General features: G+C 66.8%; 49 protein-coding genes (1 of these 49 only partly in view). 35 read left to right on the top strand and 14 right to left on the bottom strand.

The annotated features are described in order from the left end of the window. The 3 genes from AC5P8R_RS06055 to AC5P8R_RS06045 all read left to right on the top strand — a co-directional run. On the top strand, positions 1–337 hold the 3' portion of the coding sequence (locus AC5P8R_RS06055) for an excalibur calcium-binding domain-containing protein (RefSeq protein WP_100450097.1). It extends 20 nt beyond the left edge of the window; 337 of the gene's 357 nt are visible here — the last part of the coding sequence; the start codon falls outside the window, past its left edge; it ends in the stop codon at positions 335–337. A gap of 135 nt (positions 338–472) precedes the next feature. Beyond that, positions 473–1288, top strand: a complete 816-nt coding sequence (locus AC5P8R_RS06050; protein ID WP_495223098.1) for a S1 family peptidase — start codon at positions 473–475, stop codon at positions 1286–1288. A gap of 65 nt (positions 1289–1353) precedes the next feature. Continuing rightward, entirely contained in the window at positions 1354–1989 is a 636-nt protein-coding gene (locus AC5P8R_RS06045; protein ID WP_329890232.1) for a hypothetical protein, read from the top strand. On the opposite strand, the gene AC5P8R_RS06040 is transcribed toward AC5P8R_RS06045, so the two are convergent. The 3 genes from AC5P8R_RS06040 to msuE are packed head-to-tail and all read right to left on the bottom strand — an operon-like array spanning position 1946 to position 4637. Beyond that, positions 1946–2980 (bottom strand): methionine synthase, encoded by a 1035-nt coding sequence (locus tag AC5P8R_RS06040; RefSeq protein WP_014647229.1) that lies wholly within the window; start codon positions 2978–2980, stop codon positions 1946–1948. The genes AC5P8R_RS06045 and AC5P8R_RS06040 overlap by 44 nt on opposite strands. A gap of 38 nt (positions 2981–3018) precedes the next feature. Continuing rightward, positions 3019–3996 carry a DUF1852 domain-containing protein gene (locus tag AC5P8R_RS06035; protein WP_014647228.1) on the bottom strand — a complete coding sequence of 326 codons (978 nt, stop codon included), beginning with the start codon at positions 3994–3996 and terminating at the stop codon, positions 3019–3021. A gap of 56 nt (positions 3997–4052) precedes the next feature. After that, a complete protein-coding gene (msuE, locus tag AC5P8R_RS06030) occupies positions 4053–4637 on the bottom strand; it encodes an FMN reductase (protein WP_041863466.1) in 585 nt (194 codons plus the stop codon). A gap of 176 nt (positions 4638–4813) precedes the next feature. On the opposite strand from msuE, the gene AC5P8R_RS06025 reads away from it, so the two are divergent. Both AC5P8R_RS06025 and AC5P8R_RS06020 read left to right on the top strand, forming a co-directional pair. Next, positions 4814–5728 carry a LysR family transcriptional regulator gene (locus tag AC5P8R_RS06025; RefSeq protein ID WP_032958925.1) on the top strand — a complete coding sequence of 305 codons (915 nt, stop codon included), beginning with the start codon at positions 4814–4816 and terminating at the stop codon, positions 5726–5728. After that, complete coding sequence (locus AC5P8R_RS06020) at positions 5728–6600, top strand: methylenetetrahydrofolate reductase (protein WP_478439428.1); 873 nt, start codon at positions 5728–5730, stop codon at positions 6598–6600. Before AC5P8R_RS06025 ends, AC5P8R_RS06020 begins: the two co-directional genes overlap by 1 nt. Before the next feature lie 6 nt (positions 6601–6606). On the opposite strand, the gene AC5P8R_RS06015 is transcribed toward AC5P8R_RS06020, so the two are convergent. After that, on the bottom strand, positions 6607–7758 hold the full coding sequence (locus tag AC5P8R_RS06015; protein WP_329890233.1) for a serine hydrolase domain-containing protein: 1152 nt from the start codon (positions 7756–7758) through the stop codon (positions 6607–6609). Positions 7759–7992: 234 nt separating this feature from the next. Between AC5P8R_RS06015 and AC5P8R_RS06010 the strand changes: the two genes are divergently transcribed. The 3 genes from AC5P8R_RS06010 (at position 7993) to AC5P8R_RS06000 (ending at position 9754) form a co-directional block, all read left to right on the top strand. Then, positions 7993–8520, top strand: coding sequence for a DUF6622 family protein (locus AC5P8R_RS06010; protein ID WP_111205709.1), 528 nt, complete (start codon positions 7993–7995; stop codon positions 8518–8520). A 213-nt stretch (positions 8521–8733) separates the two neighbouring features. After that, a complete protein-coding gene (locus AC5P8R_RS06005) occupies positions 8734–9177 on the top strand; it encodes a hypothetical protein (protein ID WP_495223097.1) in 444 nt (147 codons plus the stop codon). A gap of 10 nt (positions 9178–9187) precedes the next feature. Next, positions 9188–9754, top strand: a complete 567-nt coding sequence (locus tag AC5P8R_RS06000; RefSeq protein ID WP_262087689.1) for a hypothetical protein — start codon at positions 9188–9190, stop codon at positions 9752–9754. A 13-nt stretch (positions 9755–9767) separates the two neighbouring features. On the opposite strand, the gene AC5P8R_RS05995 is transcribed toward AC5P8R_RS06000, so the two are convergent. Continuing rightward, positions 9768–10670 carry a LysR family transcriptional regulator gene (locus AC5P8R_RS05995; RefSeq protein ID WP_010485668.1) on the bottom strand — a complete coding sequence of 301 codons (903 nt, stop codon included), beginning with the start codon at positions 10668–10670 and terminating at the stop codon, positions 9768–9770. Between the two features lie 109 nt (positions 10671–10779). Between AC5P8R_RS05995 and AC5P8R_RS05990 the strand changes: the two genes are divergently transcribed. The 5 genes from AC5P8R_RS05990 (at position 10780) to AC5P8R_RS05970 (ending at position 16208) form a co-directional block, all read left to right on the top strand. Further along, complete coding sequence (locus AC5P8R_RS05990) at positions 10780–11901, top strand: 4-oxalomesaconate tautomerase (protein ID WP_495223096.1); 1122 nt, start codon at positions 10780–10782, stop codon at positions 11899–11901. A 75-nt stretch (positions 11902–11976) separates the two neighbouring features. Continuing rightward, positions 11977–13035 carry an ABC transporter substrate-binding protein gene (locus AC5P8R_RS05985; RefSeq protein ID WP_495223095.1) on the top strand — a complete coding sequence of 353 codons (1059 nt, stop codon included), beginning with the start codon at positions 11977–11979 and terminating at the stop codon, positions 13033–13035. A 13-nt stretch (positions 13036–13048) separates the two neighbouring features. After that, a complete protein-coding gene (locus tag AC5P8R_RS05980; RefSeq protein ID WP_014647218.1) occupies positions 13049–13882 on the top strand; it encodes an ABC transporter ATP-binding protein in 834 nt (277 codons plus the stop codon). Continuing rightward, on the top strand, positions 13866–14642 hold the full coding sequence (locus AC5P8R_RS05975) for an ABC transporter permease (RefSeq protein WP_262087687.1): 777 nt from the start codon (positions 13866–13868) through the stop codon (positions 14640–14642). The genes AC5P8R_RS05980 and AC5P8R_RS05975 overlap by 17 nt, the downstream gene beginning before the upstream one ends. A gap of 132 nt (positions 14643–14774) precedes the next feature. Further along, positions 14775–16208 (top strand): OprO/OprP family phosphate-selective porin, encoded by a 1434-nt coding sequence (locus AC5P8R_RS05970; RefSeq protein ID WP_495223094.1) that lies wholly within the window; start codon positions 14775–14777, stop codon positions 16206–16208. A 25-nt stretch (positions 16209–16233) separates the two neighbouring features. Here the strand turns inward: AC5P8R_RS05970 and AC5P8R_RS05965 are convergent, their stop codons facing one another. Beyond that, complete coding sequence (locus AC5P8R_RS05965; RefSeq protein ID WP_041863460.1) at positions 16234–17481, bottom strand: arsenic transporter; 1248 nt, start codon at positions 17479–17481, stop codon at positions 16234–16236. A 293-nt stretch (positions 17482–17774) separates the two neighbouring features. Here AC5P8R_RS05965 and AC5P8R_RS05960 point away from each other — a divergent pair, with 293 nt between their 5' ends. From AC5P8R_RS05960 to AC5P8R_RS05915, 10 genes are all read left to right on the top strand, one after another. Further along, positions 17775–18956 (top strand): serine hydrolase domain-containing protein, encoded by a 1182-nt coding sequence (locus AC5P8R_RS05960; RefSeq protein ID WP_111205713.1) that lies wholly within the window; start codon positions 17775–17777, stop codon positions 18954–18956. A gap of 106 nt (positions 18957–19062) precedes the next feature. After that, positions 19063–19275 carry a hypothetical protein gene (locus AC5P8R_RS05955; RefSeq protein ID WP_495223093.1) on the top strand — a complete coding sequence of 71 codons (213 nt, stop codon included), beginning with the start codon at positions 19063–19065 and terminating at the stop codon, positions 19273–19275. A gap of 574 nt (positions 19276–19849) precedes the next feature. Continuing rightward, entirely contained in the window at positions 19850–22972 is a 3123-nt protein-coding gene (locus AC5P8R_RS05950) for a TonB-dependent receptor (RefSeq protein WP_197621829.1), read from the top strand. A 130-nt stretch (positions 22973–23102) separates the two neighbouring features. Continuing rightward, complete coding sequence (locus AC5P8R_RS05945; protein ID WP_014647212.1) at positions 23103–23861, top strand: SapC family protein; 759 nt, start codon at positions 23103–23105, stop codon at positions 23859–23861. A gap of 3 nt (positions 23862–23864) precedes the next feature. After that, positions 23865–24887 (top strand): cupin-like domain-containing protein, encoded by a 1023-nt coding sequence (locus AC5P8R_RS05940; RefSeq protein ID WP_495223092.1) that lies wholly within the window; start codon positions 23865–23867, stop codon positions 24885–24887. Positions 24888–24898: 11 nt separating this feature from the next. Further along, the gene (locus AC5P8R_RS05935; RefSeq protein WP_495223091.1) at positions 24899–26431 is read left to right on the top strand and encodes a tryptophan halogenase family protein; all 1533 of its coding nucleotides are present in this window, start codon (positions 24899–24901) and stop codon (positions 26429–26431) included. 163 nt (positions 26432–26594) lie between these two features. Then, positions 26595–28088, top strand: coding sequence for a xylulokinase (gene xylB / locus AC5P8R_RS05930; RefSeq protein WP_495223090.1), 1494 nt, complete (start codon positions 26595–26597; stop codon positions 28086–28088). 43 nt (positions 28089–28131) lie between these two features. Then, positions 28132–29466, top strand: coding sequence for a xylose isomerase (gene xylA / locus AC5P8R_RS05925; protein WP_043395866.1), 1335 nt, complete (start codon positions 28132–28134; stop codon positions 29464–29466). 31 nt (positions 29467–29497) lie between these two features. Then, positions 29498–30907: a sugar porter family MFS transporter gene (locus AC5P8R_RS05920; RefSeq protein WP_046430740.1), complete on the top strand. Its 1410-nt coding sequence runs from the start codon at positions 29498–29500 to the stop codon at positions 30905–30907. Next, entirely contained in the window at positions 30904–33462 is a 2559-nt protein-coding gene (locus AC5P8R_RS05915) for a glycoside hydrolase family 3 protein (RefSeq protein ID WP_495223089.1), read from the top strand. The genes AC5P8R_RS05920 and AC5P8R_RS05915 overlap by 4 nt, the downstream gene beginning before the upstream one ends. Positions 33463–33529: 67 nt before the next feature. On the opposite strand, the gene AC5P8R_RS05910 is transcribed toward AC5P8R_RS05915, so the two are convergent. Then, positions 33530–34588, bottom strand: coding sequence for a LacI family DNA-binding transcriptional regulator (locus tag AC5P8R_RS05910; protein WP_014647205.1), 1059 nt, complete (start codon positions 34586–34588; stop codon positions 33530–33532). Between the two features lie 92 nt (positions 34589–34680). On the opposite strand from AC5P8R_RS05910, the gene AC5P8R_RS05905 reads away from it, so the two are divergent. Genes AC5P8R_RS05905 through AC5P8R_RS05875 form a run of 7 tightly spaced genes read left to right on the top strand, consistent with a single transcriptional unit; the run spans position 34681 to position 46711 of the window. Continuing rightward, the gene (locus tag AC5P8R_RS05905; RefSeq protein WP_262219533.1) at positions 34681–36855 is read left to right on the top strand and encodes an alpha-glucuronidase family glycosyl hydrolase; all 2175 of its coding nucleotides are present in this window, start codon (positions 34681–34683) and stop codon (positions 36853–36855) included. Next, the gene (locus tag AC5P8R_RS05900; RefSeq protein ID WP_495223088.1) at positions 36852–38840 is read left to right on the top strand and encodes a sialate O-acetylesterase; all 1989 of its coding nucleotides are present in this window, start codon (positions 36852–36854) and stop codon (positions 38838–38840) included. The genes AC5P8R_RS05905 and AC5P8R_RS05900 overlap by 4 nt, the downstream gene beginning before the upstream one ends. 53 nt (positions 38841–38893) lie before the next feature. Further along, positions 38894–40588 carry a glycoside hydrolase family 43 protein gene (locus tag AC5P8R_RS05895; protein ID WP_495223214.1) on the top strand — a complete coding sequence of 565 codons (1695 nt, stop codon included), beginning with the start codon at positions 38894–38896 and terminating at the stop codon, positions 40586–40588. Continuing rightward, positions 40585–43278, top strand: coding sequence for a glycoside hydrolase family 3 protein (locus AC5P8R_RS05890; RefSeq protein WP_495223087.1), 2694 nt, complete (start codon positions 40585–40587; stop codon positions 43276–43278). The genes AC5P8R_RS05895 and AC5P8R_RS05890 overlap by 4 nt, the downstream gene beginning before the upstream one ends. A gap of 59 nt (positions 43279–43337) precedes the next feature. After that, positions 43338–44822 carry an MFS transporter gene (locus tag AC5P8R_RS05885; protein ID WP_014647200.1) on the top strand — a complete coding sequence of 495 codons (1485 nt, stop codon included), beginning with the start codon at positions 43338–43340 and terminating at the stop codon, positions 44820–44822. 16 nt (positions 44823–44838) lie between these two features. After that, on the top strand, positions 44839–45876 hold the full coding sequence (locus tag AC5P8R_RS05880; RefSeq protein WP_197620840.1) for a glycoside hydrolase family 43 protein: 1038 nt from the start codon (positions 44839–44841) through the stop codon (positions 45874–45876). Next, complete coding sequence (locus AC5P8R_RS05875; RefSeq protein ID WP_041863456.1) at positions 45866–46711, top strand: aldose epimerase family protein; 846 nt, start codon at positions 45866–45868, stop codon at positions 46709–46711. Before AC5P8R_RS05880 ends, AC5P8R_RS05875 begins: the two co-directional genes overlap by 11 nt. Positions 46712–46824: 113 nt before the next feature. On the opposite strand, the gene AC5P8R_RS05870 is transcribed toward AC5P8R_RS05875, so the two are convergent. From AC5P8R_RS05870 to ptsP, 4 genes are all read right to left on the bottom strand, one after another. Further along, positions 46825–48078, bottom strand: coding sequence for a carbohydrate porin (locus tag AC5P8R_RS05870; RefSeq protein WP_142234746.1), 1254 nt, complete (start codon positions 48076–48078; stop codon positions 46825–46827). A 13-nt stretch (positions 48079–48091) separates the two neighbouring features. Further along, positions 48092–49798: a PTS fructose transporter subunit IIC gene (locus tag AC5P8R_RS05865; protein WP_495223086.1), complete on the bottom strand. Its 1707-nt coding sequence runs from the start codon at positions 49796–49798 to the stop codon at positions 48092–48094. Positions 49799–49884: 86 nt separating this feature from the next. Beyond that, a complete protein-coding gene (locus tag AC5P8R_RS05860; protein ID WP_169411926.1) occupies positions 49885–50841 on the bottom strand; it encodes a 1-phosphofructokinase family hexose kinase in 957 nt (318 codons plus the stop codon). After that, complete coding sequence (gene ptsP / locus AC5P8R_RS05855) at positions 50838–53348, bottom strand: phosphoenolpyruvate--protein phosphotransferase (RefSeq protein WP_069116758.1); 2511 nt, start codon at positions 53346–53348, stop codon at positions 50838–50840. Before ptsP ends, AC5P8R_RS05860 begins: the two co-directional genes overlap by 4 nt. A gap of 157 nt (positions 53349–53505) precedes the next feature. Between ptsP and AC5P8R_RS05850 the strand changes: the two genes are divergently transcribed. The 5 genes from AC5P8R_RS05850 (at position 53506) to AC5P8R_RS05830 (ending at position 56051) form a co-directional block, all read left to right on the top strand. Next, complete coding sequence (locus tag AC5P8R_RS05850) at positions 53506–54489, top strand: LacI family DNA-binding transcriptional regulator (protein WP_014647193.1); 984 nt, start codon at positions 53506–53508, stop codon at positions 54487–54489. Positions 54490–54581: 92 nt separating this feature from the next. Continuing rightward, on the top strand, positions 54582–55034 hold the full coding sequence (locus AC5P8R_RS05845) for a hypothetical protein (protein WP_495223085.1): 453 nt from the start codon (positions 54582–54584) through the stop codon (positions 55032–55034). After that, a complete protein-coding gene (locus AC5P8R_RS05840) occupies positions 54994–55203 on the top strand; it encodes a hypothetical protein (RefSeq protein ID WP_495223084.1) in 210 nt (69 codons plus the stop codon). Before AC5P8R_RS05845 ends, AC5P8R_RS05840 begins: the two co-directional genes overlap by 41 nt. Before the next feature lie 81 nt (positions 55204–55284). After that, a complete protein-coding gene (locus tag AC5P8R_RS05835) occupies positions 55285–55695 on the top strand; it encodes a Rap1a/Tai family immunity protein (RefSeq protein WP_142234743.1) in 411 nt (136 codons plus the stop codon). A 122-nt stretch (positions 55696–55817) separates the two neighbouring features. After that, positions 55818–56051, top strand: a complete 234-nt coding sequence (locus AC5P8R_RS05830) for a metallothionein (protein WP_014647190.1) — start codon at positions 55818–55820, stop codon at positions 56049–56051. A gap of 7 nt (positions 56052–56058) precedes the next feature. Here AC5P8R_RS05830 and AC5P8R_RS05825 read toward each other — a convergent pair whose 3' ends face one another. The 3 genes from AC5P8R_RS05825 to AC5P8R_RS05815 form a co-directional block, all read right to left on the bottom strand. Continuing rightward, positions 56059–56628, bottom strand: coding sequence for a cysteine hydrolase family protein (locus tag AC5P8R_RS05825; RefSeq protein ID WP_032955978.1), 570 nt, complete (start codon positions 56626–56628; stop codon positions 56059–56061). Between the two features lie 3 nt (positions 56629–56631). Then, a complete protein-coding gene (locus tag AC5P8R_RS05820; RefSeq protein ID WP_197620847.1) occupies positions 56632–57270 on the bottom strand; it encodes a DUF6766 family protein in 639 nt (212 codons plus the stop codon). 100 nt (positions 57271–57370) lie between these two features. Beyond that, entirely contained in the window at positions 57371–57559 is a 189-nt protein-coding gene (locus AC5P8R_RS05815; protein WP_014647187.1) for a hypothetical protein, read from the bottom strand. Positions 57560–57671: the final 112 nt, after the last annotated feature.

Below are 57671 nucleotides of genomic sequence, written 5' to 3'. Positions count from 1 at the left end.
TTCCAGCGTATTGACTGCATCCGGCATGCTCGCACTGGCACTGTCCGCCAATGCGCTCGCGCATCCGGGCGGGCTCGACAAGCAGGGGTGCCACACCAACCGGAAAACGGGTGAGTATCACTGTCATCGAGGCGCTCCAGCGGCACCTCGATACGTCGACACTCCGCGCAGCAGTTTCGCCCCCGCGCCCGCGCGCGGTTCCCGGGTGTTTGCCAACTGCGCGGAGGCTCGCGCCGCCGGGGCGGCGCCGGTACGGCGTGGTGATCCGGGCTATGGCCCGCACCTCGATCGCGACAATGATGGCGTGGGCTGCGAACCCTATCGGGGCCGCAGGTAGGGCATGGCCCGCCTGGCTTCAACTCCCGTTTCCCCGCGTTCGTCGGCCATCGCCGGGGGTCGGTCGCACGATCTCCCCGTATGGCAGGGCCATGCCCTAGGCTGTTGTGATTGAACTACTGGGATGCAAGCAACCATGAACCGCTGGATTTTCCTGGCATTGGCCACGCTCCCGTTCACTGCCGGTGCCGTGGTCATCCGTGATGATGTGGACGACGCCCGGTATCAGATCGATGCATCGGCCTTCCCCGCGCTGGCCGACATGCCGGGCGAGGGGCACGGCGTCCTGATCGCGCCGCGCTGGGTGCTGACCGCCGCGCATGCCGCGCCGATGGAAGGGAGGGGCGCCACCATCACCATCAATGGGAACGGCTACGGCGTCGAGCGTGTCTTCCTGCACCCCGGCTACCGGAGGATGCCCGAAGCCCTGGGCAAGGAAGCGATGGCAACCGGGAGCGCGTCGAACATCCACGCGTTCCTGGCAGCATCGGATGACATTGCATTGATCAGGCTTGCCGCACCGGTGGGCGATGTGCCGCCGGTCGCACTCTACCGGGGCGCCGACGAGGTCACGCAGGTCGCCGCCCTGATAGGGAGAGGCGCCACCGGCAATGGTGCGACTGGCCTGGTGCCCGGCGGGCCGCATCGTACAACGCTGCGGCGGGCCTGCAACGCGATCACCGGCGGCAACACGCGCTATCTCTGGTACCGGTTTGATCCGCCTCCGCAGGGCCTTCCCCTTGAAGGCGTGCTCGGCAACGGCGACAGCGGCGGCCCGCTGGTGATCGAGAAAGTTGGGGCCTGGCAGCTGGTGGGCCTCGGTTCCTGGATCACCGCCGTACCCGAGCATGCGCTGGAAGCGGGCTTCTATGGGCAGGTGGTCTACAACGTGCGCGTGTCCCGCTACATCGACTGGATCGAAAGCATCATCGAGCGTGACGCGTCACTTTAGTTCTTGTTCCCGTAGCCCGACGGTGCGGAGCAGGCGTAGCGCAAGCAAGCGCGCCTTAACGATTCATGGTCTCGAACAAGCGCACGGTGCGGATCTCAGCCGGTGCGACGGGCGCTCGTATCCTTCCCGACATGAGTCCTCCCTTCGATCTTCCAGAGTTCATGACGGTCACCCGGCCCTCCGGCTGGGTACGGAGCGGCGAGCGCTGGGACCTGTGGTGGAACGGGCGCTCGGTGGCCAACATCGTGCCGCATGCCGAACTTGGCTTCCGGGTCTACCTGGATGCACGCAGGATGTCCCAGACCAAGGTGGTGGCCGCCACGAATGTGCGGCAGGCCAAGCGCTACGCCGAGCGCTGGTGTGCTGCGCGGCTCTGCCCACAGCTGCGGCTGCGCGAGGCAGTGGCACGCCTGGTGGACGTAGCGCCGGAAACAGGCGCTGCGCCGTCGCCCGCGCTTTCGCGGGAACAACGGCAGCAGGCCCGCCGCCTGGCCGAGGCCGGGGCGGGGGAGGTGGTACGGATCAAGCAGGCACTGGCGCCGCGACAGCCCGCGATGAAGACCCGGCCGGAAGTGCAGGGGCGGGGTGGAGCCTGGTCGATACCCGGCCAGGCTCCGTCAAACCGACATTCGAACAACAATTCCTCCCCAGCCAGGGTTATGCCGAGAGTTCTTCGCGAACGATCCTCGCCCCCGCGCTGAGTGCGCGCAGCTTGCCCCTGGCCACGTCGCGCGCCAGTGGCGCCATGCCACAGTTGGTGCTCGGGTAGAGCTTGTCGGCGTCCACGAACTGCAGCGCCCTGCGCAGGGTGTTGGCCACGTCCTCCGGGGTTTCCACCGTGGTGGAGGCCACGTCGATGGCACCGACCATCACCTTCTTGCCGCGCACCAGCTCGATCAGGTCGATCGGCACATGGGAGTTGTGGCATTCCAGCGAGATGATGTCGAGGCTGGAGGTCTGCAGCTTCGGGAACGACTCCTCGTACTGGCGCCATTCCGAACCCAGCGTCTGCTTCCAGTCGGTGTTGGCCTTGATGCCGTAGCCGTAGCAGATGTGCACCGCCGTCTCGCACTTCAGCCCTTCGATCGCACGCTCCAGGGCGGCCACGCCCCAGTCGTTCACCTCGTCGAAGAACACATTGAAGGCCGGCTCATCGAACTGGATGATGTCAACGCCGGCGGCCTCCAGTTCCTTCGCTTCCTCATTGAGGATCTTCGCGAACTCCCAGGCCAGCTTTTCGCGGCTCCTGTAGTGCGCGTCGTACAGCGTGTCGATCATCGTCATCGGGCCCGGCAGCGCCCACTTGATCGGCTGCGTGGTCTGGCGGCGCAGGAACTTCGCATCCTCCACGAACACCGGCTTCGGGCGGCTCACCGCGCCAACCACGGTCGGCACGCTGGCGTCGTAGCGGTTGCGGATGCGCACGGTTTCGCGCTTCTCGAAGTCGACGCCGCTGAGATGCTCGATGAAGGTGGTGACGAAATGCTGCCGGGTCTGCTCGCCGTCGCTGACGATATCAATGCCGGCGTGCTGCTGTTCCTGCAGGGACAGGCGAAGGGCGTCCTGCTTGCCTTCAAGCAGCGCTTCGTCCTGCAGCTTCCAGGGTGACCAGAGTGTTTCGGGCTCTGCCAGCCAGGAGGGTTTGGGCAGGCTGCCTGCGGTGGAGGTGGGGAGCAGCGTCTTCGTCGGCATTGTGTCGTGTGTCCTGGGGCGGTTGGTAAATCGATGGATCAGCGGGCGGCCCACTGCTCAAGCACGGCGCGGTACGGCTTGATGAAGTGCTCTTCGGTGAACCTGCCCTGCTTGACCGCCAGCTGGCTGCGCTCTTCGCGGTCGTAGACGATGCGGGTGGAGGAGTAGTCCTGGTGCTTCAGGCTGGGCTGGTAGACCTTGCCGGCCACGGAATTGGCGTTGTAGATCTCCGGGCGGTAGATCTTCTGGAAGGCTTCCATGGTGCTGATGGTGCCGATCAGTTCCAGGTTCGAGTAATCGCCCAGCAGGTCGCCCTGGAAGTAGAACGCCAGCGGCGCGACGCTGCCCGGTGGCATGAAATAGCGCACCTGCAGGCCCATCTTGTCGAAGTACTGGTCGGTGGGGGAGAACTCACCCTGGCGGTATTCCACGCCCAGGATCGGGTGATGGTTCTCGGTGCGGTGGTAGGTCCTGCTGCTGGAAACACTGATGCAGATCACCGGCCCCTTGCTGAAGTTGGCGCGGTAGGCGTCCGAGCGCAGGAAGTGCTGGAACAGCTTGCCGTGCAGGTCGCCAAAGCCCTCCGGAATGCCGAAGGTGTCCTTGCCCTCGTTGCTGGCCGGCAGCACGACGCTGAAGTCGTAGTCGCGCACGTAGGACGAGAAGTTGTTGCCAACGATGCCCTCGCTACGCACGCCGGTCTGCGTATCGACGATGGTCGGCCGCAGCACTTCGATCAACGGGAACGGATCGCTGCCGTCGGCGCCGTCGATGTGCATCTCCACGGTGATGATGTCCAGCTCGACCGCATAGCGGTCCGCATTCGGGTTGTCCCAATGTGCCAGGTCGTTGAAGCGGTTGTTGATCATGCTGATCGTGTTGCGCAGGTTCTCCCGCCGCGACGCGCCACGGGCCAGGTTGGCGAAGTTGGTGGTGATGCGCGTGCCCTCGGCCGGCTGGTAATCCTCGTTGAAGGGGATGTGCGTGATGCTGAAGGTGAAGGTATCGGTCGTCATGGCGGCGTTCCGGGTTGCGGGGTGACATCCAGATGCAGGTCGGCGGCGTCTGGCATTCAAAGCGTTGCGGTGGCCTCTGCGGTAGCGGGAGGCGCGGCGCGATGGGACAGCGCCAGCAGGGGCATCGCCCGCTGCACGGCCAGTCGCGCACGCTGGATCAGTGCGTCGTTGTGCACGCGGCCCTCGGCGAAATCGCGGTCGGTGGCGTAGACGCCCAGGGGCAGGGTGCGGGCCTGGAAGAAGCTGAAGAGCGGGCGCAGCTGGTGGTCGATCACAAGGGCGTGGCGCTCGCTGCCGCCGGTGGCGGCCAGCAGGATCGGGGTGTCGACCAGCGCATCCTGGTCGATGAAGTCGAAGAAGTGCTTGAACAGGCCGGTGTAGGAGCCGCGGTAGACCGGCGTGGCCACCACCAGGACGTCGGCCTGTTCAACCGCAACCAGCTGCCGCTCCACGGCCTCGGGCAGCTGCGAGCGCCACAGCGCACCGGCCAGCTGCGGTGCCAGCTCACCGAGTTCGATCAGCTGCTGTTCGCTGTGGATGTCCTCGCCGATCAGGTCCAGCAGATGCTCGGCCAAGGCGGCGGCCCGTGAGGGGCGTTGCAGTCCGCCGGAAACGGCGACGATACGGAGGGGGCGGGTCATCTGTTCGCTATCAGCGGGGGAGGGGAGCGCCTTCGGGCATCTGCAGGTGCGCAGCCCTGCAGGCCGGCTGGGTCAGCAGGCTGGCAGGCAACCGAAGGCATGACCCGATCCTAGCCATGCCCTTCCATGACGTAAAATGGTATTACTTCACCAATCCATGAATGAGATTCATCGTCATGTTGGAACGGATCCACCTCAGCATCGTGCAGCAGGTAGAACAGCAGGGCTCGCTCACCGCGGCCGCCGGCGTGCTCAACCTGACCCAGTCGGCGCTCAGCCACAGCATGAAAAAGCTGGAGCAGCAGCTGGGCACCGATGTCTGGCTGCGCGAGGGCCGCAGCCTGCGCCTGACCCAGGCCGGGCAGTACCTGCTGGCGGTCGCCAACCGGGTACTGCCGCAGCTGGACCTGGCCGAGGAGCGGTTGGGCCAGTTCGCGCAGGGCGAGCGCGGCGCGCTGCGCATCGGCATGGAATGCCATCCGTGCTACCAGTGGCTGCTGAAGATCGTCTCTCCCTACCTGGCGGCGTGGCCGGACGTGGATGTGGACGTCAAGCAGAAGTTCCAGTTCGGTGGCATCGGCGCATTGTTCGGTTACGAGATCGACCTGCTGGTCACGCCCGATCCACTGCTGAAGCCGGGCCTGAAGTTCATCCCCGTGTTCGATTACGAGCAGGTGCTGGTGGTGGCCAGCAACCACGCCCTGGCCAAGGTGGACCACGTAAAGCCGCGCCAGCTCGGCCAGGAAGTGCTGATCAGCTACCCGGTGCCGTTCGAGCGCCTGGACATCTACAACCAGTTCCTGCTGCCGGCCGGCATCACCCCGCGGCGCCACAAGGCCATCGAAACCACCGACATCATGATGCAGATGGTGGCCAGCGGCCGCGGCGTGGCTGCCATGCCGCGCTGGCTGGTGGAGGAGTACGCCACGCGCATGGACGTGGTGCCCGTACGGCTGGGCGCCAAGGGCATCCCCAAGCAGATCTACCTGGGTGCGCGCGAGGCCGATACCGGTATCGACTACCTGCAGGCCTTCATCGAACTGGCCCGCAACAGCTCGCCGCTTGCCGGCAATGTGGGCGGAGCGCGTTGATGTCGGCAGGCCTGTCACTGCGGGCGGAAGCCTTCATCAACGCCTTTTCACTGGAAGTCAGCGCGAAGGCCATGCCTGCGCTGCGCGCCGAGGCGGATCGGATCCCGCGCGGTACGGTCATCTCCATTCCCTGGCTGGCCAGCGAGGATGACGACGCCCGCCTGGCCGCCGTGCGCACCGTGCGCGCGCTCGGATTCGAGCCGATGCCGCATCTCTCTGCCCGCCGCATCCGGTCAGCCGCATCGCTTGCGCGCTTCCTGGAGCGTGCGGCCGGCGACGCCGGGGTCGCGCGTTGCCTGCTGATCGCGGGCGACCTGGCCACGCCCGCTGGGCCGTTTGCCGACAGTGCTTCGATCATCCAGACCGGTCTTCTGGAGCACTCCGGGATCAAGGTCGTTGGTATCGGCGGACACCCGGAAGGGCATCCGGTAATGAGCAGTGACGAACGCTGGCAGGCGCTTGAGCGTAAATGCCAGAGCATCGAAGCGCGCGGCATGGCCCCCTTGATCGTCACCCAGTTCGCCTTCGATGCCGATGCCGTGCTGGCCTGGCTGGATGCACTGCGCGCGCGTGGCATCAGCGTCCCGGTGCTGGTCGGCGTCCCGGGCCCGGCCAGCGTCTCTCGCCTGCTGCGCTACGCCGCGATGTGCGGCGTGGGCGCCAGTGCATCGATGCTGGCCCGGTATGGCATCTCGATCGGCCGGCTGCTCGGCACGGCAGGGCCGGAGGTGTTCGTCGATTGCCTGGTGAAGGGGCTGACCCGCGCCCATGGCCAGGTCAGCCCGCATTTCTTCCCGTTCGGCGGTATTGCGCCGTCGCTGGAGTGGGTGGCGCAGTACCGGCGGCGCATTTCCATCAGCCAGCGCCGATGATCTGCGTCATGGCACGGATCGCGTTGTCCGGGTGCCGGGTTGATCCAGCGAAGGCGTCGGCCTGGAAAGCCTCCCATTGCAGCCACGCATGCCCAGGTCGAGGCGCTCTGCAATGCCCTGCGGGTTGATATCTCCGGCGCGATTGATTAGCACGACGAGCGTTCTTCGATCGGTGGGACGGTGCCGGAGATACCCGGTAAAGCCTGCGGTCCCGCCGCCATGGCCGACTACCTTTCCGCCATCGGAAACTTCCCAGCCGGCCCCCCAGCCCGCCTTGCTGCCATTGGCGAGGAGTGTGTCGCACCACATCCGCTTCAGGGCCGACTCGGGCAACAGTCGATGCTGGTCCAGCGCCACAGCAAAGCGCGCCATGTCGTCGATGCTGGCGAGCAGGCCGCCGGCGGCCCATGCCGAGCCCGGAGCAGTGGGGGGCGGTGCGCGCCAGTGGCCATCCTGGAACAGATGCCCCTGGGCAACACGGCGCCGATCGTCGGCACGACGCGGTCCCGCATCGCGCATGCCCAGCGGCGACAGTATCTCCTCCTGCAGAACCCGCCAGTAGTCCATGCCGGTTGCATGCTCGATGGCCAGGCCGAGCAGGATGTAGTTCGTATTGGAATAGGCGTGCCGCGCACCGGGCGCAAACGCCAGCGGCCGCTCGGCCACCTCTGCGAGCAATTCACGGGGGGCTGGATTCGTCGGCATCAACCGCAGGAAGTTGTCTTCATTCAGATAGTTGGGAATGCCTGAGGTATGGCTCAGCAGCTGCAGCAGCGAAGTGGATGCCCATACGGAAGGCAACCCTTCCACGTACTGGCCGATGGGCGCGGTGACGTCGAGCAGATGCCGCTGCTGGAGCCGGAATATCAGCAGGGCCGTGAACAGCTTGGTGATCGACCCCAGTTCGAACACGGTATGGCGATCAATCGGTGCAGGCCGGGTGTCATTGAGCCTCCCGGTCGTGGACAGCGCGGCAATGCGCCCGTGATCGACCAGAACGGCCGCCATGCCAGGCTGCCGTTCGGCCTGCAGCAATGCGGTCAGCGAACCGCATCCCGCCAACGTCGCCCGGCTCGCCAGCGCCGATGGTGCTGACAGGCCGCAGCCGGTAGCCAGCAGCGCCGCACACAGGCGGCGTCGAACAGGGTCGTGGTACATGCACGTGGCTCGCAGCGGCGTCGTGGTGATGGTAGCGCGGACCGAGGGCCGGCCCGCTCAGGGTGAACCGGGTGAATCCACCCCGACAGCTGCCGGGGACGCGCAGCATGCCGGCGGGTCATCCGCGATGGCTGACAGCTGTCACTGGCTGCAACCCGGGCGGAAGCGAATAGTGAGCGCCAAGGCGAGGACACCTCGCCACCACTCAGCCACCACTCACCAGGGGGACCGCTCATGAACATGCTCCAGCAACTCGCCTCGCAGACGCCGATCTGGGTCTGGCTGCTCCTGGCCTTCCTGGTCACCCGTGGCATTGCCGCCATGAAGCCGGCCCAGACCTCGCTGCAGAAGCTGGCGATCGTGCCCGGCCTGTTTGCCGTCTGGGGTGCGTGGTCGATCAGCCATCGTTTCGGCGCGTCGCTGATCGCCTGGAGCGAGTGGCTGGCCGGCATCGCCACGGGGGCCGCGCTTGCCTGGCTGCTGTTGAGTCGATTGAAGCTGACGCTGGACCGCAGCACCGGCAAGCTCTGGCGCAGCGCGGACTTCAGCCTGCTGCCGCTGCTGCTGGTCACCTTCCTGGTGAAGTACGCCTTCGAGGTCGCATTTGCGGTGTCGTCGACGCTGACCGCCAGTGCCGGCTTCAGCGCCGCCTACCTGCTGCTGACCGGCGGGTTCACTGGCGTCTTCGTGGGCAAGTACTGTCGCTATCTGGCCTCGCTGCGGATGGATGCGGCGGGGAAGGGGCTGGAAACCGCAGGTTGATTGACCTGGTAGTGCCGGTCGCTGGAGGCTCCGCAGGTCATCGGCAATCGAGTTTGGCGTTACCATCGGAGCGGCTGCACCTCCCGTGAGAGCCCGGGATGGATGGAACCATCTGAGCAGGAATCGATAGTGGAAGCGATATATCCGGTCGGCGTTGCAGGGGGAATGCGGATCATCTGGTTTGCCTGGGTATCAGGTGACCATGATCGGGTGATGTCCAGCAATGGAAGGCCTGTCTGCGATAGCAGCAAGGAAGGGCTGGAGGGTCAGGTTGCCGCGCGCGGCCGAGTCCTGGACTGGGAAGGAGAGTCCGTCATTGACCTCGACTCGCTGATCTCGTCTGTAGATTCAGGGCGGGAGGTCGACCCCGGCGAGGTCGTGGATGCATGGAATTTCATGACGGACCTCTCCAGGGTGATCGACAGCGTCCCCAATCAGCTGTTTCATGCCGAGTTGATGGAGACCTATGACATCTTCTTTTCGCAGTGCGAGGTCGCTCAATCGCTTGGTCTGAGATCGATTTCCATTGCAAGGCGCGATCTGGATCGAGCCCTTGTTGTCCTGCGCGACGGAAGGCGAATGGTGCAGGGCATCCAGTTGAACATTGAAAGTCCTGTGCCGTCGCCAACCGTCGGGCGCACGCATGAGATCCATTGATCTGTGGACAATGAAACGGAACGCCAGGAAGGCTGGGTTGCGGGTGGTTGGCAACTTTCTGATTGTTTCGTACACGCGCGATGTGATCTCCGGGTTTGCCATGGACCCAGCGCCGTCCTCCATCTATGTATGGACCTTCGCACTTCCGGTCTATGACGGCCTGCCACACCTGCATATGTCTCTCGGCCAGAGGGTCGCTTGCCCGGAAGATCCAAAGGACTTTTTCCGCGGCACGCACGAGGCTCACCTCGCAATGCTCGAAGGGGTGAGAACAGCTGCGGACCTTCTGATGTATGTTGAAGAGGCCGGTTTCGAGGGCGATTACTGCCAATGGGTGAAGTACCTGTCCACCATTCGCCTGGGCGATTTCCCGGCCGCAGACGCTGCACTGAAGAATCTGCTCGCACTGCCGGTGTCCAGCGCGATCCGCGGAAGACTGGACAGGATGCTGGAGGCAATCGGGCGAGGTGGCGAATCAGGCGCGCGGCAGCTTCTGCAGGAATGGTCGATGCAGACGGCCCGATTGATAAGTGGCAGCAGCACATTCGCCTGGAGTCAGGACAGCACAAGCGCGTGAACCGCGCGGTTGCTCACGCCTCCCCACGCCACTGGCTCATCAGCATCTGAAGGAATCGCTCTGCGGTGGGCGAGAGCAGGGCACCCCGTCGGCGGACGATGCCGATCGTGCGCGACACCACCGGGTTGCCGATCGCGCGCGTCACCAGGGTGGGGTGATCCCCGTCCGGCGTGGCCATCTTCGGTAGCACCGACACGCCGATGCCGGCCTCGACCATGCCCAGTGACGTCGACAGGTGCGTCACCTCGTAGTGCCAGCTCAACTTGAGGTTCTCGCGCGCCAGCGCGCCGTCCAGCAGCGTGCGGTTACCGCTGGTGCGATGCACGGTGATCAGCTGGTGCTCGGCCAGATCAGCCCATTCCACTTTGCGCTTGCGGGCCAGCGGATGATCGCGCCGGCAGGCGAGGACGAAGGGGTCCTCGGCCAGCACGTCGAAGTCGAGATTCGGATCGTTGGCGCCCATGAAGTTGATGCCGAACTCGACTTCACCACGTTCCACTGCCTGCAGACCCTCCGTGGCCGGGATATCCAGAATGCGGAAGCGCACGTTCGGGTGTGCTTCGTGGAAACGCGCCATCACGCTGGGCAGGAAGTAGAACGCCGCCGTCGGCAGGCACGCGATGGTCACGGTGGCGCCGCGGGTGTCCTCCCGGCCGCGCAGTGAGAACAGCGAGCCATCGAATTCCTCCAGCATGCGGCGCACCAGTGGCAGCAGGTTCTCGCCGACAGCGGTGGTACTGACGCTGCGCGTGGTGCGCTCCAGCAGCGGCGAACCCACGGCCTGCTCCAGCTTCTGTATCCGTCGGCTGAGCGCCGGCTGGGAGACGTGCAGGATTTCAGCGGCGCGATGGAAGCTGCGTGTCTCCGATACCAGCAGGAACGCGCGTAGATCCAGGATTTCGCAATTGATGCTCATAGGGTATCAATCATCCAAAAATCAGCAATTCACAGATCAATTAGGGTCATGCCAGTATCGAATCACAGAGGGGTCATTCATCCCCTATACGCATCAATCTAGCACACGTATGTCCAACGATCTGCTCAGCATTCCCTGCGTGCTCATGCGCGGCGGCACCTCCAAGGGCCCGTTCTTCCTGGCCAGCGACCTGCCGGCGGACACCGCCGAACGGGATCGCCTGCTGCTGGAAGTGATGGGCTCGGGCCATCCGTTGCAGATCGACGGCATCGGCGGTGGCAACGCACTGACCAGCAAGGTGGCGATCATCGACCGCTCGAGCCGGGCGGACGCCGACGTGGACTACCTGTTCGCCCAGGTCCGGGTGGAGCAGCAGGTGGTGGATACCGCGCCCAACTGCGGCAACATGCTGGCGGCCGTGGGCCCGTATGCCATCGAGCGTGGGCTGGTGCAGGCGCAGGATCCGCAGACCGAGGTGCGCATCCACAACGTCAACACCGGCAAGCTGATCATCGCCACGGTGGAAACGCCGGGCGGCAATGTGGCCTACCGCGGTGATACGCGCATTGCCGGCGCGCCGGGCTCAGCCGCGCCGGTCAGGCTCTCCTTCCTTGATGCGGCAGGCGCCCGCACCGGCAAGCTGCTGCCCAGCGGGCATGCGCAGGAAACCATCAATGGCGTGCCGGCCAGCCTGGTGGACTGCGCCATGCCGATGATGCTGGTGCGTGCCGAAGACCTGGGCGTGCGCGGTGATGCCTCGCCCGCCGAACTGAACGCGGACGCGGCGTTCATGCGCCGGCTGGAAGCGCTGCGCATCGAAGCGGGCGCCCGCATGGGCATCGCCGACGCCGGCAACAAGGTCATTCCCAAGCCGGTGCTGCTGTCGGCGCCGCAACAGGGCGGCAATCTGCAGGTGCGCTATTTCATGCCGCACCAATGCCACACCGCACTGGCCATCACCGGTGCGGTCGGCCTGGCCACCGCCGCCGTCACGCCGGGCACGCTGGCCCACACTTTGGTCGGATGCCGGTCCGTTCCCGGCAGCATTACCCTCGAACATCCGAGTGGGGCCCTGGAGGTGGGCCTCAGTCGCAGCTCGGGCGATTCGCCGGTGATTGCCAGCGTGGTCCGCACCGCACGCCGCTTGTTCGAGGGGCGCGTGTACGCGACTTCGCCCGCGCCCGCCACGGCCAGTGCCACCCAAGCCCGCCAATGGACGTCAGCGGCATGATCTGAACCCGGACGGGCCTGCGTAGACGCGCATGCCCGCCATTACAACGTAGATGCTTCACTCCTGGGAGGGATGATGTACAAGCAGTTCTTCTTGGCCGCGCTGAGCGCGGCCGGTCTGGCCGCGGCCGGATGCAGCAACAGCGGGCGCAGCGAAGGCGCATCCGCCGGCGGTGGCGACAATGCCCCGGTACGCATCAGCGTCGGCTCCTACAACCTCAACAACCTGCCGTTCTTCATCGCCGACGCCAAGGGGTACTTCAAGGACGTCGGGCTGCAAGTGAAGACCGAGAACTTCGCCCAGGGCGGCTCCAAGGTATTGCAGGCGCTGGTGGCCAATTCCACCGACGTGGCCGTCGGCTTCTACGACCACACCATCCAGATGCAGGCCAAGGGCAAGGACGTGGTGGCCTTCGTACTGCTCTCGCGCAACTCCGGCCTGGTGATGGCCGGCCGCGAGGATGCCACCTTCGATCCGGCGCGCCCGGAGACCATCAAGGGCCAGAAGGTCGGGATCACCGCGCCGGGCTCCTCGTCCGACTTCTTCGTCCGTCACTTCCTCGCCCAGAACGATATTCCGGCCGACAGCATCTCGTTGATCGGCGTCGGCTCGGGCGCCGCAGCGGTGGCCGCGCTCGAGCAGGGCAAGATCGACCTGCTCGTCAACTATGATCCTGCCGCCACCCTGATCACCGAGCGCAAGGTCGGCAGGATCATCCTCGACGCGCGCAGCGACGACGGCGCCCGCCAGGTCTATGGCGGCCTGTACCCGACCTCGGTGATGTACGCCAACCAGAGCTTCCTGGACACGCGACCCGAAGCGGCCGAGAAGATCGCCCGCGCCGAGCAGATGGCCTTGAAGTTCATCGCCGACAACAGTGCTGAAGACATCGTGGCCGCGCTGCCGGACAGCTACGTCTCCGGTGACCGCGCCACCTATGCCCGCGAGGTGGAGAACGCGCGCGCGATCTTCACCCGAGACGGTCACTTCACGCCTGCCGATCTGGAAACACCGCTGAAGGTGCTGCGTGAGTTCAACACGGATGTCGCCAAGGCCGATATCGATCTGTCCCGGACCTATACCAATGCCTTCGTCGAGCGTGCCAACGCTGCGGCGCCGGCTGCCCAACCGTAAGCGGAGGTAAACCATGGCCCTCAATGCCACCGTGCGCCAGTTCAATGGCGCGCCGCAGCTGGAGCCTGCACAGACCATGGTCGCCATCAACAAGGTGACCATGTCCTTCGGCGAATTCACCGCCGTACGCGATGTCGACATCCAGGTGGGTGACGGCGAGTTCCTTGCCATCGTCGGACCCACCGGCTGCGGCAAGAGCACCATCCTCAATTCCGTGGCGGGCCTGCTGAAGCCGTCGTCGGGCCAGGTCAGCATCGATGGCCGTGCCGTCAGCGGCGTGCAGGAGTCGGTCGGCTACCTGTTCCAGCAGGACGCGCTGCTGCCGTGGAAGACCGCGTACCAGAATGTTGAACTCGGCCTGCGCTTCCGTGGCGTGCCCGAGGCCGAACGCAAGGCCAAGGCCAACGCGTGGCTGGCCAAGGTCGGCCTGGCCGGCTTCGAGCATCGCTACCCGCACCAGCTGTCCGGTGGCCAGCGCAAGCGCGTGCAGATGGCCCAGGCGTTGATCGTCGAGCCGAAGGTGATCCTGATGGATGAGCCGTTCTCGGCGCTGGACATCCATACCCGCCACCTCATGCAGAACGAGCTGCTGAGGTTGTGGCAGGAAGACCGGCGCTCGGTGATCCTGATCACCCACGATCTGGAAGAAGCGATCGCCCTGGGCGACCGCGTGGTGGTGCTGTCCTCCGGCCCGGCCAGCCGCGTGGTGCGCAGTTTCGATGTGGATCTGGAACGGCCGAGGAACGTGGCCGAAATCAAGCTGGATGACCGTTTCACCGACCTGTACCGCGACATCTGGGCCTGCCTGCGCGGCGAAGTGGAGAAGAGCTATGCACGCCAAGACTGACAAGTTCATCCAGCTCGCGCTGGTGGTCGCCGTGTTCGGTGGCTGGGAAGGCGGCATCGCGCTGGGCGTGATCGATCCGTTCTTCTTCCCATCGCCAACCGCCATCGTGCAGCAGGCCTGGACCTGGCTGTCCGATACGTCGTTCTATCAGCATGTCTACATCACGCTGACCGAAACCGCGCTGGGCTACATCATCGGCACCGGCCTGGGTGTGGCCGGCGGCGTCTGGCTCGGCCTGAGCCGCCGCTCGGCACGCATCCTCGATCCCTTCATCAAGGGCTTCAACGCGATTCCGCGCGTGGTGCTGGCGCCGATTTTCGTGCTGTGGCTGGGCCTGGGGCTGTGGTCGAAGGTGGCGCTGGCGGTCACGCTGGTGTTCTTCACCACGTTCTTCAATGCCATGCAGGGCGTGCGCGAGGTGAATCCGGTGGTGCTGGCCAATGCCCGCATCCTGGGGGCGAGCCGCAGTGACCTGCTGCGCCATGTCTACTTCCCCGCAGCGGCGAGCTGGATCCTGTCTTCGCTGCGTACTTCGGTCGGCTTTGCCGTGGTCGGTGCGATCATCGGCGAATACCTCGGCGCCTCGGCGGGCCTGGGCTACCTGATCGCGCAGGCGGAAGGCAACTTCAACGCTGTGGGCGTGTTCGCCGGCATCATCATCCTGGCCGCCTTCGTGCTGATCATCGACGCGCTGCTGGACGTGGTCGAGAACAAGCTGATCACCTGGCGTCCCAACGCCCAGGCACAGGCCACCAGCTGACCCGGACGGGCTGAGCCCGCCTGCCGCGCCGCCGGGCCGATCCGGCGGCGCGCGCTTCCTTCCCCGATCTTCCCCCGCACCACCGCAACGGGCCAGCGCCAGGCCAGGGGGCCGGCTGGCCGGAGAGAGCCCATGAACCATTCCAACGTGCTGCCGCTGGCAGCGCTGTCGGTCGCGCTCGGCCTGCTGTTGGCCAGTGGCCATGCCGACGCACAGTCCACGTCCTCGCTGCCCGCGCCGCTGAGCCGGGCCGAGCTGTCACGCCTGGTGCAGCAGCAGGCACTGCAGATCCAGCAACTGGAAGCACGCCTCCGCGCCGTCGAGGGCGGGCAGGGCAGTGCGAGGGCACCGTCAACGCCGCTCGCGCCCGCGCTGGAAACGCGGGTGGCCGCCCTGGAAACCAGCCAGTCCAGGCTGCCGAAGGTCTCCTGGGCCAAGGGTGCACCGGAGTTCAGCAGTGCCGACGGCACGACGGTGTTCCGCCCCCGTGGCCGCCTGTTCGTCGATGCCTCGAGCACCGACGGTTCGGCGGTCGCCGACCGCAACGTTTCGGGTACCGAGATCCGTTCGGTGCGCCTGGGGGCCGAGGGGCGCTACGGCACCCTGGGCTGGGTCGTGGAGGGCGACTTCGCCGACAACGCGGTGGCGTGGAAGTCGGTCTACGCCACGCTGGACCACACGCTGTTCGGCCTGCCGGCCGATCTCACGATCGGCAACCGCTTGAACGATCGCGGTATCGATGGCTCAAGCAGCACCTCCAACACGCCGTTCCAGGAACGCAACGTGGTCGGCACGCTGCTGCTGCCGCAGCGCGGCCTGTTTGGTGTCGGGCTCACCGAGCGGGTGTATGGAAGGGGCTGGCATGCCAGCCTGTCGGTGGCCGGCAACGACCTCAACAACGCCGGCACCGACAACGACAGCCAGACCTGGGCCACCCGCGTCCACTGGAATCCGCTGGACACCGCCGACGCCACGGTGCATCTGGGCGCATGGGCCTTCCACGAGAAGATTCCCGCCGGGGCCAGCGGCGTGGTGCGCAGTTCGGCCATCGCGGGGCATTTCAACGATCTGGTCAGGATCACACCGGGCACGCTGGTGGGCGCCGAGCGCAGCACCGCCTACGGCGCGGAACTGGCCGGCTTCTTCGGCCCGGCGTGGGCAACCGGCGAGTGGGGTACGCGAAGCCTGCGCGGGGCCGATGCCAGCGGGCGCTATGATCGCGACCACGAAGCGTGGGCGATCTCGGCCGGCTGGTTCCTGGCGGGCGCGCTGCCGTCCTACTCGGGCAAGGCCGGCACGTGGGGCAAGGTGAAGGTGGCCGATCCGGTGACGCGCGGCGGCAGCGGTGCCTGGGAGCTGAAGGGCCGCTATGAGGACGTGGACTATGCCGAACTGCCCAGTGGTGGTACCGGTCACGCGTGGACACTGGGCGCGAACTGGTACCTCAACGATTTCAGCCGGGTGATGTTCGAAGCCGTGCGTTGGCAGACCCGCCACCGCAGCGGCAGTGCTGCGGGCAGGGATGAAGGCACCACCTTCAATACCCGTCTGCAGCTGGCCTTCTAGGGCCGGGCCGCCGCCTGCATTCTGGTCACAGCAGCAACAACGCAGCGATGAGTGCAGGCGGCATCACCAGCGCGCCGACGCGCAGGAAGTCGAGCGCGCTGACATGCTCGCCCTCGCGGCGCAGCGCCACCAGCCACAGCATCGTGGCCAGTGAGCCGGTCACCGACAGGTTCGGGCCCAGGTCCACGCCGATCAGCAGTGCGGCACGGGTCTGTGCGGGCAGTTCAGCCATCTGGCCCAGCGAACCGGCGGCCAGGCCGACCGGCAGATTGTTGGCTACGTTGCTCAGCAGTGCAGCGGCGCCACCGGCCAGCCAGCTGGCCTGGTGGGGAGACGCCTGCGCCATGGCCTGCAGCGCGCTTGCCGCAGTCTGGATGACGCCGGTCTGCGCCACCGCCTCCACCAGCACGAACAGACCGGCCACCAGCGGCAGCACGCCCCAGGCGACATGCCGCAGCAGCGGCAGCGGGCTATGGCGCTGGCGTATCACCACGACCGCCACGCTCAGCGCGCCGGCGCAGAACGTGGCCAGGCCCAGCGGTCCGTTCAGCGCGGACGTCACCAGCAGTACGCTGCCGGTGAACAGCACGCCCAATGCACTCAGTCGGCCACCCTCGGTCAGCGGGCGATGTTCCGGTGCGGCGACCAGCGGCTGCGCGATTTCGCGCCGGTGTACCCAGCGCAGCACCAGGTAGGTGGCACCGATCGCCGCCGCCGACGGCAGCGCGAACTGCGCCAGCCACTGCAGCAGTGGCGGCATGTGCTGGCCGTACACCACCAGGTTGGCCGGGTTGGAGATGGGCAGCACGAAGCTGGCCGCATTGGCAATGAAGGCGCAGACGAACAGGTAGGGCAGGGGATTGGCGCGCGCCGCCTTGCAGGCCGCGTAGACCGCCGGTGTCAGCACCACGGCCGTTGCATCGTTGGACAGGAACACCGTCACCAGCGTGCCGACCAGGAACACCAGGTCGAACAGGCGTCGCCCCGATCCGCCCGCATGCCGCACCGCGTACAACGCCAGCCAATCGAACAGGCCTTCGCGCCGCGCCAGTTCGGCCAGCACCATCATGCCGACCAGGAACAGGTAGACGTCGCGGCCTTCGGCTACCGCGCCCCATGCGGTCTGCAGCGATACCGCGCCCAGCAGCGGCAACAGGGCGGCAGCACCCAGCGCCCACACATACTCGGGGATGCGGAAGGGACGGAACAGCAGGCCGATGGTGGCAACGGCGACCGCTGCCCAGATCACGAGGGGGGAATGGGGGGCAAGCATGGAGTGGGGGCTTCAGCGGCACCGGCAGCGACCCCGGCGCAGGTGCTCCTGGCGCACGCGATCAGCGGATGGGCGGCCGCTGCAATCATCGCAGGTTCCGGGATCGCCGCATCATACCGTGCGCACTGGCATGGCGACTGCTGGGGGGCCGGGCGGGTTAGTGACGAACCCGGCGTCCAGTGCGGATGGGCAATCAAGCGCGGTATGACTTCAGGCACTGCAGTTTGACTACATGTGTAGTCAAACTGCGGGCACACTCACTGGAAGAGAACGCAATGCCAACGTCCTGCTGGTTGTCCTGCGCCCTGGCCCTCGTGATCGGCATCGCGGGGCCCACCCATGCGACGCCGCGTGCCGACGCCCTCGCCACGATCGAGCGCAACGCGCGTGCTTCGCATACCGATGCGGTGCTCGTGATGCACGACCGGGACACGCTGCTTGAGCTGAAGCCCGCCCCAGCGCAGGAATCCGTGCACCTGATGTCGGCAACCAAGTCCGTCGTCGCGCTGGGCATTGCGTTGCTGCTGGACGAAGGAAAGCTGGCTTCGATCGACGTACCGGTCAGCCAGATCTATCCGGAATGGAAACAGGGCAGGAAGAGCCGCATCACCGTGCGCATGCTGCTGGACCACACCTCCGGCCTGCAGAACGTGGCCAACGCGGGCGCCGAACTGGAAGGGGCCCCGGACCTGGTCAAACTGGCACTGGCAGCCGAGCTGAGTGACGACCCGGGCGCCGTGTTTTCCTACAACAACAAGGCCACCAACCTGCTGCCCGGCATTGTCGAGCGCCTGGCGGGCGAGCCGCTGGATGCCTACCTGGATGCGCGCCTGTTCAAGCCGCTGGGCATTGCCCACCACACCTGGATGAAGGATGAGGCAGGCACTCCGCTGGGAATGGCGGGCCTGTCCCTGCGTGCCGCCGATCTTGCCGCCATCGGGCAACTGTTGCTGGATGGAGGCGTGGCGCCGGATGGCAAACGACTGTTGAGTGAACGGTCAGTGGCATTGATCACTGCTGAAAGTGCCCGTTCGCCTGACGTGGGCCTGTTGTGGTGGCGGATACCAGCGTGGGAACGCTATCAGCTCAAACCCCGGCTGGATGACCTGCTGGCCGGGCACGGCGTTGACGATGACGTGCGCCGCGCCGTGCAGGCCAGCGCGGGGCGCACGTTCGACAGCCGGGGGCAGTTGATCGCATTCCTCACCGAACGGTTGGGTGCGGACGGGCCGCAGCGTTACGCCAGCCAGATCGCCGCGCGCGGCCTGAAGCTCGCCGATCTCTACGACATCACACGGGGACCGGTCGTCGGCTTTGCCGCCAACGGCTACCTGGGCCAATACCTGATGATCGTTCCGGAACAACGCGTCGTCGCAGTGCGCCTGATCCATCGGCGCGAGAGCCACCACGCCCCACAGGACGACTACGCGTCCTTCTTCGCCGATGTCCTGCAATTGGCGCGGGCACTGCAGTAGGTGCTGCCATCATCATGTCCACGCGCTCTGAACAACTTCCTGGAGCCTTCTTCACTGTCGTGCCGCCTAAGGTGGGATGACCCCTTGGCCGCCGGGATACTGAAGCATGTTTGATTACCAGGACTGGACCTTCCACGCCAATGGGCGCACGGTGGTGGCGCGCGTGGCGCTGGACGGCGACGGGGGCGGCACCATCAACCGATACCAGCTGATGCCCGGGCCGGCGCAGTCGGGGCTGTGCATCAAGGTCGCCTCCCAGGACGAGGCCGCGCAGAAACTGAAGGTCGAAGTGATGAAGCTGCTGGGACCGGAGTGGTAGCCCCTGCGTAGCGCCACGGTGAGCGGCTCATCTGCTCCGTCCACGATCACGGCGTTGGCCGCGAAAACGGCGGAGCCGGACGGAACGAGTACGGCGAGCCGACTGCGGCGGCGATGCGCTGGAGAGCGTTCACGGTGCGTTCCTTTCTGGATGACCCGCAGGCGCGGGCATCTTTCCTGCGGCGGGTGAGCGGTGACCGGATGCAGCGGCAGCCCGGTCATCAGTAGCGGGGTGATTCCAGCGCCGCTACGCGCGCTGCCGATTTGCTGCGCTGCATGGTGACAAGCGCGAACCCGGGTGATTACTCTCCGCTGCAACGCGATGGTAGCGCTACCAGTCGGACGGGGATCCAGGGTCCAGGGGCTGCCTTCTTTGCCGCGTGTTTGTCCTGGCAGGCTTGAAAAGCAACTGTAAGTCGCGGCGTGCTCCAGCAGCCGTGCTGTTCGGTTTGGAATGCGGGCCACGCCCGTGCGTGCCCCTGGGAGGGGGCGGTACATCCATTCGATCGTATGTCAGAGGGGACTTTCATGAGCACTTGCAGTTTCCGTGGCACCCCGGGCCCGAGGTCCGGTTCATGAGCCGCGCGTTGGCGAAGTTCCGGTCCCGGGCCATGTTCACCTTCGTGGGTGGCGCCCTGGTCATCAATCCTGCGTTTGCGCAGGACGCAGCACCGGCGACCGGGCAGCCGCAGAGCCAGCAGCCCACCCAGCTCGATGCAGTGCAGGTCACGGGCATACGCAACAGCCTGAGCCAGGCCATGGACATCAAGCGCGACTCGGCGGGCGTGGTCGACGCGATCAGCGCCGAGGACATCGGCAAGTTCCCCGATACCAATCTTGCCGAGTCGTTGCAGCGCATCACCGGCATCTCCATCGAGCGCCGTGACGGCGAGGGCGCGCAGGTGACCGCGCGTGGCTTTGGTCCGCAGTTCAACATGGTCACGCTCAATGGTCGCCAGATGCCCGGCGCCGATGCATTCGGTGCCTCCGGGCAGGTGGCCATCGGCGGTGTCGACGGCGGCACTCGCGCCTTCAATTTCGCGCAGCTGGCCGCCGAGGCCATCAATGGCATCGAGGTCTACAAGACCAGCCAGGCACAGGTGCCCAGCGGTGGCATCGGCGCGACGATCAACATCCTGACCTCCCGCCCGCTCGACCACGCCGGCATCGTGGCCAATGCCGGGGCAAAGCTGGTCTCCGACCAGAGCCAGCCGTTCGACAACGACCTGACGCCGGAGCTGTCGGGCATCTTCAGTTACAGCAATCCGGAAAAGACCTTTGGCGTCAGCCTCAGCGCGAGCCAGCAGAAGCGCAAGGGCGGCTCGGTGCAGGCCACGGAGAACTACTGGAACGTGCAGCCCTGGACGGGGTCGATGCCGGGCAACCCGACCGTGGTGAACGCCCCGGCCGTCGGCCAGCTCTATGCGCGGCCCAACGACCTGCGCTACGCGTTCTCCGAATTCGAGCGCGAGCGAGTCAATGGCCAGGCCGTGCTGCAGTTCGCACCGACGGACAGCCTGACCCTGACGATGGATTACACCTACTCGACCAACGAGATCACCGAGAATCGTGGCGAGCAGGGCATGTGGCTGCAGAACAGCAACTACACCAATGTCCAGTTCGACACCTCCGGTGCGGTCGCCACCCCGGTCTACATCCGCGAGATCGCCGGCACCAAGGACTTCGGGCTGGAACAGCAGCGCAGCATGCAGGAGTACAAGCTGGGCTCGCTGGGCTTCAACGCGGTCTGGAATGTCAGCGACCGTTTCAAGCTCAGCTTCGATGCGCACAATTCGAAGAATGAAAGCCGCCCCAATGACCCACTGACCGGCGGCGGCTCCATCTTCATGAGCATTGCCGGCACCAACAACTGCACCCGTGGCCCGCATTGCGGTGGCTCCTGGGTACAGGAGTTGAACTTCAACAATGGCCTGCCGGTCGGCACCCAGGTCTGGTATCCCAGTACTGCCGATGCGATCGCCGGGACCAATGGCGTGGTCAACCCGGGCTTCCAGGAAGGCGAGATCGGCACCCAGGTGCTGCGCGTCAACGCGCAGACCCAGATCAGCAAGATCAAGCAGGCGCGTGTCGACGGCGAATGGAACTTCGACCACGGCCGCTTCCAGTTCGGCGTGGATACGAACAAGTCCACCACCCACCGCATCCAGGCCGCCGAGGCCTATTCGACACTGGGCGACTGGGGCGTGGCCAACGTGGACCGGGATACCGCCGCCGGCCTGATGGACCTGCTGCAGCCGGTCAGCATCGTCGGCCTGTTCGATGACTACAGTGCCAACAGCTGGCCGGCCTGGCGCGGCAATGCCGGGCAGCTCGCGCAATGGGCGTCGCGCGAGTACGGCGTCGGCCTGGGCGTGGATCCGCAACGCGCAGCCGACAACTTCGTGGAAGAGAAGACCAAGGCGGCGTACTTCCAGGTGGAGCTGGACGGGGAGCTGGGCGGCATGCGCACCAATACCCGCCTGGGCGTGCGCTATGAAACCACCGACGTGGTGTCGACCTCGGTCATTGCCGTTCCCGAGTCCATCGAGTGGCAGGCCAACAACGATTTCCGCATCGTGCTGTCCGATGAGCAGCAGCCCTTCACCGAGAAGGCCAGGTACAGCTACATCCTGCCCAACCTTGATTTCAGCATTGACCTCACCGAGGAACTGAAGGGCCGCGTTTCGTTCGGCAAGAGCATCGCCCGCGCGCCGTACGGCAACCTGTATGCAGGGCCCGGTGCCCAGCAGCCGTTCGGCTCGGTGCTGATCGATCCGTCGTCGCGCGCCAGCGGCAATTCGCAGAACCCGAGCCTGAAGCCGCTGGAATCGGACAACCTCGACCTGGGGCTGGAGTGGTACTTCGCCGATGCCAGCTATGTGTCATTGACCTACTGGAACAAGTCGGTCAGCAACTTCATCGGCAACACGGTCGTCCAGGAAAGCCTGTACGGGCTCACCGACCCGACCTCCGGGCCGGATGCGCGGGCGGCGTTGGACTTCCTGACCAGCGGCGCCTGCGTGGCCCAGGTCGGGCCGGCCAATGCGGCCGCCTGCTCAGCCAACGACACCTCGCTGTTCACCGCACTGGCGCTGCTGCGCAACAATCCTGCCGGCCTGGGCGCCTACAACGGCACCGATGCGCAGGTGCTGGCCACCGAAGCGGCCTACGATCTGTATGGGCAGGCCAACGACCCGCTGTACCAGTTCAACGTCAATCGCCCGATCAACCAGAACAAGTCCAAGCTGCATGGCTGGGAACTGGGCGGCCAGTACTTCTTCGGTGACACCGGCTTCGGCGTGCTGGCCAACTACACCGTGGTCAAAGGTGATGTCGGCTACAACAATGGCGGCGATCCGGGTATCGACCAGTTCTCGCTCACCGGCCTGAGCGACACTGCCAACGCCATGCTGATGTACGAGAAGTACGGGTGGTCGGTGCGCCTGGCATGGAACTGGCGCGACCAGTACCTGATCCTGGCCAACCAGGGCTCCAGCCGCAATCCGTACTATGTGGAGCCGTACGAGCAGTGGGATCTCAGCGTCAACTACGCGCTGGATGACCACTGGTCCTTCAGCCTGGAGGCGATCAACCTGACCGGCGAGGATGTGCGGTGGCGCTCGCGCACCTCGCAGATGATCGTCAAGCTGGCCGACCAGAGCCCGCGCTACATGCTGGGCGTCCGTTACAAGTTCTGAGCCTGGTTGCCGATGCGTCCGGCACGGCACCGCTGCCCGCCAGCGGTGCCGTGCCGGGACGGTGTCGCCGCACCTGCCGCGCCTGCGCTACCCTGCTGACCAGCCACCCCGCACTGGACTGGATACCCTGATGGCCCGCTATGAAATGCTCAACAACATCGCGCATCGGGACCTGAAGGTCGCCACCGGATTCGGGCCGCAGTTCGGCGATGCGGTGGGCATGGTGCCGGCCTATCCCAGCGAGTTCGCCGAGCTGCAGCGCGAGTATCCGATCTTCCTGCGCCGGGAGGCCGGGACCGGGGCGTGGCAGTCCGTGGCCCTGCTGGGTTTCGAGCAGCACGAGAACCTGTACCTGCAGGACGGACGCTGGAATGCCTCCTACCTGCCCGGCGCGGCCGCAAAAGGGCCGTTCCTGATCGGATTCCAGGAGCACTACGTGGACGGCCTGCTCACCCAGGACGCGGTGATGCACGTCGACCTGGACCATCCGCGTGTCACCTCCGGCGCCGGTGAGCCGGTGTTCCTGCCGCAGGGTGGAAACACGCCTTACCTGGACCACATCGCTGGCGTGCTGCGCGGCATCCACGAGGGCAGTGCCTTCACGGCCGGCATGTTCACGATGCTCGACGACTGTGGCCTCATCCAGCCGGTCACGCTTGATGTGCAGCTCGCGCCGCATCACCGCGTGGGCGTGAGCGGATTGCACGGCATCGACCGCGAGCGACTGGCGGCGCTGGACAGTTCACGCCTGGCGGCGTTGAACCGCGCCGGTTACCTGGAAGGTGCGTACCTGATGCTTGCCTCGCTGCATAACATGCGCCGCCTGATCGCCGAGAAGCAGCGCCGTCTCCGCGTCCAGGACGGCACCGCGCAGGCGGTCAGGAACTGACCGGTGCAAGCCCGCCTGCCGATACGGATCCTGGAAGGCATCGATCCTGCTGCCTTGCCATTGGCCGCCCTGGTGGAGGCCGGTGAGCCGGTCGTACTGCGCGGCATCGCCAGCGGTTGGCCACTGGTCCAGGCCGGACTGGGCGGCGTGCGTGACGCGATGGCGTACCTGTGCAGCGTCGATGCGGGTGCGCCCATCCAGTACTCGTTCGGCGGCGCCGAGATCGCGGGCCGCCCGTTCTACAGCGCGGACTTCACCCGGCTGAACTTCGAAGTGCGGCGCGGTGTACTCGCCCAGGTGCTGGAAGAGATCGCCGCGACGCTGCATGCGCCGCGGCCGCCAACCTATTACGTGGCCTCGCTGCCGATCACGCGGGCACTGCTGCCGGCATTCGCGCAGGCCAACGATGCCGGGCTGGCGAAGCAGGGCATCGACGCCACCGCCAGCATCTGGATCGGCAACCGGGTGACGGCCTCGTGCCATTTCGACACACCCGACAACCTCGCCTGCTGCGCGGTGGGGCAGCGCGAGTTCACGCTGTTCCCGCCCGCCCAGGTCGACAACCTGTATCCGGGCCCGCTCGATCCCACGCCGGGCGGACAGGTGGTCAGCGTGGTGGACTTCGAGCGCCCCGACTTCGATCGGCATCCACGCTTCCGCGAGGCGCTGGCGCATGCACGCAGGGCGGTACTTGGGCCCGGCGATGCGATCTTCATTCCCAGCATGTGGTGGCACCATGTACGCAGCCTGGAACCGTTCAACGTGCTGGTGAACTACTGGTGGCGAAGCTCGCCGGCCTGGCTGGGGTCGCCGCTGGCGGCGCTGCAGCACGCGATGTGGTCCGTGCGCGACCTGCCAGCGCGTGAGAAGCAGGCCTGGGAAGGGCTCTTCCGTTACTACGTATTCGGCCCCGGCGAGCGCGCCGGTCAGCACCTGCCTGAGACGGCGCGCGGGGATCTGGCACCGTTCGACGAGCAGCGCGCCCGCCGCATGCGCGCGATGCTGCTGGGCAGGCTCAACCGTTGAGAGAGGGCACCGTGTTGGATACCCAGAGCACGCCTGCAGGGCGCATCCGCAAGGTGGTCATTGCCGGTGGCGGTACGGCGGGATGGCTGGCCGGCTGCGCGCTGGCGCATCAGTTCCGTGACGAGCTGCAGATCACGCTGGTCGAGTCCGAGCAGATCGGCACGGTCGGCGTCGGTGAGTCCACCGTGCCGCCGATCCGCACCTTCCATCGCTTCCTGCAAATCGACGAGCAGGAGTTCCTGCGCGCGGTGGCCGGCACCTTCAAGCTGTCGATCTCGTTCGAGAACTGGCGCCTGCCGGGGGATCGCTTCTTCCATCCGTTCGGCACCATCGGCCACGGCACCTGGGCGGCACCCTTCCATCACTTCTGGTTGGACAGCCTGCGCCGCGGCATGCCCTCGGAGCTGGGCGACTTCAGCCTGGAGAGCATCGCATCGCATGGCGACCGCTTCTCGCTGCATACCCAGCCGCAGGCCAGCTATGCGTATCATTTCGATGCCAGCCTGTATGCGCGGTTCCTGCGCCGCAGGGCCGAGGCCCACGGCCTGCACCGGATCGAAGGCAGGATCGCCCAGGTCAGGCAGCACGCGCACGACGGTTCGGTGCAGGCGCTGGTACTGGACGACGGCCAGGTGATCGAGGGCGACCTGTTCATCGACTGCACCGGCTTCCGTGGCCTGCTGATCGAGCAGACGCTGGGCACCGGCTACGAGGACTGGCACGAATGGCTGCCGTGCGACCGTGCCGTGGCGGTGCAGACCGAAGCGGTGGCGCCGCCGGTGCCCTATACCCGGGCGATCGCCCACGAAGCGGGGTGGCGCTGGCACATCGCGCTGCAGCACCGCGTTGGCTGCGGGCTGGTGTATGACAGCCGCCACCTGTCCGATGACGAGGCCGCAGCGAAGCTGCTGCGCGATGCCGGGGCTCCACCTTTGCGCGATCCATGGAAGGTGCCGTTCCGCAGCGGGCGCCGGCTGAAGGCCTGGAACAGGAACGTGGTGTCGCTCGGGCTGGCCAGCGGCTTCATCGAACCGCTGGAGTCGACCAGCATCCATCTGACGATCAGCGCGGTAGTGCGCCTGATCCAGCTGTTCCCGTTCGACGGCATCAGTGCGTCGCTGGTGAAGCTGTACAACGATGTCAGCCGCCAGGAAATGGAGCACGTGCGCGACTTCATCATCCTGCACTACCACGCAACCCAGCGCACCGAACCGATGTGGAAGGCGTGTCGCGAAATGCGCGTGCCCGAATCGCTGCAGCAGCGGCTGAGCGCGTGGCGCGAGCGTGCACATGCGTGGCAGGACCCCGGCGAGGTTTTCCGCGTGGAATCCTGGACCAGCGTGCTGCTCGGGCAGGGCATCGCGCCGGGTCCCGCCCACCCGCTGGCGCGGGCCGTGAGCGACGCCGATCTGCGCACCCTGTTGAAGGACATCCAGCAGCCCGTGCAGCAGGCTGCCGCGCAGATGCCGGCGCAGGCGGAGTTCATCGCGCAGTACTGCAGGTCCGGCGTGGACGTGTGGCGTTCGACGGCAGCAAGCGCGTAACAGGGTTTTGCGTTGCAGCACGCTTTTTCCGCTGCAGCTGGTTACAGTGCGGCAACACCGCTGGCGATGACGCGCGCGGTGGCAACGAGGGGGCCGGACACCACGCCCCCTTTTTGAGTCCACGGAATGTTAGCGCTACCTTTTTTGATCGGAGGCGGTTTCGATGGGTCTGGTTGCAGGGATCGATGCAGGGACGCAGAGCCTGAAGGTGCTGGTCTATGACCCGCGGACGCAGGTGGTGGTGGCCTCGGCCAGCGTGCCGCTCGCGCTGGACAGCGGTGCCGACGGCAGCCGTGAACAGGCGCCTGCCGACTGGGTGTCGGCCCTGCGCGACTGCTTTGCCAGGATCGACCCCTCGCTGCGCGCTCGCATCGTCGCACTGGCGGTATCGGGGCAGCAGCATGGGTTCGTGCCGGTTGATGATGCTGGCGAGGTACTGGCGCCGGCCAAGCTGTGGTGCGACACCAGCACCTCGGCCGAATGCATCCAGATCATGGACGCCGTGGGCGGGTTCCAACGGACCATCGCGCTGGCGGGCAACCCGATCCTGGCCGGCTACACAGCGTCCAAGCTGCCCTGGACCCGGATCCACCGTGCCGACGCCTATGCGCGGCTGGCGACCATCCTGCTGCCACACGACTACCTGAATTTCGTGTTGACCGGGCAGCGGTTCTGCGAGCTTGGCGATGCGTCCGGAACCGGCTGGCTGGACGTGCGCACACGCGCCTGGTCGCAGGAACTGCTGCGCGCCACCGATCCTGATCGTGATCTTGCCGCCTGCCTGCCGCCGATCGCAGCACCCGATGCCCTGTTCGATATCGCGCCGAAGGCAGCGGCCGAGTTGGGGCTGCCGGCGGCCGTGAAGATTGCCGTTGGTGGCGGCGACAACATGATGGCGGCGATCGGCACCGGCTGCGTCACGGAAGGGCGGCTGGCGATGAGCCTGGGAACCTCCGGAACGCTGTTTGCGTATTCCGGCTCGCCAATGATCGATCCGGACGGCGCGTGGGCGGCGTTCTGCTCGTCCACCGGTGGCTGGCTGCCGCTGATCTGCACCATGAACTGCACCGTAGCCACCGAACGCGTGGCCAGCGCCTTCGGTTTCAGCACCCGCGAAGGCGATGCGCACCTCCACGCGACGCCGCCGGGCGCAGGGGGGCTGGTGATGCTGCCGTTCCTCAATGGCGAACGCACCCCCGACCTGCCGCTGGGCAAGGGCGTGCTGGCTGGCCTGGACATTGCCAATTTCACCCCGGCGCACGTGTACCGCGCCGCCGTGGAGGGCGCGACCTACAGCCTGAAGTACGGCTACGACGCCTTCGTCCGCGCGGGCATGCAGTTCGATCGCATCGTGCTCACCGGCGGCGGCAGCAACAGCGCGGCCTGGCGTCAGCTGGTGGCTGATGTGTTCGGCCTGCCGGTGGACGTCCCGGTGCAGGCCGAAGGCGCGGCGTTTGGTGCGGCACTGCAGGCGCTGTGGGCGCTCGCCCGGGCGCAGGGAGACGCCGCCTCGATCAGCGACATCACCGCGCGCCACGTCACCGTCGATCCCGCGCAGTCCGCACGGCCGGATCCGGATCGCAGCGCTGCCTATGCACGGGCCTACGCACGCTTCCTCAGCCATCTTGATGCCATCACGCCGCTGCAGCGCGGCTGATGGCTCCTCCACGACACCCCGTACAACGACAGGAGCACGCACCATGAGCACGCAGCCCTTCATCGGCGCCAAGGAGTACTTCCCCGGCGTCGGCCGCATTCCGTTCGAGGGCAAGGGCTCGGACAATCCGCTTGCCTTCAAGGTCTACGATGCAAACCGGGTCATCGGTGGCAAGACCATGCAGGAGCATCTGCGCTTCGCCGTGTGCTACTGGCACACCTTCTGCAATGCCGGGCACGATCCGTTCGGCCCGGGTACCCGGCAGTTCCCGTGGGAGGCAGCCTCGCCACTGGCCACGGCCGAAGCGAAGGTGGACGCGGCGTTCGAGTTCTTCACCAAGCTGGGCGTGCCGTACTGGTGCTTCCACGATATCGACCTGGCGCCGGATGCCGACGACATCGGCCAGTACCAGAAGAACCTCTCGCACATGGTGGCCCTGGCCAAGGCGCGCCAGGAGGCCACCGGCGTCAAGCTGCTGTGGGGCACGGCCAACCTGTTCTCGCACCCGCGCTACATGAACGGCGCATCGACCAACCCCGACTTCGCGGTGGTCGCGCGCGCAGCGGTGCAGGTCAAGGCCGCGCTGGAGGCCACGGTCGAACTCGGCGGCGAGCACTACGTGTTCTGGGGCGGACGCGAAGGTTATGCGTCGCTGGCCAATACCCAGATGAAGCGCGAGATCGAACATTTCGCGCGCTTCCTCACCATGGCCCGCGACTACGGCCGCAGCATCGGCCTGAAGGGCAACTTCCTGATCGAGCCCAAGCCGATGGAGCCGATGAAGCACCAGTATGACTTCGACAGTGCCACGGTGGTGGGCTTCCTGAAGGAGCATGGGCTGGACAAGGACTTCAAGCTCAACATCGAAGCCAACCACGCCACGTTGTCCGGGCACACCTTCGAGCACGACCTGCAGGTTGCGTCCGACCATGGCCTGCTCGGCAGCATCGATGCCAACCGCGGCAACGCGCAGAACGGCTGGGACACCGACCAGTTCCCCAGCGATCTGTACGACACGGTGGGTGCAATGCTGGTCGTGCTGCGCCAGGGCGGGCTGGAGGGCGGGTTGAACTTCGATGCCAAAGTGCGCCGTGAGTCGACCGACCTTGAGGATCTGTTCATTGCCCATATCGGCGGCATGGATGCGTTCGCACGCGGGCTGGAGGTTGCCCATGCACTGCTGACCGAGTCGCCCTGGGAGCAATGGCGCAAGGAGCGCTACGCGAGTTTCGACAGCGGCGCCGGCCAGGAGTTCGAGCGTGGCACGCTCAGCCTGCCGGACCTGGCGGGCCTGGCCGCCCGCCTCGGCGAACCGCACCAGGCCAGCGGCAAGCAGGAGCGTTACGAAAACCTGCTCAACCAGTACCTGCTGCGCTGAGCGCGGCAACGGTGCACTCAAGGGGACGGGAATGAACCAGGCAGCAGGCAGCGGTGAGAACACCCGGCTGATCGTACTGATCAGCGTGGTAGCGACGATTGGCGGTTTTCTGTTCGGCTTCGACAGCGGCGTGATCAACGGCACCCAGGACGGCCTGCACCAGGCGTTCCGGTCCGGTGAATGGATGCAGGGGTTCGAGATCGCGTCGATGCTGCTGGGCTGTGCGGTGGGCGCGTTCAGTGCCGGCCGCCTGGCCGACCGCCTCGGCCGTCGCAACGTGCTGATCCTGTCGGCGGTGATGTTCCTGCTGTCGGCACTCGGTGCCGGGGCGGCGGCCTCGTCGGGCTGGTTCATTGCGGCGCGGGTGGTGGGTGGGTTCGCGGTAGGCGCGGCGAGCGTAATCTCGCCGGCCTACATTGCCGAGGTCGCTCCGGCCCGCTATCGCGGCCGCCTGGCCACGGTGCAGCAGATCGCGATCATCACCGGGCTCACCGCTGCCTTCCTGTCCAACTACCTGCTGGCGGCCGCAGCGGGCGCGTCGACCGAGCCGCTGTGGGCCGGGCAGGCTGCCTGGCGCTGGATGTTCTGGATGCAGGCCGCGCCATCGCTGGTGTTCCTGCTGCTGTTGCTGACCATTCCTGAGAGCCCGCGCTACCTGGTGGTGAAGCGGCGCAAGGACGACGCGCTGCGCGTGCTCACCCGGCTGCTCGGCAACGACAAGGCCCGCGCCACGCTCGAAGAGATCGATGCCTCGCTGTCCAACGACCACCATCGCCCGCGCCTGTCCGATCTGAAGAGCCGGGCGACCGGGCGGATCCGCCCGATTGTGTGGGTCGGCGTCGGACTGGCCTGCTTCCAGCAGCTGGTCGGCATCAACGTGGTGTTCTACTACGGCGCCGTGCTGTGGCAGGCGGTCGGCTTTTCCGAAAACGACGCGCTGCTGATCAACGTGCTGTCCGGCGCGCTGAGCATCGGCGCCTGCGTGGTCACGGTGCTGCTGATCGACCGGATCGGCCGCAAGCCCCTGCTGTGGTTCGGCTCGGCCGGGATGTCGCTGTCGCTTGCACTGGTGGTGGTCGCGTTTGCAAGTGGTTCACTGGCCGACGGGCATCTGCAGCTACCCGGGCGCATGGGCACGCTGGCGCTGGTGGCGGCCAATGCCTATGTCGTGTTCTTCAACCTGTCGTGGGGGCCGGTGATGTGGGTGATGCTGGGCGAGATGTTTCCGAACCAGATCCGCGGTTCGGCACTGGCGGTCGCCGGCGCAGCGCAATGGACCTCCAACTTCGTGGTCACGGTGACGTTCCCGATGCTGCTGGCCGCGGCCGGGCTGGCGGCCACCTACGGCATCTACCTGGTGGCGGCGATCATCTCGGTGATTTTCGTGGTCCGGCATGTGCACGAGACCAAGGGCAAGGAACTGGAGCAGATGGAAGGATGAGCGCCATGACATCGCAGACCTCCGTATCCCGCAGCGGCGTGCTGGTCGCCGTGCTGACGCTGGCGTTGCTGGGCTGCCACGGCCAGGACCGGCCCGCCGCCACTGCGGGAGCCGCCAGCGACCCGTGGCCGCAGGTCACCTGGCCACTGGCCGCGGATCCTGCGCTGGAGAAGCGGATCACCGACCTGATGGCCGGCATGACGGTGGAGGAAAAGGTCGGCCAGCTCGTGCAGGGCGACATTGCCAGCCTCACCCCCGATGACGTGCGGCGCTACCGCCTTGGTTCGATCCTGGCCGGTGGCAATTCCGACCCCGGTGGCCGCTACGATGCGTCGCCAGCCGAGTGGCTGGCGCTGGCAGACGCCTTCTACGACGCCTCCATGGACACGTCGAAAGGCGGCAAGGCCATTCCGCTGCTGTTCGGCATCGATGCCGTGCATGGGCAGAGCAACATCATTGGCGCCACGTTGTTCCCGCACAACATCGGGCTGGGCGCCACACGCAATCCGGAGCTGCTGCGGCAGATCGGTGGCATCACCGCGCTGGAAACCCGCGTCACCGGCATGGAGTGGACGTTCGCACCGACCGTTGCGGTACCCCAGGATGATCGCTGGGGCCGCAGCTACGAGGGCTACTCGGAATCGCCCGAGGTGGTGGCCAGCTATGCCGGCGCCATGGTGGAGGGATTGCAGGGCAGGGTGGGAACACCGGAGTTCCTCGATGGCCGCCATGTGATCGCCTCGGTGAAGCACTTTCTCGGTGATGGCGGGACCACCGACGGCAAGGACCAGGGCGACACCCGCATCAGTGAGCCGGACCTGGTGCGCATCCACGCCGCCGGATACCCGCCGGCCATCGCCGCCGGCGCGCAGACCGCGATGGCATCGTTCAACAGCGTCAACGGTGAAAAGATGCACGGGCACCGGCACTACCTCACCGATGTGCTCAAGGGACGCATGAACTTCGGTGGCTTCGTGGTGGGCGACTGGAATGGTCATGGCCAGGTCAAGGGCTGCACCACCACGGACTGCCCGGCCACGATCAACGCTGGCCTGGACATGGCGATGGCCTCGGACAGCTGGAAAGGCTTCTACGAGACGACGCTGGCTGCGGTGAAGGACGGCCGGATAACGCCGCAGCGCCTGGACGATGCGGTGCGCCGGATCCTGCGGGTCAAGTTCCGCCTGGGGTTGTTCGAGGCCGGCAGGCCGTCCACGCGGGCCGTTGGCGGCCAGTTCGCACTGATCGGCGCGCCGGCACATCGCGCGGTGGCCCGGCAGGCCGTGCGCGAATCGCTGGTCCTGCTGAAGAACCAGAACGGCGTCCTGCCGCTGTCGCCGAAGCAGGGGATCCTCGTGGCCGGCGACGGCGCCAACGATGTCGGCAAGCAGGCCGGTGGCTGGACGCTCAACTGGCAGGGCACCGGCACCACGCGCAAGGACTTCCCCAATGCAGACTCCATCTACGAGGGCATCGCGCGCCAGGCCAGGGCGGCCGGTGGTGAAGCCGTGCTTGCCGTTGACGGTCGCTATGCAGTGAAACCCGACGTGGCGGTGGTGGTGTTTGGCGAAGACCCCTATGCCGAGTTCCAGGGGGACCGACCCACCTTGGCCTACAAGCCGGGCAACGAAACGGATCTGGCGCTGCTCAAGCGGCTCAAGGCCGATGGCATACCGGTCGTCGCGGTCTTCCTGAGCGGGCGGCCGCTCTGGGTGAACCGGGAAATCAATGCCGCCGATGCCTTCGTGGCCGCGTGGCTGCCGGGCTCGGAAGGCGCCGGCATTGCCGATGTACTGCTGCGCGGGAGCGATGGCCGGGTGCAGCACGATTTCAAGGGCAAGCTCAGTTTCAGCTGGCCGCGCACCGCCACCCAGTACGCCAACAACGTCGGCCAGAAGGACTACGATCCGTTGTTTGCGTTCGGCTTCGGCCTGACCTACGCCGACAACGGCGACCTGGCCGCGCTGCCGGAGGCATCGGGTGTGACCGGCAACGAGGGTGCGACCGGCGTGTTCTTCGCGCGCGGTGATGCAGGCCCCGGCATGGCGCTGCGCCTTGAGCAGGGCGCAGGCCAGGGCCTGACCGTGACCCGCGTGCCGGACGCATTGCCCGATGATCGGCTGAAGATCACCGGCGTGGATCATCTGGCGCAGGAGGATGGGCGACGCCTGGCCTGGTCGGGCAAGGGCGAGGCCGTTGCTGCACTGCAGTCGCACACGGCGCTGGACCTGCAGCGCGAATCCAACGGTGACCTGATGCTGCTGACCACGCTGCGCGTGGACGCTGCGCCGGAGGGTGAGGCGTGGCTGTCGGTCGGTTGCGGCGTGGGCTGCTCGGCACGCATCGCCATCGGGCCGTCGCTGGCGGCGCTTCCACAAGGCCAGTGGAAGCGCGTTGGCGTGCCGCTGAAGTGCCTGGCCAAGGCGGGTGCAAAGCTGGACGCGATCGACCGACCGTGGTCGGTGGTGACGGCCGATGCGATGACGATCTCCGTGTCACGCGTCGCGCTGGGCGCACTGAACGAAGCCGAGGTCGCCCTTGGATGCGGCGCATGATTGCTGCCGGCCTGACCGGCACCCTGCCGCCTACTGCGCAGGCGCAGGCATGAGGGCGGGGCCTTCGCTACCGGCGCGTGGGCGGTGCGGCTACCGAACCGCGTGCGATCAGCCGATGCGGCATCACATGTTCGCGCAGCACCGTTGCGTCCCCCGCAGGACGGCGGATGGTGCGCAGCAGGATGTCGATGGCCGCGTTGGCCATCGAGGCGATGGGCTGGTGGATCGTGGTCAGTTCCGGCCACACGGTGGTGGCGGCCGAGGTGTCATCGAAACCCACCACCGACAGGTCGCGTGGCACTTCCAGCCCGCGCCGATGCGCCACGGAGATGGCGGCGGCGCCCATGTCGTCGTTGCTGGCGAAAATCGCGGTCGGTGGCCGGCGCTGGGACAGCAGCTTCTCGGCCGCGGCCAGGCCGGACCGGTAGGTGTAGTCACCGTGCTGGACCAGGCCGGGCTCCACCGCCAGCCCGGCCTCGCGCAGGGCGGTGACGAAGCCGTCGTAGCGGAGCGCACTTGCGCTCAGGTCATCGCGCCCACGGATGAAACCGATGCGGGTGTGTCCCTGCCGGAGCAGGTGATCGGTCATTTCCCTGCCCGCACTGAAATCGTCGATGCGGACGCAGGACAAGGCCTCGCTCAGGCGACCCGATGCGATGGCCACCACCGGAATGCCAGCCTTGACCAGTTCGCTTACGGCGGCCTGCGATTCGCACAGCGGCGGCGGCAGGATCACCCCGTCGACGCGTCCGGCGAGCGCACGCGCCGCCCTGCGTTCGGATTCGGCATCCAGGTTGTCCCAGTAGTCGATGACCAGCTGGATGGCGGAACTGGAGGCGACGCGCAGCAGGCCCACCAGCAGTTCGCGCAGGTAGGCGCCGCTGGGGTTGGTGTAGATCAGCGCAATGCGCGTGTGCTGTGCAGCGGCCAGCGAACTGGCGGCAAGATTGGGCGTATAGCCCAGCTCACGCACGGCGCGCAGCACGCGCTCGCGGGTGACGTCGCGCACCTTGCCCTGGTTGATTACCCGCGACACGGTCATCGGCGAAACGCCGGCAAGGGCCGCAACCTCGTCGATCGTCACGCCTGCGGTTCTGCGGCGAACCGATTTCTTCGGCTTGTCCAATGCACGATCCCTTTGTTCTTGGTGGCGCTGCCGTGCGGGTGCGAAGGACGATGATGCGCTGCCCCGGGCCCGGACGTAGTCTACAAAGGCGCATGTTAACGCCGTTGTTGCGCGCTGTCGGCACGCACCTGTGGGCCCTGCTCGTGCTGCTGGCCTGTGTTGGCGGGGCACGGGCGGAGGATGGCTATGCGCTGTGGATGCGCTACCAGCCGGTTGCCGCAACGGTCGCTGCCGATTACCGGCGGCAACTGGCCGAAGTGGTGGCCCCGGATCGCACGCCAATGCAGCGCGCCACCCGCGACGAGCTTGCGCGCAGCCTCCCTGGATTGCTGGGAGCGGCGCCGCCAATGCGAACGGCAATCAATACCGAGCGTGCCCTGGTGCTGGGCACGCCGCAATCTTCGACACTCGTCGCCGCGTACGGCAACGAGATCGCCACGTTGGGCAACGAGGGGTTCCTGATCCGGCGGGTCCGGATCGAGGCGCGCGACGTGCTGCTTGTGGCGGCACGCCAGGATGTCGGCGTGCTGTATGGCATGTTCCATCTGCTGCGGCTGATGCAGCGTGGCACCCCACTGCAGGCGCTGGATGTGCGTGAGTCGCCGCAGGTCGCACTGCGTGTGCTCAACCATTGGGACAACCTGGATCGTTACGTCGAGCGTGGCTATGCAGGCAGCTCGCTGTGGGACTGGCAGACGTTGCCGCAGTGGCGTGAGCCGCGCTACACCGACTACGCCCGTGCCAACGCCTCGCTCGGCATCAACGGCACCGTCCTCAACAACGTCAATGCCAGTGCGCTGAGCCTGTCGCCGGCCTATCTGGCCAAGGCCGCCGCGCTGGCCGACCTGTTCCGGCCCTATGGCATCCGGGTCTACCTGAGCGCGCGCTTCAGTGCGCCCATCGAGCTTGGCGGCCTGGCAACGGCTGATCCGCTGGATCCGGCTGTGCGGCGCTGGTGGCGCGACAAGGTCGATGAGATCCATGCGCGCATTCCGGATTTTGGCGGTTTCCTGGTCAAGGCGAATTCGGAGGGGCAACCCGGCCCGCAGGATTACGGTCGTTCCCATGCCGACGGCGCCAACCTGCTGGCCGAGGCACTGGCGCCCTACAACGGCGTAGTGATGTGGCGCGCCTTCGTGTACTCGCACCAGGTTCCCGAAGATCGCGCCAAGCAGGCGTACAGCGAGTTTGTCGGGCTGGACGGTGCCTTCCGCCCCAACGTGATCGTGCAGGTGAAGAACGGTCCCATCGACTTCCAGCCGCGCGAGCCGTTCCATCCGCTGTTCGGCGCCATGCCACGCACGCCGCTGATGATGGAACTGCAGATCACCAAGGAGTACCTGGGTTTTGCGACGCACCTGGTGTACCTGGGAACGCTTTACGAAGAAGTGCTGCAGGCCGACACCCATGCACGTGGCGAGGGCTCCACGGTCGCCCGCGTGATCGACGGCTCGTTGGAAGGTCATGCACTGACCGGCATCGCCGGCGTTGCGAACATTGGCGTAGACCGCACCTGGAGCGGCTCGCATTTCGACCAGGCCAACTGGTACGCGTTCGGGCGACTGGCATGGAATCCGCAGCAGTCCGCGCGCGGCATTGCCGAGGACTGGGCCGCGCTGACCTTCTCGCCCGACCCGCAGGTGACCGGCCCGATCGTGCGGATGATGATGGACTCGCGCGAGGCGGCAGTGGACTACATGACGCCGCTGGGCCTGCACCACCTGATGGCACGCGGCCATCACTACGGTCCCGGCCCCTGGGTGGACGGCGGCCCGCGTGCGGACTGGACGTCGGTCTACTACCACCGTGCAGACCGCAACGGCATCGGTTTTGACCGCAGCGCAAGCGGAAGCAACGCCGTGGGGCAGTACTTCCCGCCGGTTGCCGGGGTTTATGGCGATCCGGCGCGGGTGCCCGAGTCGCTGCTGCTGTGGTTCCATCACGTGCCGTGGGACCGCCGCATGCGCTCGGGCAGGACGCTGTGGGACGAACTGGTCGGGCGCTATTCGCGGGGTGTGCGCCAGGTGCAGTCGATGCAGGCGACCTGGGCGGGCCTGCGCGATCGGATCGATCCGCAGCGGCACCAGCAGGTGGCGGCGTTCCTGCAGATCCAGCGCGAGGAAGCGCAGTGGTGGCGCGATGCCAGTGTGGCGTACTTCCAGTCAGTCAGCGGCCGACCGCTGCCGGCGGGAGAACGGCCACCGCCACAGCCGTTGTCGTACTACCAGGCGTTGCAGTTTCCTTTCGCACCCGGAGATGGGCGATGAACCGGTTCGGATGGTCCGCGCGCGCGGCGGCGTTGATGGTGCTGGCGTGGCTTGCCGCACCGGTGGCGGCCGGCGAAACGACGGGTTTGCTGCACCCGCTGTTCCAGGACCATGCGATCCTGCAGCGCGACCGGCCGATCACCGTCTGGGGCCAGGCAAGCCCTGGGCAGGCGGTATCGGCCACCTTCGCGGGCCAGGCGGTGGCCACACAGGCCGATAGGGCAGGCCGCTGGCAGGCCATGTTCCCCGCCATCGCCGCAGGCGGCCCGTACACCCTCGAGGCAACCGCCGGGACCCGGCGTGAGACGGCGCGGGATCTTCTGGTCGGCGACGTCTGGTTGTGCGCGGGGCAGTCGAACATGGAGCTGCCGGTCTGGCGCTCGCTCAACGCAGCCAGCGAGATCGCCTCGGCCACGCTGCCACGGATCCGGCTGTTCAGCGTGCCGAAGGACGCGGCCGTGCAGGCGCAGGAGAGCTTCAAGGGTGACCCTGGATGGACGCGGGCAACGCCCGATTCGGTGCGCGGTTTCTCTGCAGCCTGCTTCTATTTCGCCCGCGAACTGCAGCGCACGGTTACCGTACCGATGGGGCTGATCCAGGCAGCGTGGGGCGGCTCGCGGATCGAGGCCTGGACCAGTACCGATGCCCTGCGCGGGCAAGGTGGCATGGACGAGGCCCTCGATATTCTCGCGCGCTCTGCCCGTGATCCGCTGGAGGCACGCGCAGCCTGGGGCCGCCACTGGCAGCACTGGTGGGAGACGCGCGAAGGGGCGCTGCCGGGCGACGCACCTTGGCGCGCGGATACCGATGACCGCGCATGGTCGCACGCACCGGCCACACTGGGCGCATGGGAGCGGTGGAACGAGCCCGCGCTTGCCGATTACAACGGCATGGTCTGGTATCGCACGCAGGTGGTGCTGAGCGCTGAACAGGCTGCACGCGGCGCGACCCTGGAGCTGGCATCGGCCGACGAGGTGGACGTGACCTGGGTGAACGGGGTCGCCGTCGGCAGCCAGTACGGCGCCGGCCAGAGGCGCTATCCGTTGCCGAGTGGCCTGTTGAAGGCGGGATCCAACAGCATTGCGGTCAACGTGCTGGACACCTACGGCGAAGGCGGCCTGGCCGGCCCCTCAACGGCATACGGCCTGCAGTTCGACAACGGCGAGCGCGTGGCACTGCAGGGCCTCTGGAAATACCGGGTGGCGGCGGGCCAGCAGGCGCCGCCTTTCGCGCCATGGCAGGCCGCCACCGGGCTGTCGACGCTGTACAACGGGATGATCGCACCGCTCGGGGGCTTCGGGCTGCGCGGCATGCTCTGGTATCAAGGTGAATCGAACACCAGCGATGGTGCGGCGTATGCGATGCGGTTGCGTGCGCTGCGCGAGGACTGGCGGCGGCAGTTCGGTGCGCGCACGCCACTGCTGCTGGTGCAGCTGGCCGGCTACGGCCAGCCGCCGGTTGTGCCCGCCGCCAGCGGTTGGGCGCAGGTGCGTGAGGCGCAGCGGCGCGTCGCCGCCGAGGATGCGCGGAGCGGGCTCGCCATTGCCATCGACATCGGCGACGCCTACGACATCCATCCGCCGAACAAGCAGGAGCTCGGGCGCCGCCTGGCGCGCGTGGCGCGCCACGTGGTGTACGGCAAGCAGGACGTGGCGCCGTCGGGTCCGCGAGCGGTAACGGCCGTGCGGACGCCCGCTGGTGTGGCCATTGCGTTCGAGGATGTCGAAGGCGTGCTCACCGCGACCGGCGCGCTGCGTCCGATTGGTTTTGAACTGTGCGGGACCAGGGGTGATACCCGCCACTGCGACTACGGCGACGCCGAACTGGATGGGCGCCGGATCCTGCTGCGCGGCCCGCTGTCGACGCACGCAACGCATGTCCGCTATTGCTGGGCCGATGGCCCGGTGTGCACGCTACGCGACCGCAGCGGGGCACCGGCAGGCCCGTTCGAACTTCCCATTGCCGAAGCCGAGACGCGACGATGATGACGTTGTCCAAGCAGTCCCCTCCGGTCCGCGACAGGGCCGGCCTGAGGTCGATGGCGCGCCACCTGCTGGCGGCGGCACTCCTGCTGTCGGCCGCAACCAGCCCGGCCAGCGCGCCGCCGGACGCACCGCCGGTGTACTTCGAATGGTTCGAATACCGCGGCCACGACGCGGCCTTCGACACGCCGCTGCCGGTCGGCCACTACCGCAATCCGGTGCTGGCCGGCTTCCATGCCGATCCCAGCATCGTGAGCGCGAACGGCCGGTTCTACCTGGTCAATTCCAGCTTCACCTATTTCCCGGGCATTCCGGTGTTCGAGAGTGCCGACCTGGTTCACTGGAAGCAGATCGGCAACGTGATCGACCGCGCCACGCAGCTGGATTTCGACGGGCTGAGCGTCTCGCGCGGCATCTTCGCGCCCACCATCGAATACCACGATGGGGTCTTCTACGTGGTGACCACGGCCACCGACAGTGGTGGCAACTTCATTGCCACCGCGCGCGACCCGGCCGGTCCGTGGTCCGATCCGCACTGGCTGCCCGGCATCGATGGCATCGATCCATCACTGTTCTTCGATGACGACGGCAAGGTGTACCTGGTCAACAACGATGCACCGCCCGGCCCGCCGCGCTACGACGGGCACCGCGCCATCTGGATGCAGCAGATCGATCTGGCTGCCTTCAAGCCGGTCGGGCCGCGCCGGGTGCTGGTCGACGCGGGCGTGGAGCCGGCGAAGAACCCGATCTGGATCGAAGGACCCCACATCTACAAGCGCCAGGGCTGGTATTACCTGTCCGATGCCGAAGGCGGCACCGGGCCGCAGCACTCCCAGGTGGTGCTGCGCAGCCGCACCGTGTGGGGCCCGTATGACCCCTACGCGGGCAATCCGATCCTGACCCAGCGCGAGCTGCCCGACGACCGACCGCTACCGATCACCAATGCCGGCCATGCCGACCTGGTCGAAGGCCCGGACGGTTCGTGGTGGGCGGTGTTCCTGGCCAGCCGCAACTATCAGACGCGGCACTACAACACCGGGCGCGAGACCTATCTGCTGCCGGTGCGCTGGCAGGACGGCTGGCCACGGATCCTGCCGGCCGACCAGCCCATCCCCTACGTGGTCAAGGCGCCGTCGTGGATGCAGGGCAAGGCATCCCAGGCCCCCTCGACCGGCAACTTCGTCGAGCGCGACAACTTCGATGGACCGAGGCTCGATCGCCAGTGGCTGCGCGTGCGGGTGCCCAAGCACGCCTGGGCCGACCTGGCCACGCGCCCGGGAATGCTGGCCGTGCACCCGCTTGCCGAGGATCTGGACACGCTGCGCAATCCCGCGTTCCTTGGCCGACGCCAGCAGCACCTGCGCTTCGAGGCGAGCGCCGCGATGAGCCGGCCGGGGCCTGGCGTGGCGGCCGGCCTGGCGGCGTTCCAGAGCGAGGCGTACTGGTACTTCCTTGGCGTTCGCAGCCTTCCGGACGAGCGACTTTCGCTCTTCCTGGAAGTTCGTGATGGCGGTGGCAGTACGCGCATCGTGGCGACCCGCGAGGTGCGGGCACCGGATGCGTTGCGCCTGAAGATCGCCGGCAACGAGGGCGACTACGCGTTCTCGTTCGATACCGGCGACGGGCAGGGCTGGCAACTGCTTGCAGGCAAGGTGGATGGCACCGTTCTGAGCACGGACCGGGCAGGCGGATTCGTAGGCGCACTGCTGGGTCCCTTCGCGCGCGATGAGCGCACCGGGAGAAGCAAATGAGGCTGTCGCTGTCGTCCAACGCCCGTCGCCGCACGTTGCGCCGCGGGCTCACTGTGTTCGTTCTGACCTGCATCGCGGCGGCCGCATCCGCAGCCGCGCCGCGGCCCTGGCTGGACGTTTCGGCCAGCTTCGAGCAACGGGCTGCCTCACTCGTCGCGCAGATGACGCTGGAAGAGAAAGCCGCGCAGATGCAGAACGCCGCGCCGGCAATCGAACGCCTGGGTGTGCCCGCCTACGACTGGTGGAATGAGGGACTGCATGGCGTGGCACGGGCAGGGCAGGCCACGGTCTTTCCGCAGGCGATCGGCCTGGCCGCGACCTTCGATGTGCCGTTGATGGGGCAGGTGGCCACGACGATCAGCGATGAGGCCCGCGCAAAGCACCACCAGTTCCTCCGCGAAGGCGCGCACGGCCGTTACCAGGGGCTGACCTTCTGGTCGCCGAACGTCAACGTCTTCCGCGACCCGCGCTGGGGCCGCGGACAGGAAACCTATGGCGAGGACCCGTACCTCACCGCGCGCATGGGCGTGGCCTTCGTACGTGGCCTGCAGGGCGACGACCCCGTCTACCGCAAGCTGGACGCCACCGCCAAGCATCTGGCCGTGCACAGCGGGCCGGAGGCCGACCGCCATCACTTCGATGCACGGCCCAGCCGGCGCGACCTGTATGACACCTACCTGCCGGCATTCGAGGCGCTGGTCAAGGAGGGCGACGTCGATGCTGTGATGGGCGCCTACAACCGCGTGTACGGCGAGTCCGCCAGTGCCAGCCGTTTCCTGCTGCGCGATGTGCTGCGACGCGACTGGGGCTTCAAGGGCTACGTGGTCTCGGACTGCTGGGCCATCGTCGACATCTGGAAGCACCACCATATCGTGACCACGCGCGAAGCCGCTGCGGCGCTGGCGGTCAGGAATGGCACCGAGCTGGAATGCGGCCAGGAGTACGCCACGCTTCCGTCAGCCGTGCGTCAGGGTTTGATCAGCGAAGCGGAGATCGACGATGCGGTGACCCGTCTGTTCACCGCACGGATGCGCCTGGGCATGTTCGACCCGCCGGAGCGGGTGCGCTGGGCGCGCATTCCGGCCTCGGTGAACCAGGCCCCGGCCCATGATGCGCTGGCGCTCAAGGCCGCGCAGGCGTCGCTGGTGCTGCTGAAGAACGACGGCATCCTGCCGCTGTCACGCGACATCAAGCGCATTGCCGTGGTCGGACCCACTGCCGACGACACCATGGCGCTGCTCGGCAACTACTTCGGCACACCGGCCGCGCCGGTCACGATCCTGCAGGGCATACGCGAGGCGGCCAAGGGCGTCGAGGTTCGCTATGCCCGCGGCGTGGACCTGGTGGAGGGCCGCGACGATCCCGGTGCCACGCCGTTGATCGAGCCGACCTTCCTGCGGCCTTCGGCGGACTCGCCCGAGCGTGGCCTGCGTGGCGAGTACTTCCGCACGCCCGACCTGTCCGGTACGCCGTCCCTGGTGCGTACCGACGCGCAGATCGGCTTCCGCTGGGACCGCGGCTCGCCGACCGACAACCTGCTGGCACGCGGCGAAGCGGCACCGGGGCAGGGGATCCCGAACGACCGCTTCAGCATCCGCTGGAGCGGCCAACTGCTGCCACCCGTGTCCGGCCGCTACCGGCTGGAGGTGGCCGGCGATGATGGCTACCGCCTGTACCTGGACGGGAAGCGCGTGATCGATCACTGGGTGAACACAGATCGCCTGCATGCCGAGGGCATCGAACTGGAGCTGCAGGCCGGGCGTGCCTACGCGCTGACGCTGGAGTACTACGACGACGAGCGCGATGCCGGCGTGCGCCTGGGCTGGCGCATGCCCGGCGCCAAGGCGCCGTTCGATGAAGCGCTCGATGCCGCACGCGAAGCCGATGTGGTGGTGTTCGTCGGTGGCCTTACCGGCGATGTCGAAGGCGAGGAAATGACGGTCAACTATCCAGGCTTTGCCGGTGGCGACCGTACCGACCTGCGGTTGCCCGCGCCGCAGCGCACCCTGCTGGAGGCCCTGCACGCTACCGGCAAGCCGGTGGTGATGGTGCTCACCGGCGGCTCGGCGATCGCCGTGGACTGGGCGCAGTCGCATCTGCCGGCGATCCTGATGAGCTGGTACCCCGGGCAGCGCGGCGGCACCGCCGTCGGCCAGGCGCTGTTCGGCGACGTCAATCCCGCCGGCCGGTTGCCAGTGACGTTCTACAAGGCCAGCGAAGCGTTGCCGGCATTCGACGACTACGCCATGGAGGGCCGAACCTATCGCTACTTCCGCGGCACGCCGCTTTATCCGTTCGGTCACGGCCTGTCGTACACGCGGTTCGACTATGGAACGCTCCGCCTCGATGCAGGCAGCCTCCGCGCCGATGGCCGCCTGGGCGTGGCGGTCGATGTGACCAACGCAGGCACGCGCAGCGGTGACGAAGTGGTGCAGCTGTACGTGCGGCGCGAGCACGCTGGCAGCGGCGATGCCGTGCAGGAGCTGCGTGGCTTCCAGCGGATCCATCTGGCCCCGGGCGAACACCGCACGGTGACGTTCACCCTGGAGGCAGCGCAGGCCCTGCGCCACTATGACGAAGCGCGCGCCGCGTATGAGGTGCGGCCCGGTGCCTACGAGGTCAGGGTGGGGGCGTCCAGTGCCGATGCACGCGCGCAGGGCGGGTTCACGGTGGTGTCCGCGCATGACTGATCGCTCTCGCCGGCATCGATTTCCCTCCGCCCAGATCCCTTTTCCAGGACGTCCGCTGCATGGCAAGCACTGAACACGCGCTATCGGTACGCGAGAAGCTCGGCTACAGCCTGGGCGATCTCGCCGCCAACCTGATCTTCCAGACCCTGATCACCTACCTGGCGTTCTTCTACACCGACGTCTACCGCCTGCCGGCCGCGACCGCGGCCACGATCATCTTCGTGGTGGGCCTGCTGGGTGCGTTCGTGTTCACGCCGTTGATCGGCATCGCGGCTGACCGGACGTCCACCCGTTGGGGCCGCTTCCGGCCGTGGATCCTGTGGACGGCCATTCCCTTTGGCGTACTGTCCCTGCTGGCGTTCAGCACGCCGGACCTGGGCGAGCGCGGAAAGGTGATCTATGCACTGGCCACCTACGCGCTGCTGGTGTGCGTGTACGCAGCGAACAACCTGCCGTACTCGGCGCTGAGCGGCGTGCTGACCGGCAGCATGGCCCAGCGCAACAGCCTTTCGGCCTACCGCTTCGTGGCCGTGATGATCGCGCAGTTCATCATCCAGGTGCTGCTGATGCCGCTGGTGCTGATCCTGGGTGACGGCGACCGGGTGCGCGGCTTCGAGCAGGTCATGACCGCATTCGCCATCATCGGCACGGCGTTCTTCCTGATCACGTTCGCCACCACCCGCGAACGCATCGTGCCGACGCGCGAACAGACCGGCGGCATAGTGCAGGACCTGTCGGACCTGCTGCACAACCGCCCGTGGCAGGTGATGCTGGCCCTGACCGTGCTGGTGTTCATCAACCTGGCATTGAAAGGCGGTACCTACATCTACTACTTCCAGTACTACATGAGTGAAGCGGCGCTGGCCGGCTTCCTTGAAAACTCGGGGTTCAACGGCCTGGTCAGCGCGTTGAATGCTGCGCTGGCCAGCGCCGGCTTCGCGGCGTTCACCTGGCCGAAGGACGCGGCCACCTCGGCGTTCAGCCTGTTCAACGCGTGCGGCATCCTCTGCATGATCCTGGGTATCGGCGCATCGCGACGGTTGGCGGACCGCTTCGGCAAGCGCGACGTCTTCGGTGGCGCCCTGTTTGTCTCGACCCTGTTCCTGCTTGCCTTCTACCTGTTTCCACCCACGGCGGTGGCGGTGGCGTTCGGCGCCTTCATGCTGCATGGCTTCTGCTACGGCATCACCATCCCGTTGCTGTGGGCGATGATCGCCGACGTCGCGGACTACTCGGAGTGGAAGAACCATCGGCGGGCAACCGCGATCATCTTCTCGGCGATGCTGTGCGGGCTGAAGATCGGCCTCAGCGTGGGCGGCGCGCTGGTCGCCGCGATCCTCGCCCACTACGGCTACCAGGCCGGCCTGGCGCAGCAGCCTGAGGCCGTGGTGCAGGGCATCCGCCTGACCGTAAGCGTCTACTGCTCCCTTCCTTTCCTGCTCGCCGTGGCGCTGCTGGTCTTCTACAGGATCGACAAGCGCACCGAAACCCGCATCGAGCAGGACCTCCACCTGCGTCGCCGTTCCGCCGACGCCTCCGTGTAACTCCAAGATGACGACCATGATCGACCTCTCTGCCGGCGAAGACGGCCAGGCCAGCGAAGCCCGTCTTGCGCAGCTCACCGCGCACGCCATTTCGCAACCGCTGGTGACCCACATCTATACCGCCGACCCTTCGGCGCATGTGTTCGAGGGGCGCCTGTACATCTATCCGTCGCACGACATCGACGGCGGCCAGCCATTCGACGACGAAGGTGGCCACTTCGACATGCAGGATTATCATGTGCTGAAGATGGATACGCCCGACGGCACGGCCGTCGATTGCGGCATGGCGTTGCATGTGCGCGATGTGCCCTGGGCCCGGAAACAGATGTGGGCCCCCGATGCCGCCTGCCGTGATGGCCGCTACTACCTCTACTTCCCGGCCAAGGATGCCGAGGGCCGGTTCCGCATCGGCGTGGCGATCGGTACGCGGCCGGAGGGCCCGTTCGTGCCCCAGCCGGAGCCGATCAAGGGTGCGTACTCGATCGACCCGGCCGTGTTCGAAGACGAGGATGGCAGCCACTACCTGTACTTCGGCGGCATATGGGGCGGGCAGCTGCAGAAGTATCGTGACAACCAGTACAGCGAGGCCCACGAGGAGCCCGAGGGCAGCGCACCGGCGCTGGGCCCGCGCGTGGGCCGCCTGGATGCCGGCATGACCGAGCTGGCCGAACCCACCCGCGAAGTGCAGATCCTGGATGAGCATGGCCAGCCGCTGCGCGCGGACGACCATGCGCGCCGCTTCTTCGAAGGTCCGTGGCTGCACAGGTACCAGGGTCGCTACTACCTGTCGTACTCCACTGGCAACACCCACCAGCTGTGCTACGCCATCGGCGACAGCCCGTATGGACCGTTCACCTACGCTGGCGTGATCCTCACCCCCGTGGTCGGTTGGACCACACACCACTCCATCTGCCAGTTCGAAGGACAGTGGTACCTGTTCTATCACGATGCACTGATGTCCGGCGGCATCACCCACCTGCGCTCGGCCAAGTGCACGCCGCTGCACATGGAGCCGGACGGAAGCATCCGCACGATCAACCCGTATGGGGCCTGAGCGGATGCTGCCGGTGGATGATGCGCTGGCTCCGTTGCCAGCCGGCGAGCTGCACTGGCTGAGGTGCGGCGAACTGGAGGTTGCGTTCGCCGCAGGGGCGGGCGGGCGCGTGGCGCACCTGCGCTACCAGGGCGTGGAATGGCTGGTGGATGCGCAGCAGGCAGGCCCGGCGGCGATCGCGTGGGGCTGCTACCCGATGGTGCCGTGGGCCGGGCGCATCCGCCGTGGACAGTTCCATTTTGACGGCAGGCCGCATCGGCTGCCGCTCAACTTCGACGGGCATGCCATCCATGGGGTGGGTTTCTCGCGACCCTGGCGGATCGACCGCTTGGACGCGGCGGCAGCCCGGTTGTCGCTGGAGCTGCCGAGCGACGGCTACTGGCCTTTCGGTGGCGCTGCCGTGCTGGACCTGCAGTTGCAGGCTCACAGCCTGCAGATGGACCTCTCGGTCCAGGCCGGCGGCCAGGCGATGCCGGCGGTGCTGGGCTGGCACCCCTGGTTCCGGAAGCCGGAACGACTGCTGTTCAGTCCTCGCTCGATGTATCCGCGGGACAGGGAAGGTATTGCCACGCTGCCCCGCGTGGAGCCCACCACCGGCCCCTGGGATGACTGCTTCATCGCCGACGGTGACGTCACGCTGATACGCGAAGGCCAGCACCTGCGGCTGAGGTCGGACCACGACCACTGGGTGGTCTACGATGGTACGCCGCACGCCACCTGTGTCGAACCGCAGAGCGGCCCGCCAGATGGCTACACCCTGGCACCGCACCGGCTGGAGCCCGGCCAGCGCCTCGCGTTGACATTCGAACTGGCGTGGGCGGCGGACAGCACCTGAAACCCCGGCCAGGGCAGGCGATCACCCGGGTGCCGGGCGGTCGGTACGCCGCCTGGACCGGCCGTGGACCCGGTGCCTGACACGGGCCGCGCGCCAGGACCACCTGACATTTCCTACAGGTTCCAGTCGATCCGCATGCCCGCGATCAGCGCATCCGGCAGGTCGTGCTGGCGTGCGGGCTCATTGAACTGGTCGGGGTGCACGATGTAGTGCAGGTTCGGTGCAACACGAAGCTGCGGGGTGAGCTGGATGCCATAGCTCAGCTCCATCATCACCTGGCTCCCGTGCGGGGTGCCGCTACCACCGGCTGCGGCGCGGGCGAGGCGCAGGTCTTCCAGCGCGATGCTGCTGTACTTCTGCTGGGTCACGACGAAAGCGATGCTGTCCTGCGGCCGCCGGGCGAACGTGCCTTTCTGCACCAGCCCGGCCTGCAGGAAATGATCCTCGATCAACTGGCCGGAGGTGCCCTTGAGCGCCGCACCGAAAAGGGTCAGGCCGCGGCCGGCACCATCACTGGTGAGTTGCTGCTCGAAGCGGGCGAACGCACCGGAGCGGCCGTGACGCGTCGCGTACTCCTGGCCACTGAGCAGCGCGGGAATGCCGTTGGCATCGCGCAGCGGATCGCGATAGGTCGAGTTGTCCTGCCAACCACCGAGTTCGTAGCGGGCTTTCAGTCGTGCCGAAGCAGGGCTGCGCCAGCCGATCGTGTAGGGCACGATCCAGCCGGTGGCCTGGTTCGTATTCCACTTCAGGCCATGCTGGCCATCCTCGGCTTGGCTGGGATCAACCTGGTAGGCGCCGACGCGGACATAGACATCGGGCGTCACCCAGGCCGTGGCATCGGCCATCCAGCTCGACACCGGCCACCAGGTGAAACTGCTGGTGCGGAATACGTAGGTCGGGTTGCCACAGGCCGAGTTGCCCTGGAAGTACTGGCACAGGTCCGAACCCAGGTGGTGGATGTTGGCGACGCTGCGCCCTGCTTCCAGCACCAACCGGTCGTTGAACAACTTCTGTTCGAGGGTCAGGTTGGCCAGGCGCGTGCCCTGGCCGCCGTAGATTTCCTGCACCGAGGTGCTGTTGCCTGTACTGCTGTTGGCGAGATTGGTGCCATGGCGGTTGATGCCGTAGGCCTTGACCGTCGCACCTCGCCAGCCAAACGCCGCGTCCAGGTCCACGTCGGCACCGAACATCAGCTGGCCGGCATAGGCCGTGCCGCTGCGCTTGCCACCGTCGAGCGTGGCGGCCGCTTCGCCGGTGTAGGCGAGCTTCGGAGCGAAGACGTCGCTCGCGTCGGCGGCTGCGGCCAGTGATGGCAGGGCCAGCAGGATCACTGTCGGCAGCAGGCGGCGGGAAGGGGAGGTCATGGGCGGGTTCCTTTTACAGGGTGGGAGCCGTGACCGGCTTCTTGAGCACGCGCAGCGCGACCGCAGTGACGGCCACGCCGGCCACGAGTGCCAGCAGGTAGATGCCAAGGTGGGTGACTGCGTTCGGGATCGGCAGCACGAACACGCCGCCATGCGGCACCTTCAGTTCGACGCCTGCGGCCATCGAAATCGCACCGGCCACGGCAGAACCAAGGATCAGCGCCGGAATGGTGCGCAGCGGATCACGCGCGGCATAGGGGATCGCGCCTTCGGTCACGAAACTGAGGCCAAGCACGCCAGCGGCACCGGCCGTGCCACGCTCCTCAGCAGTGAAGCGGCTACTGAACAGCCATGTCGCCAGTGCGATACCCAGCGGCGGCGTCATGCCGCCGATCATCGTCGCCGCCATCGGCGTGTAGACCTGGCTGGAAATCAATGCGGTAGAGAAGGCGTAGGACGCCTTGTTGACGGGTCCGCCCATGTCCACCGCCATCATGCCGCCCAGCAGCAGGCCAAGCAGGATCGCGCTGCTGCCTTGCATGCCGCGCAGCCAGTCCGTCAGCCAGGCCAGCAGCCCAGCCACCGGCGTACCGATTACATACATCATCAACAGGCCGACCAGCAGCGTGCCCAGCACCGGCAGGATCAGCACCGGCTTGAGGCCTTCCAGGCTGCGCGGCAGGCGCAGCGCACGGTTGATCCAATGCACGCCGTAGCCGGCGATGAAACCGGCCAGGATGCCGCCGATGAAGCCCGCATCCATGTTGACTGCCACCAATCCCCCGATCATGCCCGGGGCGATGCCCGGGCGATCGGCGATGGAGTAGGCGATGTAGCCGGCCAGTGCCGGCACCATCAGCATGAAGCCGGACTTGGCGCCGATCTGGAACAGCGACCAGGCCAGCGTGCCCTTGTGTGCATCGTCGAAGGCATAGATGCCGCCGAGCGCGAACGCCAGTGCGATCAGCAGGCCGCCGGCAGTGACGAACGGCAGCATGAACGACACGCCGGTCATCAGGTGCTTGTAGGGGCCGGTGACCCTGGCCTTCTCGGTGGTGCGACCTGAAGCCACCGTGCCGGTCTGCACGCCAGCCTCGGCCAGCGCCTTGCGGATCAGGTTCTGGCCGTCATTGATCGCCGGCTTGGTGCCGCTCTTGAACAGGCGTTTGCCAGCAAAGCGCGACAGATCGACTTCGCGGTCGGCGGCGATCAGCACCAGGTCGGCGGCAGCGATTTCGCCGTCGCTCAACGCATCCTGCGCGCCGACCGAGCCCTGGGTTTCCACCCGGATCGCGTGGCCCAGTGCCTTGGCCGCCTGCTGCAGGCCTTCGGCCGCCATGAACGTGTGGGCGATGCCGGTCGGGCAGGAGGTGACGGCGACGATGCGCTTGCCCGCGTCATCCCAGGAAGGGAGTGCCGATGCTGCGGCGAGCTGCGCCAGCACGGCGAGCGGGTCGTCCAGCACTTCACCGAGGCCGGCGCGCACGATCTGGGCATTGCCGAAGCGGGCGCTGTCCGCCTCGCCGTCACCCACCAGCAGCAGCTGCGTTGCGGCGGCAGCCTGCGCGTCGGACAGTGCCCCGGTCACGCCCTGATTGCTGCGGATTTCGATCGCCAATTCGACCCTTTGCTGGCGTGCGGCGCGGCGCAGCGCTTCGGCGGCAAGAACGGCCTCGATGCTGCGTTCGCCAGCGGCGATGACTACGGTGGAAGCTTGCATGGCAACTCCTGGAATTCTTCGGGTTCGTCCTTGCAGCAGGGGCCATCGGTGGCCCAAGGCCAGCCGCAGCCCCCTCTGCAGGGGTTTCAATCCAACCGCTCGATCAGTACATCGCCGGTCCACGCGCGCACCTGCGCCGGGTCCAGCCGTCGCGCGTCGCCACTCTCCAGCCGGCTCATCGAGAACGCCGTGGCCAGTCGCGCACAACCGGCCAGGTCGGGGGAGGGCTCCAACAAGGCGGCGGCGATGCCGGCGACCATGGCGTCGCCGGCACCGACCGTACTGCCCTGCGCCAGTCGCGCCGGTCGTGCGACCAGGGCGCCGCTGCGATCAATGAACAGCGCGCCGTCGGCGCCCATCGAGATCGCTACGAGTGCAACTCCGCGTTCGACCAGGGCCAGGCCCGCGGCGCGCAGGGCGCTGCGATCCAGCAGCGGCGTGCCGGCCCAGGCCTCCAGTTCATGGCGGTTGGGCTTGACCGCGTAGGGCAGTGCACCCTGTGCACCACTCAACGCCGCGGCAAGCGCGTCGCCACTGGTATCCAGCAGTACGCGCGCGCCGGCGGCGCGTACCTGCGCCTGCAGTCGGGCCCATGCATCGGCTTGCAGCCCGGACGGAAGGCTGCCGGACAGCACCACCGGCAGCTCCGGCTGGAGCAGTGCGTCGAGTCGGCGCGATACCGCGTCCAGATCGGCGTCGCACAGTGACAGGCCGGGCAGGTTGATGTCGGTGGTCTCGCCGTTGGCATCTTCCACCAGCTTGATGTTGGTGCGGGTACGACCCGGAATGCGCAGACACGCGTCTGCGATGCCCCGATCGGAAAACAGTGCGCTGAACACGCCGTCGTTGCCATCGCCGAGCACGCCCAGCGCAGTGGTCGGCACGCCCCAGTCTGCCAGGCAGGCGGCCACGTTGATGCCTTTGCCGCCGGCGTCGTCGCGGGAACTGCGGGCGCGATGCACGTGACCCGGTTGCAGGTTCGCCAGCCGCACGGTCTGGTCGATTGCCGGGTTCAGGGTAATGGTGACGGCGCGGGAACTCATGCGCGCGCTCCATCGAGGGCACGCACCTGCTCAGCGGTTTCGCAGTCCAGCGCCGTCGCAGCCAGCGTTCGCAGATCGGCCAGCGCGCTGCCACGCAGGCGTGCTTTCACGGCCGGGATGTCGTTCGGGGTCATCGACAGTTCGTCCACGCCCAGGCCGGCCAACAGCAGTGCGCCGAACGGATCGCCGGCCAGCCCGCCACAGACGCCCACCCAGCGCCCATGCAGTCGTGCGCCTTCCACCGTGGCGCGGATCGCGCGCAGCACGGCCGGATGCAGGCTGTCGGCCTCGGCGGCCAGTTCCGGATTCTGGCGGTCGATCGCCAGCACGTACTGGGTCAGGTCGTTGGTACCGATCGAGAAGAAGTCGGCGTGGCGGGCCAGCACATCGCTCTGCGCCGCAGCGGCCGGCACTTCGATCATGATGCCGATCGGTACCCCGGGCGCCTGCAGTGCTGCGCGCTGGCGCTCGCAGATGGCGCGCAGTGCGACCAGCTCGCTCACCGAGGTGATCATCGGGAACATGATGGACAGGCGCGCGCCGTCTTTCGCAGCGCGGTACAGCGCACGCAGCTGCGGTTCCAGCAGGTCCGGCCGGCGCAGCAGCAGGCGCGCGCCGCGCACGCCCAGGAACGGGTTTTCTTCATGCGGCAGCTCCAGGTGCGCCACCTGCTTGTCGCCACCGATATCGAGCGCACGCACGATCAGTGGGCGGCCGCCGAGTGCCTTGGCCATCGCCACATACGTGGTGTACTGCTCATCCTCGCTGGGCGTACTGCCACGTTCAAGGAACAGGAATTCGGTGCGCATCAGGCCGACGCCTTCCGCGCCTTGCTCCAGTGCCAGCGGCACCTGCTCGGGCAGGTTGACGTTGGCGCCGATGTCGATGCGGTGGCCGTCCGGCGTCTGTGCCGGCTGCGCGCGTTGCGCCGCTTCACGCTCGCGGATCTGCTGCTGTTCGGCGATCCACGCGCGCGCCGAGGCGAGGTCGGCCTCGGACGGAGACAGGTAGAGCCGCCCGCTGCTGCCGTCGATGATCGCCTCGCGACCGGCGCTGATCGCGAGCAGTTCGCCCCCCCCGGCGACCAGCGCCGGCAGGCCGAGGGTGCGCGAGAGGATGGCGGTGTGCGAGGTCGGCCCGCCCTGCGCGGTGGCCAGGCCAATCACGCGGGTAGTGTCGAGGTTGGCCGTGTCGGACGGCGACAGGTCCGCCGCGATCAGGATGCACGGGTGCGCGGGCAGGTCGGCCAGGCCGCCACCGGCGGCCGACGGATCAAGCTGCGCCAGCACTCGGCGGCCAACGTCACGCAGGTCGGCGGCGCGCCCGGCCAGCACCGGGTTGCCCAGCGCGGCCAGGCCCGAGGCGATGTGTTCGATGGCTTGGTGCCAGGACCATGCGACGCCATGGCCTTCGACCATCAGCTGGCAGGTACGGGTAATCAGGTCGGTGTCGTCCAACAGCGCGGCATGGGCCTTGAAGATGGCGGCGTCCGAGGCGCCAAGCCGGCGCTGGGTGTCATCCTGCAGCGCGGCCAACTGCTGGCGGGTACGTGCGAGCGCGTCCTGCAGACGCGCCCCGCCTTCGCCGAGCGGGGCCGGGCGATCGGCGACCTCGGCCTGCGTGCTGGCCAATACATGCACCGGGCCGATTGCCAGCCCAGGGCTGGCACCGATGCCGACGATGGCAGCCTGTGCCTCGGGCGGATTCCAGCCTGCCACCGGCGTGGCCTTGCGTTGTGCTGCGCGTTCGGCGTCGGCCTTTTCCTGTGCCACCAGGTCCTCCATGACCCTGCGCAGCGCGGTCAGCAGGGCAGGGGCATCCGCCCCCTCGGCAGACACGCTGACGGCATCGCCATGACGCAGGCCAAGTTGCAGCAGCGCGACCAGACTCTTGGCGTCCGCTGCCTGGTCGCCGGCACGCACCTGGGCGCGGGCCGCAAAGCGGCGCGCCGTCTCTGCCCAGCGCGTGGCCGGGCGCGCGTGCAGGCCGCTGGGGTAGGCAATGGTCCAGTCAAAGCGCTCGGCCAGATCGGTGGCCGGTACCTGGGCGGTCGTGATCGCAATGTCGCCGGTCAGCGCGTTGACGATCTCACCCGCATCGGTGGTCGCAAACAGGCGCTGCAGCGTTGCCTCATCCTGGATCAGCCGGGTCAGGCGGCGCAGCAGGGTAATGTGGGTATCGGACTGGGCAGCGATGCCAACCACCAGGCGGGTGACCTGCCCCGGATTCCATTCCACGCCTTCCGGCAACTGCAGCACGGCAATGCCGTCGCGGCGCACCAGATGGCGGTCCTCGCCAAGCCCGTGCGGGATTGCCACGCCATGGCCAAGGAAGGTGTTGGCCAGCGCTTCGCGCCGTCCCATGCTGGCCTCGTACCCCGGCGCCACGCAGCCGGCCGCGACCAGCATCTGCGCGACCTGGGCGATCGCATCGGTCTTGTCCTGCGCCCGCGCGTCCAGGCGGATCAGTTCCCGGCTGACGGGGGAGGGGAAGGTCTGGGGCGACAAAGGGCGGCTCCGGCAAAAGGATGGCTGGGCATATTGGGAACGTTCCCACCGCCTATTTCAATGTGCACTGCACAAAATGCCAATAGCTCTTTGGCGTTAGCATTGTCCTGAACAGCCGCCGGGCCATGGCAGGCGCACTTTTCCGGGAACGTTTCCAATGAGTATCAGCATCAATGACGTCGCGCGTGTAGCGGGGGTATCCAAGTCCACCGTGTCGCGGGTGCTCGGGGGCGGCCCGGTCAGCGAAGAGGTTCGCGGCCGGGTCGAGGTGGCGATCCGCCAGACCGGCTATCGGCCGAACCTGCAGGCAAGGCGGCTGCGCTCCCGGCACACCGGCATCATCGGGTTGATCGTTGCGGATATCCGCAACCCGTTCTTCACTGCGCTTATCCGTGCGGTGGAGGAGGTCGCCTATCGCGAAGGCCTGCGCGTCACGCTCTGCAACACCGACGAAGACCCCGAGCGCGAGGCGCTGTACCTGCAGTTGATGCACGAGGAGCGCATCAGTGGACTGATCTTTGCGCCCACACGGACCACGGTGGGGCGGCTGGAACGGCTCACGCTGGACTTCCCGACGGTACTGGTGGACCGCGCCGCGGCCAGCGGGTCGATCGACAGCGTGGTGCTGGACAATCCCGCGGCGATGGGCGCGCTGGTCGAGCATCTCGTCGAGCGTGGCTATCGCCGCATCGGCGGCCTGTTCGGCAGCACCAGCACCACGGCGGCCGAGCGCCGCGACGGCTATCTTGCTGCGATGCGCACGCACGGGTTGGAGCCGGATTACCGTGAAGTCGAGCCAACGGCCGAGGCCGCCATCGCAACGGTCGACCAATGGCTGGCCGGCCCTTCGCGTCCCGACGCGCTGGTCACCAGCAACAGCCTGCTGCTCATGGGTGCATTGAAGGCGGCACGCAGCGCCGGTCTCGCCATTCCAGGAGAGCTGGCGCTGGCAGGGTTCGACAACGAGCGCTGGACCGAGCTGGTCGAACCTGGCATTACCGTGGTCGAGCAGCCGGTTGAAGACATGGGGCGCGCTGCGATGTCGCTGTTGCTGGAACGCCTGCGCATGCCGGAGCTGCCCGTGCGCAGGCTGGTGATGACGGGAAGGTGCGTGGTGAGAGGGTCGACGGCTGGGCGATAGTCCGGCACCGGCCTGCGGCAGCCGCCAGATGTTGGCGGGTCATGCGTTGTCTGCTACAAGCCAACTGTACGCAGACACAGTGGAGGATCGCCTTGTCAGAGCCCTATTCAGCACTGCTCCGCCTGAAGATTTCCCACCACGATCTTTCCAGATGGCTGGCAGCGCCCGTGCCTTCATCATCCCGTTGGTCCGACTGGCGAGGCATCTCCGGGCAGTGGCGCATGGAAAACGGTCAATACCTTGCCTCGTGCAGCGACGAGGCGTTGGACCACCTGCTCGCGGATTGCCAGGCGCTGTTGGCCCACTACCCCGACAATCGCGCCGCATTGAAGGCTTTCCTTGCCTCTGCACAGGCCGGGAATATCCAGATTGCCGCCTATGACCGCACTGCTACGCACTTTGTCGCAGGATCGCTGACGTATTCGGAGAGCCTTTACGATCTCATCGCTTTTCTTGCCGTGGCACGAGGCGCCGCCGACTTCCTGAAGGGGGGGCGACGAAGGCGTGGCACTGATCCACGACTATCTCTGGGCCGAGGAAGGTGAGCAGGAGACGGTTGCTGCGATTGGGCTGGCCGGCCCCGGGGAATCCGGATTCCTGTCATCCGCAGACCTGGATGCCGCCACCGAGCCCTTCGAAACATTGGTGGAGGCCATGCTGGAAGCCGAGGACGACCCGGAGTTTCGTCCGCGCAACCAGCTTGATCGGCTTTGACCTCTGCCGCGTGGCGTCCATGAAAGCAACAGCCAGGGCCTCAACATGAAGAGACATCACCAACCCCAGGCGCGCCGCGTCATGCGTCGGCTCCTCGCACTTGGCCTCTGCGCGCTGGCTGGGTCCGCTTTGGCCGGAACAATGCAGCCGGTACGGACCTGGCTTGTCAGCGGCACGGAACTCATTACCCTCCTGCAGGGGAAAGGCGATGACGGGTTCTGCGACGGCGAACAGTGCCGGAGCCTGTCCAGCGCTCGCGCCAGCGGCTATATCCTGGGCGTCGCCGATGCCAGCCGCGGACAGTGGTGCGGGCAGGGCCAGATCCTTCCGCATGAACTGGTCGACCATGTGTCTTCCCATCTCCGGCAACTGCCCCGCGAGCGATTGCAGCAGGATGCGTCGCCACTGGTTGTCGAAGGGCTGCGCACGGCGTTTCCCTGTGGTCGCGGCACACCACGTGGCAACAGTGCCGAGCCCGGCAATGACCAATGAAGCACGCCGCGCCCGCTTGGCGACGATGCGGACGTCCTACACCCTCGCGACACGGTGCATTTACGGCCACCGACATTCGCGCTCGCCACACTGCATGTTCCTTCCACAGCACGAGGTGCCCCATGGCTACCTGTGATGTCTGCGGCAACAACTACGACAAGAGCTTTACCCTGCAGCAGGGCGGGCGCAGCGGCACATTCGATTCGTTCGAGTGCGCGATCCACGCATTCGCACCCCGCTGCGCACACTGCAAATGCGCGGTCATTGGGCATGGCGTTGAAGGAAATGGCCAGATCTTCTGCTGTGCACATTGCGCCGGTCATGCCGGCGTACAGGGGATAGCCGACCGGGCCTGAGCTGCCTTCAGCGCCCTCCTGCTTCCTGCCCAGAGACAAGCGAAGAAAGCCGCGCGATCCGGGCTGCACCCGAATCAGCCAGCAGCGCCAGTGCGCGCCGCTTCCGGGATGGGAGCCCCGCCACGACCTCCGGTGCCAGCACGACGTCGAACTCTCTGGCGTTGGCATCCAGCGCGGTGGCCAGAACGCACGAATCGGCCGTCATGCCACTCAGGCACAGGCGGCGCACGCCCAGTTTGGCCAGCAGAATCGGCAAGGGACTGGCCAGGAACGCCGAGTGCTTGGGCTTGAGCACGAAGTAATGACCGGGCAAGGGCGAGAGAAGGCTGGCAATTCGTCCCGCCGGACCGCCGTCGCGCCGGCACTGTTCCACCTGCTGGCGGAAATCGCGCTTCCAATCCGAGAAATTGTCATTGGCGTAGATGACCGGCCACCCGCGTTCGTCGAAGTGATCCCTCAGGCGCCGGATCTGCCGGGCCGCCCGCTCTGCCGCGGGCGCCAGCTCCTGCGCGCCCGGGAAATCGAAACGGCTGAACATGTCGATGATCAGCAAGGCCGTCGACGGATCATCTGCCATGGTTCAATCTCCTGTCTGGGTATGCGGCGCCTGGACCGGCTTGGACTGCGGCGAATCTTTCTGGCGCAGGAAGATCGTCAGCACCACCAGAGACAGCACGGCCAGGAACTCGCTTTGCCAGTTCTGCATGGATTCGAACCAGAATGTGCTGCTGGCGAGGTGCTCCACAAAGCCTGGCGGCGGCAATCCCTTCAACTGCTGTTCGGCCTCCTCGGCGCGCCAGCTTCCCAATGCATGCAGCGTAAAGCTGAACAGGAACAACAGCCCGAACGCAATCGCCAGCGAATGACCGTAAAGAACCTTCCACAGGCCACCGCGCCTGACCGGCCAGGGCGTGCGGCCGGGTTCGATGCGATTCTGTTCCTGCGCGGGGTCCAGCGGCCGCGATTCGGCCGAACCGCGCTGGCGCAGGCTGACCGTCAGCAGAACGTACATCCCCATCTGCAGGAATTCGCTCTCCCAGTTCTCGAACGTAGCGCTGACGAAGTGCCCGGTAGCCAGGTAGTGCGAGAAATCGATCGGCATGCGTCCGTGCTCGACCAGTTCCTGGTTGTGCACGTGATGCCCCGCAACTGCCTGCCCCACAATGAACACCAACGTGAGCGCAAGCAGCACCAGCGAGAGACCGTTGCGTTTCCACATGCAAGACCTCGTTGAGGCTGCTCCAAAGACCGTCCATGAAGCTTGCGCCGACAAAGAGCCATGCCTCGTGATTGCTGCGCATCCGGAATGTGAGGCGGACTCAACGCTTCCCCGTCGGATCGGGATCAGGGCGCTCGTAGTCCTCCGGTACCGCCTTGGGGCCATCGCCGTCGTCGGGCATGTCGTGCTCCTTCCATCTGGCTCGATCATTGCGCCGTTTGTCCGGCGTGTGCGCCTTTGACTGATCGTCCACATCCGTCGTTGGATTGAAGGGCAGTTTGTCGTTCATGGGCAGCTCCTGCGGCGAGAGAGTGAAGCCTGCGCCGCGCCGGGTTAACGCCACGACGCTGCAGAATGAACGCCGCGCACACCGGGATGTCACTGCAGCCGGATGGCGGCCT

Source organism: Stenotrophomonas sp. YJH_SMC_73, assembly GCF_059370155.1.
Note: the sequence above shows the minus strand (reverse complement) of the source record. Positions and strands in the feature narration are given on the sequence as shown.

Coding starts and splice junctions, on each gene's coding strand:
- AC5P8R_RS06040 (WP_014647229.1), bottom strand. CDS start 2,980: ATGCCGACGAAGACGCTGCTCCCCACCTCCACCGCAGGCAGCCTGCCC.
- AC5P8R_RS05815 (WP_014647187.1), bottom strand. CDS start 57,559: ATGAACGACAAACTGCCCTTCAATCCAACGACGGATGTGGACGATCAG.
- AC5P8R_RS05860 (WP_169411926.1), bottom strand. CDS start 50,841: ATGAGTTCCCGCGCCGTCACCATTACCCTGAACCCGGCAATCGACCAG.
- AC5P8R_RS05825 (WP_032955978.1), bottom strand. CDS start 56,628: ATGGCAGATGATCCGTCGACGGCCTTGCTGATCATCGACATGTTCAGC.
- AC5P8R_RS05975 (WP_262087687.1), top strand. CDS start 13,866: ATGCACGCCAAGACTGACAAGTTCATCCAGCTCGCGCTGGTGGTCGCC.
- AC5P8R_RS06045 (WP_329890232.1), top strand. CDS start 1,354: ATGGTCTCGAACAAGCGCACGGTGCGGATCTCAGCCGGTGCGACGGGC.
- AC5P8R_RS05890 (WP_495223087.1), top strand. CDS start 40,585: ATGAGGCTGTCGCTGTCGTCCAACGCCCGTCGCCGCACGTTGCGCCGC.
- AC5P8R_RS05900 (WP_495223088.1), top strand. CDS start 36,852: ATGAACCGGTTCGGATGGTCCGCGCGCGCGGCGGCGTTGATGGTGCTG.
- AC5P8R_RS06010 (WP_111205709.1), top strand. CDS start 7,993: ATGAACATGCTCCAGCAACTCGCCTCGCAGACGCCGATCTGGGTCTGG.
- AC5P8R_RS05865 (WP_495223086.1), bottom strand. CDS start 49,798: ATGCAAGCTTCCACCGTAGTCATCGCCGCTGGCGAACGCAGCATCGAG.
- AC5P8R_RS05950 (WP_197621829.1), top strand. CDS start 19,850: ATGAGCCGCGCGTTGGCGAAGTTCCGGTCCCGGGCCATGTTCACCTTC.
- msuE (WP_041863466.1), bottom strand. CDS start 4,637: ATGACCCGCCCCCTCCGTATCGTCGCCGTTTCCGGCGGACTGCAACGC.
- AC5P8R_RS05955 (WP_495223093.1), top strand. CDS start 19,063: ATGTTTGATTACCAGGACTGGACCTTCCACGCCAATGGGCGCACGGTG.
- AC5P8R_RS05970 (WP_495223094.1), top strand. CDS start 14,775: ATGAACCATTCCAACGTGCTGCCGCTGGCAGCGCTGTCGGTCGCGCTC.
- AC5P8R_RS06050 (WP_495223098.1), top strand. CDS start 473: ATGAACCGCTGGATTTTCCTGGCATTGGCCACGCTCCCGTTCACTGCC.
- AC5P8R_RS05875 (WP_041863456.1), top strand. CDS start 45,866: ATGGGGCCTGAGCGGATGCTGCCGGTGGATGATGCGCTGGCTCCGTTG.
- AC5P8R_RS05995 (WP_010485668.1), bottom strand. CDS start 10,670: ATGAGCATCAATTGCGAAATCCTGGATCTACGCGCGTTCCTGCTGGTA.
- AC5P8R_RS05820 (WP_197620847.1), bottom strand. CDS start 57,270: ATGTGGAAACGCAACGGTCTCTCGCTGGTGCTGCTTGCGCTCACGTTG.
- AC5P8R_RS05980 (WP_014647218.1), top strand. CDS start 13,049: ATGGCCCTCAATGCCACCGTGCGCCAGTTCAATGGCGCGCCGCAGCTG.
- AC5P8R_RS06035 (WP_014647228.1), bottom strand. CDS start 3,996: ATGACGACCGATACCTTCACCTTCAGCATCACGCACATCCCCTTCAAC.
- AC5P8R_RS05965 (WP_041863460.1), bottom strand. CDS start 17,481: ATGCTTGCCCCCCATTCCCCCCTCGTGATCTGGGCAGCGGTCGCCGTT.
- AC5P8R_RS05830 (WP_014647190.1), top strand. CDS start 55,818: ATGGCTACCTGTGATGTCTGCGGCAACAACTACGACAAGAGCTTTACC.
- AC5P8R_RS05985 (WP_495223095.1), top strand. CDS start 11,977: ATGTACAAGCAGTTCTTCTTGGCCGCGCTGAGCGCGGCCGGTCTGGCC.
- AC5P8R_RS05895 (WP_495223214.1), top strand. CDS start 38,894: ATGGCGCGCCACCTGCTGGCGGCGGCACTCCTGCTGTCGGCCGCAACC.
- AC5P8R_RS06020 (WP_478439428.1), top strand. CDS start 5,728: ATGTCGGCAGGCCTGTCACTGCGGGCGGAAGCCTTCATCAACGCCTTT.
- AC5P8R_RS05885 (WP_014647200.1), top strand. CDS start 43,338: ATGGCAAGCACTGAACACGCGCTATCGGTACGCGAGAAGCTCGGCTAC.
- AC5P8R_RS05920 (WP_046430740.1), top strand. CDS start 29,498: ATGAACCAGGCAGCAGGCAGCGGTGAGAACACCCGGCTGATCGTACTG.
- AC5P8R_RS05870 (WP_142234746.1), bottom strand. CDS start 48,078: ATGACCTCCCCTTCCCGCCGCCTGCTGCCGACAGTGATCCTGCTGGCC.
- AC5P8R_RS05835 (WP_142234743.1), top strand. CDS start 55,285: ATGCGTCGGCTCCTCGCACTTGGCCTCTGCGCGCTGGCTGGGTCCGCT.
- AC5P8R_RS06015 (WP_329890233.1), bottom strand. CDS start 7,758: ATGTACCACGACCCTGTTCGACGCCGCCTGTGTGCGGCGCTGCTGGCT.
- AC5P8R_RS06005 (WP_495223097.1), top strand. CDS start 8,734: ATGTCCAGCAATGGAAGGCCTGTCTGCGATAGCAGCAAGGAAGGGCTG.
- AC5P8R_RS05945 (WP_014647212.1), top strand. CDS start 23,103: ATGGCCCGCTATGAAATGCTCAACAACATCGCGCATCGGGACCTGAAG.
- AC5P8R_RS05990 (WP_495223096.1), top strand. CDS start 10,780: ATGTCCAACGATCTGCTCAGCATTCCCTGCGTGCTCATGCGCGGCGGC.
- AC5P8R_RS06025 (WP_032958925.1), top strand. CDS start 4,814: ATGTTGGAACGGATCCACCTCAGCATCGTGCAGCAGGTAGAACAGCAG.
- AC5P8R_RS05880 (WP_197620840.1), top strand. CDS start 44,839: ATGATCGACCTCTCTGCCGGCGAAGACGGCCAGGCCAGCGAAGCCCGT.
- xylB (WP_495223090.1), top strand. CDS start 26,595: ATGGGTCTGGTTGCAGGGATCGATGCAGGGACGCAGAGCCTGAAGGTG.
- AC5P8R_RS05905 (WP_262219533.1), top strand. CDS start 34,681: ATGTTAACGCCGTTGTTGCGCGCTGTCGGCACGCACCTGTGGGCCCTG.
- AC5P8R_RS05850 (WP_014647193.1), top strand. CDS start 53,506: ATGAGTATCAGCATCAATGACGTCGCGCGTGTAGCGGGGGTATCCAAG.
- AC5P8R_RS06000 (WP_262087689.1), top strand. CDS start 9,188: ATGAAACGGAACGCCAGGAAGGCTGGGTTGCGGGTGGTTGGCAACTTT.
- xylA (WP_043395866.1), top strand. CDS start 28,132: ATGAGCACGCAGCCCTTCATCGGCGCCAAGGAGTACTTCCCCGGCGTC.
- AC5P8R_RS05915 (WP_495223089.1), top strand. CDS start 30,904: ATGAGCGCCATGACATCGCAGACCTCCGTATCCCGCAGCGGCGTGCTG.